The 57,671-nt window shown below is 60.2% G+C and carries 46 protein-coding genes (1 of these 46 running past the window's edge); 15 read left to right on the top strand and 31 right to left on the bottom strand.

From position 1 onward, the window contains the following. Together FMN63_RS18705 and FMN63_RS18700 are read right to left on the bottom strand one after the other, a co-directional pair. Positions 1–251 carry the 5' portion of an RNA-binding S4 domain-containing protein gene (locus tag FMN63_RS18705; RefSeq protein WP_148585699.1) on the bottom strand. The gene continues 115 nt to the left of window position 1, outside the view, so only the first 251 of its 366 coding nucleotides appear in the window; the start codon lies at positions 249–251; its stop codon lies off the left edge, out of view. A 35-nt stretch (positions 252–286) separates the two neighbouring features. Beyond that, positions 287–3,442, bottom strand: a complete 3,156-nt coding sequence (locus FMN63_RS18700; protein ID WP_148585698.1) for a helicase-related protein — start codon at positions 3,440–3,442, stop codon at positions 287–289. A gap of 800 nt (positions 3,443–4,242) precedes the next feature. Between FMN63_RS18700 and pyc the strand changes: the two genes are divergently transcribed. Further along, positions 4,243–7,683, top strand: a complete 3,441-nt coding sequence (gene pyc / locus FMN63_RS18695) for a pyruvate carboxylase (RefSeq protein WP_148585697.1) — start codon at positions 4,243–4,245, stop codon at positions 7,681–7,683. Positions 7,684–8,146: 463 nt separating this feature from the next. Here the strand turns inward: pyc and FMN63_RS18690 are convergent, their stop codons facing one another. The 3 genes from FMN63_RS18690 to FMN63_RS18680 form a co-directional block, all read right to left on the bottom strand. Continuing rightward, positions 8,147–8,662: a DUF1697 domain-containing protein gene (locus FMN63_RS18690; protein WP_148585696.1), complete on the bottom strand. Its 516-nt coding sequence runs from the start codon at positions 8,660–8,662 to the stop codon at positions 8,147–8,149. A 95-nt stretch (positions 8,663–8,757) separates the two neighbouring features. Continuing rightward, complete coding sequence (locus FMN63_RS18685; RefSeq protein WP_148585732.1) at positions 8,758–9,513, bottom strand: glutamine amidotransferase; 756 nt, start codon at positions 9,511–9,513, stop codon at positions 8,758–8,760. Positions 9,514–9,607: 94 nt separating this feature from the next. Next, the gene (locus FMN63_RS18680) at positions 9,608–10,084 is read right to left on the bottom strand and encodes a tellurite resistance TerB family protein (protein ID WP_148585695.1); all 477 of its coding nucleotides are present in this window, start codon (positions 10,082–10,084) and stop codon (positions 9,608–9,610) included. A 308-nt stretch (positions 10,085–10,392) separates the two neighbouring features. Between FMN63_RS18680 and FMN63_RS18675 the strand changes: the two genes are divergently transcribed. From FMN63_RS18675 to FMN63_RS18655, 5 genes are all read left to right on the top strand, one after another. Further along, positions 10,393–11,655 carry an imelysin family protein gene (locus FMN63_RS18675; protein ID WP_148585694.1) on the top strand — a complete coding sequence of 421 codons (1,263 nt, stop codon included), beginning with the start codon at positions 10,393–10,395 and terminating at the stop codon, positions 11,653–11,655. A gap of 81 nt (positions 11,656–11,736) precedes the next feature. Next, positions 11,737–13,266, top strand: a complete 1,530-nt coding sequence (locus tag FMN63_RS18670) for a di-heme oxidoreductase family protein (protein ID WP_148585693.1) — start codon at positions 11,737–11,739, stop codon at positions 13,264–13,266. Beyond that, positions 13,266–14,345 carry an imelysin family protein gene (locus tag FMN63_RS18665; protein WP_148585692.1) on the top strand — a complete coding sequence of 360 codons (1,080 nt, stop codon included), beginning with the start codon at positions 13,266–13,268 and terminating at the stop codon, positions 14,343–14,345. The genes FMN63_RS18670 and FMN63_RS18665 overlap by 1 nt, the downstream gene beginning before the upstream one ends. Beyond that, complete coding sequence (locus tag FMN63_RS18660) at positions 14,326–15,477, top strand: DUF1513 domain-containing protein (protein ID WP_209001231.1); 1,152 nt, start codon at positions 14,326–14,328, stop codon at positions 15,475–15,477. Before FMN63_RS18665 ends, FMN63_RS18660 begins: the two co-directional genes overlap by 20 nt. A 285-nt stretch (positions 15,478–15,762) precedes the next feature. Continuing rightward, entirely contained in the window at positions 15,763–18,675 is a 2,913-nt protein-coding gene (locus FMN63_RS18655) for an AsmA family protein (protein WP_148585691.1), read from the top strand. Positions 18,676–18,786: 111 nt separating this feature from the next. On the opposite strand, the gene FMN63_RS18650 is transcribed toward FMN63_RS18655, so the two are convergent. From FMN63_RS18650 to FMN63_RS18640, 3 genes are all read right to left on the bottom strand, one after another. After that, positions 18,787–19,839: an adenylate/guanylate cyclase domain-containing protein gene (locus FMN63_RS18650; RefSeq protein WP_148585690.1), complete on the bottom strand. Its 1,053-nt coding sequence runs from the start codon at positions 19,837–19,839 to the stop codon at positions 18,787–18,789. Next, on the bottom strand, positions 19,836–20,204 hold the full coding sequence (locus FMN63_RS18645) for a group I truncated hemoglobin (protein WP_148585689.1): 369 nt from the start codon (positions 20,202–20,204) through the stop codon (positions 19,836–19,838). Before FMN63_RS18645 ends, FMN63_RS18650 begins: the two co-directional genes overlap by 4 nt. Positions 20,205–20,473: 269 nt before the next feature. Then, complete coding sequence (locus FMN63_RS18640) at positions 20,474–20,734, bottom strand: VOC family protein (protein ID WP_148585688.1); 261 nt, start codon at positions 20,732–20,734, stop codon at positions 20,474–20,476. A 158-nt stretch (positions 20,735–20,892) separates the two neighbouring features. Between FMN63_RS18640 and FMN63_RS18635 the strand changes: the two genes are divergently transcribed. Beyond that, positions 20,893–21,426: a winged helix-turn-helix transcriptional regulator gene (locus FMN63_RS18635; RefSeq protein WP_209001230.1), complete on the top strand. Its 534-nt coding sequence runs from the start codon at positions 20,893–20,895 to the stop codon at positions 21,424–21,426. 220 nt (positions 21,427–21,646) lie between these two features. Next, positions 21,647–21,997 (top strand): hypothetical protein, encoded by a 351-nt coding sequence (locus FMN63_RS18630; RefSeq protein WP_148585686.1) that lies wholly within the window; start codon positions 21,647–21,649, stop codon positions 21,995–21,997. Positions 21,998–22,015: 18 nt separating this feature from the next. Here FMN63_RS18630 and phnN read toward each other — a convergent pair whose 3' ends face one another. From phnN to phnG, 9 genes are all read right to left on the bottom strand, one after another. Further along, the gene (phnN, locus tag FMN63_RS18625; RefSeq protein ID WP_148585685.1) at positions 22,016–22,573 is read right to left on the bottom strand and encodes a phosphonate metabolism protein/1,5-bisphosphokinase (PRPP-forming) PhnN; all 558 of its coding nucleotides are present in this window, start codon (positions 22,571–22,573) and stop codon (positions 22,016–22,018) included. Between the two features lie 13 nt (positions 22,574–22,586). Next, positions 22,587–23,732 (bottom strand): alpha-D-ribose 1-methylphosphonate 5-triphosphate diphosphatase, encoded by a 1,146-nt coding sequence (locus FMN63_RS18620; RefSeq protein WP_148585684.1) that lies wholly within the window; start codon positions 23,730–23,732, stop codon positions 22,587–22,589. Continuing rightward, on the bottom strand, positions 23,729–24,478 hold the full coding sequence (locus FMN63_RS18615; protein ID WP_148585683.1) for a DUF1045 domain-containing protein: 750 nt from the start codon (positions 24,476–24,478) through the stop codon (positions 23,729–23,731). The genes FMN63_RS18620 and FMN63_RS18615 overlap by 4 nt, the downstream gene beginning before the upstream one ends. Before the next feature lie 147 nt (positions 24,479–24,625). After that, positions 24,626–25,330, bottom strand: coding sequence for a phosphonate C-P lyase system protein PhnL (gene phnL / locus FMN63_RS18610; RefSeq protein WP_148585682.1), 705 nt, complete (start codon positions 25,328–25,330; stop codon positions 24,626–24,628). A gap of 8 nt (positions 25,331–25,338) precedes the next feature. Then, positions 25,339–26,127, bottom strand: a complete 789-nt coding sequence (gene phnK / locus FMN63_RS18605) for a phosphonate C-P lyase system protein PhnK (RefSeq protein WP_148585681.1) — start codon at positions 26,125–26,127, stop codon at positions 25,339–25,341. Continuing rightward, positions 26,124–27,053: an alpha-D-ribose 1-methylphosphonate 5-phosphate C-P-lyase PhnJ gene (locus FMN63_RS18600; protein ID WP_055660043.1), complete on the bottom strand. Its 930-nt coding sequence runs from the start codon at positions 27,051–27,053 to the stop codon at positions 26,124–26,126. Before FMN63_RS18600 ends, phnK begins: the two co-directional genes overlap by 4 nt. Then, positions 27,050–28,174, bottom strand: coding sequence for a carbon-phosphorus lyase complex subunit (locus FMN63_RS18595; protein WP_148585680.1), 1,125 nt, complete (start codon positions 28,172–28,174; stop codon positions 27,050–27,052). The genes FMN63_RS18600 and FMN63_RS18595 overlap by 4 nt, the downstream gene beginning before the upstream one ends. Positions 28,175–28,178: 4 nt before the next feature. Next, positions 28,179–28,802: a phosphonate C-P lyase system protein PhnH gene (gene phnH, locus FMN63_RS18590; RefSeq protein ID WP_148585679.1), complete on the bottom strand. Its 624-nt coding sequence runs from the start codon at positions 28,800–28,802 to the stop codon at positions 28,179–28,181. Further along, positions 28,802–29,290 carry a phosphonate C-P lyase system protein PhnG gene (gene phnG, locus FMN63_RS18585; protein ID WP_148585678.1) on the bottom strand — a complete coding sequence of 163 codons (489 nt, stop codon included), beginning with the start codon at positions 29,288–29,290 and terminating at the stop codon, positions 28,802–28,804. The genes phnH and phnG overlap by 1 nt, the downstream gene beginning before the upstream one ends. 130 nt (positions 29,291–29,420) lie before the next feature. On the opposite strand from phnG, the gene phnF reads away from it, so the two are divergent. Continuing rightward, positions 29,421–30,161: a phosphonate metabolism transcriptional regulator PhnF gene (gene phnF, locus FMN63_RS18580; protein ID WP_148585677.1), complete on the top strand. Its 741-nt coding sequence runs from the start codon at positions 29,421–29,423 to the stop codon at positions 30,159–30,161. 123 nt (positions 30,162–30,284) lie between these two features. On the opposite strand, the gene FMN63_RS18575 is transcribed toward phnF, so the two are convergent. Beyond that, complete coding sequence (locus FMN63_RS18575) at positions 30,285–30,818, bottom strand: hypothetical protein (protein ID WP_148585676.1); 534 nt, start codon at positions 30,816–30,818, stop codon at positions 30,285–30,287. A 549-nt stretch (positions 30,819–31,367) separates the two neighbouring features. Then, positions 31,368–32,279: a transglutaminase-like domain-containing protein gene (locus tag FMN63_RS18570; protein ID WP_209001229.1), complete on the bottom strand. Its 912-nt coding sequence runs from the start codon at positions 32,277–32,279 to the stop codon at positions 31,368–31,370. Between the two features lie 98 nt (positions 32,280–32,377). Between FMN63_RS18570 and FMN63_RS18565 the strand changes: the two genes are divergently transcribed. Next, a complete protein-coding gene (locus FMN63_RS18565) occupies positions 32,378–33,274 on the top strand; it encodes a transglutaminase family protein (protein WP_148585675.1) in 897 nt (298 codons plus the stop codon). An 801-nt stretch (positions 33,275–34,075) separates the two neighbouring features. On the opposite strand, the gene FMN63_RS18560 is transcribed toward FMN63_RS18565, so the two are convergent. The 4 genes from FMN63_RS18560 to FMN63_RS18545 form a co-directional block, all read right to left on the bottom strand. Next, on the bottom strand, positions 34,076–34,495 hold the full coding sequence (locus tag FMN63_RS18560; protein ID WP_148585674.1) for a universal stress protein: 420 nt from the start codon (positions 34,493–34,495) through the stop codon (positions 34,076–34,078). Positions 34,496–34,504: 9 nt separating this feature from the next. Continuing rightward, positions 34,505–35,803: a TRAP transporter large permease gene (locus tag FMN63_RS18555; protein WP_148585673.1), complete on the bottom strand. Its 1,299-nt coding sequence runs from the start codon at positions 35,801–35,803 to the stop codon at positions 34,505–34,507. Then, on the bottom strand, positions 35,800–36,327 hold the full coding sequence (locus tag FMN63_RS18550; protein ID WP_148585672.1) for a TRAP transporter small permease: 528 nt from the start codon (positions 36,325–36,327) through the stop codon (positions 35,800–35,802). The genes FMN63_RS18555 and FMN63_RS18550 overlap by 4 nt, the downstream gene beginning before the upstream one ends. Positions 36,328–36,400: 73 nt before the next feature. Then, positions 36,401–37,369: a TRAP transporter substrate-binding protein gene (locus FMN63_RS18545; RefSeq protein ID WP_148585671.1), complete on the bottom strand. Its 969-nt coding sequence runs from the start codon at positions 37,367–37,369 to the stop codon at positions 36,401–36,403. Between the two features lie 260 nt (positions 37,370–37,629). On the opposite strand from FMN63_RS18545, the gene FMN63_RS18540 reads away from it, so the two are divergent. Further along, on the top strand, positions 37,630–38,328 hold the full coding sequence (locus tag FMN63_RS18540; protein ID WP_148585670.1) for an aspartate/glutamate racemase family protein: 699 nt from the start codon (positions 37,630–37,632) through the stop codon (positions 38,326–38,328). A 28-nt stretch (positions 38,329–38,356) separates the two neighbouring features. Here the strand turns inward: FMN63_RS18540 and FMN63_RS18535 are convergent, their stop codons facing one another. Next, a complete protein-coding gene (locus tag FMN63_RS18535; protein WP_148585669.1) occupies positions 38,357–38,845 on the bottom strand; it encodes an Lrp/AsnC family transcriptional regulator in 489 nt (162 codons plus the stop codon). A gap of 80 nt (positions 38,846–38,925) precedes the next feature. On the opposite strand from FMN63_RS18535, the gene FMN63_RS18530 reads away from it, so the two are divergent. Then, positions 38,926–39,837 (top strand): LysR substrate-binding domain-containing protein, encoded by a 912-nt coding sequence (locus FMN63_RS18530; RefSeq protein ID WP_205514145.1) that lies wholly within the window; start codon positions 38,926–38,928, stop codon positions 39,835–39,837. Positions 39,838–39,852: 15 nt separating this feature from the next. Here FMN63_RS18530 and FMN63_RS18525 read toward each other — a convergent pair whose 3' ends face one another. Together FMN63_RS18525 and FMN63_RS18520 are read right to left on the bottom strand one after the other, a co-directional pair. Continuing rightward, positions 39,853–41,157, bottom strand: coding sequence for an NAD(P)/FAD-dependent oxidoreductase (locus FMN63_RS18525; protein WP_205514138.1), 1,305 nt, complete (start codon positions 41,155–41,157; stop codon positions 39,853–39,855). Between the two features lie 17 nt (positions 41,158–41,174). Then, the gene (locus tag FMN63_RS18520) at positions 41,175–42,929 is read right to left on the bottom strand and encodes a thiamine pyrophosphate-binding protein (protein WP_148585668.1); all 1,755 of its coding nucleotides are present in this window, start codon (positions 42,927–42,929) and stop codon (positions 41,175–41,177) included. Positions 42,930–43,394: 465 nt separating this feature from the next. Between FMN63_RS18520 and FMN63_RS18515 the strand changes: the two genes are divergently transcribed. Together FMN63_RS18515 and FMN63_RS18510 are read left to right on the top strand one after the other, a co-directional pair. Next, entirely contained in the window at positions 43,395–43,913 is a 519-nt protein-coding gene (locus FMN63_RS18515; RefSeq protein WP_286192694.1) for a TetR/AcrR family transcriptional regulator, read from the top strand. Continuing rightward, positions 43,910–45,043 (top strand): MFS transporter, encoded by a 1,134-nt coding sequence (locus tag FMN63_RS18510; RefSeq protein ID WP_148585666.1) that lies wholly within the window; start codon positions 43,910–43,912, stop codon positions 45,041–45,043. The genes FMN63_RS18515 and FMN63_RS18510 overlap by 4 nt, the downstream gene beginning before the upstream one ends. Positions 45,044–45,439: 396 nt before the next feature. Here FMN63_RS18510 and FMN63_RS18505 read toward each other — a convergent pair whose 3' ends face one another. The 5 genes from FMN63_RS18505 to FMN63_RS18485 all read right to left on the bottom strand — a co-directional run bounded on the left by FMN63_RS18505 (position 45,440) and on the right by FMN63_RS18485 (position 56,047). Then, positions 45,440–45,739: a hypothetical protein gene (locus FMN63_RS18505; RefSeq protein ID WP_148585665.1), complete on the bottom strand. Its 300-nt coding sequence runs from the start codon at positions 45,737–45,739 to the stop codon at positions 45,440–45,442. 215 nt (positions 45,740–45,954) lie between these two features. Then, positions 45,955–50,730 (bottom strand): VCBS domain-containing protein, encoded by a 4,776-nt coding sequence (locus FMN63_RS18500; protein WP_286192702.1) that lies wholly within the window; start codon positions 50,728–50,730, stop codon positions 45,955–45,957. A 378-nt stretch (positions 50,731–51,108) separates the two neighbouring features. Continuing rightward, positions 51,109–52,482: an HlyD family type I secretion periplasmic adaptor subunit gene (locus FMN63_RS18495; RefSeq protein ID WP_148585663.1), complete on the bottom strand. Its 1,374-nt coding sequence runs from the start codon at positions 52,480–52,482 to the stop codon at positions 51,109–51,111. After that, positions 52,479–54,449 carry an ATP-binding cassette domain-containing protein gene (locus FMN63_RS18490; protein ID WP_148585662.1) on the bottom strand — a complete coding sequence of 657 codons (1,971 nt, stop codon included), beginning with the start codon at positions 54,447–54,449 and terminating at the stop codon, positions 52,479–52,481. Before FMN63_RS18490 ends, FMN63_RS18495 begins: the two co-directional genes overlap by 4 nt. Then, the gene (locus FMN63_RS18485) at positions 54,446–56,047 is read right to left on the bottom strand and encodes an ABC transporter transmembrane domain-containing protein (protein WP_148585661.1); all 1,602 of its coding nucleotides are present in this window, start codon (positions 56,045–56,047) and stop codon (positions 54,446–54,448) included. The genes FMN63_RS18490 and FMN63_RS18485 overlap by 4 nt, the downstream gene beginning before the upstream one ends. Positions 56,048–56,581: 534 nt before the next feature. On the opposite strand from FMN63_RS18485, the gene FMN63_RS18480 reads away from it, so the two are divergent. Beyond that, positions 56,582–57,343, top strand: coding sequence for a class I SAM-dependent methyltransferase (locus tag FMN63_RS18480; RefSeq protein ID WP_148585660.1), 762 nt, complete (start codon positions 56,582–56,584; stop codon positions 57,341–57,343). Positions 57,344–57,671: the final 328 nt, after the last annotated feature.

The raw sequence follows: 57,671 nt of genomic DNA, 5'->3' as shown, positions 1-57,671 counted from the left end.
GGTGGCGACAGGTCCTCGTACAGCTTGCGGGCTTCTTCATAGGGGCCACGTCTGGTGCCAAGGGCAAGGATCTTCAGAATGAGGATGCGGCGCTCGAGGCCGATTGTCAGAACATCGCCGATCCGCACTGTCTTGCTGGCGGAATCGATCTTGTCCTTGTTCAGCCGCACACGGCCGGACGTCGCCAGCTTCTGGGCAAGGGAACGGGATTTTGTGACCCTGGCGTACCAGAGCCACTTGTCGATGCGCAGGCTGCCACCGGCAGCAGTGTCGTCAGGCGCAGGAATTACTTCTTGTCCTTGTTGTCCATGTTCGCCTTCAGGGCCATCAGGGCCGCGAAGGGCGAATTCGGATCAATCGGCTTGTCCCTTGGGGCCTTGTCGCGGCGGTTGCCGCCGTCAAAGCCCTTCTGGCCGCCATGACCACCGCGACCCCGGCCTTCGCCTTTCGGTCCGCCCTTGCCGTGGCGCTTCTCGCCCTGACCACCTTTCGGGCCATGACCCTGACCTTGACCCTGGCCCCGGCGATTGTCACCGCCGCGGCGCTGGTCCTGACGGCCGCGCGGACGGCGGTCGTGCCGGCCCGGACGCCAGATCTCGATGGTCACGGTTTCCAGCTCTGCTTCGCCTTCGGCCGCTTCGCCGTCTGTCTTCGCTTCCGGTGCTGCTTCCGCAGTGGCGGTGTCCGCAGATGCTTCAGCGGGTGCATCTTCGGCCGTTGCTTCCGCCGCGCTGTCAGCCGCTTCTGCGGCCTCTGTCGCAGGCGCTTCATCAGCGGCAGGTTCTTCTGCGGGGGCTTCAGCGCTTTCCGTCGTGGCAGGTTCAGCCACTGCATCCGCAGCAGGCGTCTCGTCTGCGGCAGCCTCCGCGGGGGCAGCAGCTTCAGCAGGAGCCTCTTCTGCGGTTGCAGCTGTCTCTGCTGCCGGCGTTTCCGTGGCAGCTTCCGCCGCCGGTTTGGCTGCGACGGGCCGCTGCACTTCCTTGGTTTCGGACCGGTAGCCGAGTGACTTCAGCACGGCGGCAAAGTCTTCGCCGGCGCATCCAAGCAGGGAGGTCATGGCAACGGTGACGGTGAAGCCGCCTCCGGTTGCAACCGCGCCTTCCGGCGGGCTGACTTCCGCATCAAGCGGCTTCCAGGCGATCAGCGGACGGATCAGATCGGCCAGGCGTTCCAGAATGTCGACGCGAACGGCACGCGGGCCGCACACACGGAAACCGACAACCTTGTAAAGGGCCTTGTCGATGGTCTCGTCTACCGGGATGGAGGTGCGGCCGGAGGCGGAGAGCTGCGGCAGCTCGGCCATGCCGTTCATGTCCAGCGAGCCGTGTTTCAGCGCCCAGAGCTGCGCCAGAAGCTGGCTCGGGGCCGGCTTCAGCAGGGCTGGCACGAACACGGTGTAGGCGCCGAAGCGGATGCCGTGCTTGCGCAGGCTGGCGCGCATGTCCTGGTCGAGCTGGCGGATTTCGTCGGAGGCTTCCTGGCGTTCCAGAATGCCGAGACCTTCAACGATGCGGAACGCGATGCCGCGGGCAAGGCCTTCCAGCCCTTCGCCGGCTTTCAGGTCCACAAGCGGTTTCAGCAGTGTATCGATCTGCGCCTTGACCCACAGGTCCAGCCGCGTCTGCACGTTGTCGCGCGCCGGGCCGGTCAGGTGTTCGTCCGCCAGCAGCAGAACAATCGGCGCCAGCACCTCTTCCCCGGCAACAAGCTTTGCCACGGGTTCACCGCGCCAGCGGATCACGGCTTCGGACGTCAGCACGAAATCGGAGTTGTCGGACTTGCCGAGCTTGTCCGCGCGGGACTCGATTTCGGTGGTCAGGGCTTTTTGCGCGGCGGCACGCACGGTCTTGCCGTCCGGGCCTTCTGCTGCCGCGTCAGGGGCAAACCGGAAGCCAAGCAGATTTCCGATGTGCTGACCTTCCACGAGCACATCTCCGCTCGATGTAATTTCCGCTTCCAGCATTGCGTTCTCTCTCAAACGTCGCATCAATACACTTGTACGCCGATCCACGAACCGCTGCGTGAGCCGCTCGTGAAGGGCGTCAGATAGTTTGTCTTCTATGTCGCGCGTCTCGCCCTGCCAGTGAGCCGGATCGGCCAGCCAGTCGGGACGGTTGGCGACATAGGTCCATGTCCGGATATGTGCAATCCGGTTTGCGAGAGTGTCGATATCACCATCTGTGCGGTCTGCGAAGGCCAATTGACGCGAGAACCAGTCATTGGCAATCGCATTGTCCTGCATCAGGTGCGTGTAAATGGTGTTCAGCAACTCTGCGTGGTTCGCCGGGGCGATCTTACGATAGTCGGGGACCTGACACACGTCCCATAGCAATTCGATCGCTTTTTCGCCCTTTGCCATGCCGGATATTGCGGGATCGCGCAATAAATGTTCAAGAGCGGTGATATCGTCGCCGATGGGGGCCCTGGCGAGACCCTCTTCCCGAGGCACGAGGTCGAGGCTTGCACGCAAGGTGCTTGCCGACGAAAAATCCAGCGCACTGTTGCGCCATTGCAGCACTTTCAGGCTCTCGAAGTGGTGACTTTCGATCTGTTCGACCAGATCGTCGTCCAGCGGATCGACCCGTCCGGTCACGCCGAAGGTGCCGTCCTTGGTGTGACGGCCGGCCCGTCCGGCGATCTGGCCCATCTCCGAAGCGGTGAGCTGGCGGTACTGGTAGCCGTCGTATTTGCGGTTGCCGGCAAAGGCGATGTGATGGACGTCGAGGTTCAATCCCATGCCAATGGCGTCGGTCGCCACCAGATGATCGACATCGCCGTTCTGGAACAGTTCCACCTGCGCATTGCGGGTGCGTGGGCTCAGCGAGCCGAGCACCACGGCAGCACCGCCGCGCTGGCGACGGATGAGCTCCGCGATGGAATAGACCTCATCCGATGAAAAGGCGACGATGGCGGAGCGCGCCGGCAGGCGCGAGACTTTCTTGGAGCCCGCATATTCCAGCACCGACATGCGCGGCCGTGTGACCACGTTGAGGCCGGGTAGCAGCTTTTCCAGCAGCGGGCGGGCGGTCGCTGCGCCCAAGAGAAGTGTTTCCGACTGGCCGCGCACATTCAGGATGCGGTCGGTAAAGACGTGGCCGCGATCAAGGTTCCCGGCAAGTTGCACCTCGTCGATGGCGACGAAATCCGTCTTCAGGTCCAGCGGCATGGCTTCAACCGTCGACACCCAGAAGCGCGGGTTCTTCGGGACGATCTTCTCCTCGCCGGTGATCAGCGCAACGGCGTCCGGTCCGGCCCGGTCCGCCACACGGTTATAGACTTCGCGCGCGAGCAGGCGCAGCGGCAGCCCTATCAGCCCGGAAGGCTGGGCCAGCATGCGCTCGATAGCGAGGTGGGTCTTGCCGGTATTGGTCGGTCCGAGCACGGCCGTCACTGTGCGGGACCGGGCAGACGGCGGCAGCGGCAGGGTCTGGGGACGGGGCATGGGGAGGCTTGTGATCGGCTTTCTTCGGATCGGCGCAAACTAGCGGCGCCTATATCTGGTACCGCGTGTCTAGCACAGCCGGGGCGGGCATGTCCTTATTCTTTTGGCCAGCGGCCGGGTTTTTGACGGTTGGAAAAATGTTGTGGAGAACGACTCTGGAACAAACCGAAACCGAATCGGCGACTCCGGACGATTCAGGATTTGTTCCCTACGACATGTGGTTTCATACGTCGGTCGAGACACCAAATCCTGAATCTGGTCAAAAGGTTGAGTCGATTTGGCCGTGTGGTGCTGATTTGGGCCGAATCGTTGTCAATGATTAATTTTCAGGAAATGCGCGCTCGCACTTGCAGGCTCATGGCGTTTACCCGGGCACACAGGGTGAACGAATCCCGTCCGAATCGCTGATTCAATCAGGTTGCGGATTTGTTCTCACAAGATCTAGTGGGTTTGCTGAAGGTTTGCGTCTAACCGGACGTCGCGTCTGTCGGTGCTTTTGTGGCGTCTGACAGGAATGTGTCCCGAAATGGTTCGCGGTCGCCGTAAGGGGTTTTTTGCTGGCAACGGCCGCTGTTTCGACAGTTCGATTGCTGCGCCGCACATTTTTTAAAAAGGTTGGAAGACTCTGGATTTAAATCGAATTAATGTTCCTTTTCCATCGGTTACGGGTGCGGGCGCAAAAGTTTTGTCCAGGTTGAAAACGGGACATGGCGTCCGGCTCTTTTCAAGAGCTTCCGACCAAAGTAGAAATCTTGCCGAAACAGGCTTTTGTTTTGCGCAAAAAATGGGGGAGAAGGCGTTTGGCGATAACAAAAATTCTCGTTGCGAACCGGTCTGAAATCGCGATCCGGGTGTTCCGTGCGGCCAACGAACTGGGCATGAAGACCGTTGCGATCTATGCCGAGCAGGACAAACTGGCATTGCACCGGTTCAAGTCCGACGAGGCCTATCAGGTCGGCAAGGGGCTCGGCCCCATCGAAGCCTACCTCTCCATCGACGAGATTATCCGGGTTGCCAAACTCTCCGGCGCAGATGCCATTCACCCGGGTTACGGCCTTTTGTCCGAAAGCCCCGAATTCGTGGATGCGTGCGAGGAAGCGGGCATCACCTTCATCGGACCGAAGTCGGAAACCATGCGCCGTCTGGGCAACAAGGTTGCCGCCCGCAATCTGGCCATCGAGGCCGGTGTGCCGGTGATGCCGGCAACGGATCCGCTGCCGGACGATGTTGAAGAGATCAAGCGCAAGGCCGCCGAAATCGGCTATCCGGTCATGCTCAAGGCCTCCTGGGGCGGCGGCGGCCGCGGCATGCGGGTCATTCCGGACGAGGCGACCCTGGCCAAGGAAGTTCTGGCGGCCAAGCGCGAAGCCATGGCGGCTTTCGGCAAGGACGAGATCTATCTGGAGAAGCTGGTTCAGCGGGCACGCCACGTCGAGGTGCAGATCCTGGGCGACGGCAAGAACGTGGTTCATCTGTTCGAGCGCGATTGTTCCATTCAGCGCCGCCACCAGAAAGTGGTCGAGCGCGCTCCCGCTCCGTATCTGTCGGCAGAAAAGCGGGCGGAGCTTTGTGAATACGGACTGAAAATCGGCCGGGCGGTGAACTATCGCGGTGCCGGAACGGTTGAATTTCTGATGGATGCCGACACCGGTGAGGTCTACTTCATCGAGGTAAACCCGCGGGTGCAGGTGGAACACACGGTGACGGAAGAGGTCACCGGTATCGATATCGTCCAGGCGCAGATCAAGATCTGCGAAGGCGAGAAGATCGGCACGCCGGAAAGCGGCGTTCCCTCCCAGGACCAGATCCAACTTCACGGCCATGCCCTGCAGTGCCGTATCACGACCGAAGACCCGGAGCAGAACTTCATTCCGGATTACGGCCGCATCACCGCCTATCGCGGGGCGACCGGCTTCGGCATCCGCCTGGACGGCGGTACGGCGTATTCCGGTGCGGTCATCACCCGCTTCTACGATCCGCTTCTGGAAAAGGTCACGGCCTGGGCCCCGACAGCGGAAGATGCCCGCAAGCGCATGGACCGCGCCTTGCGCGAATTCCGTATCCGCGGTGTGGCCACCAACCTGGTGTTCCTGGAGAACATCATCACCCACGCCGACTTTCAGGCGAATAACTACACGACCCGTTTCATCGACGAGACACCTGCCCTGTTCGAGCAGACCAAGCGGCAGGACCGGGCGACCAAGCTCCTGACCTATGTCGCCGATGTGTCTGTAAACGGGCACCCGGAAACAAAGAACCGCGCGCGTCCCCCGAAGGATGTGGCAGCGCCGGTCATCCCGATTTTCGGCGATGACAAGCCCTCCGGCACACGCCAGTTGCTGGACGACCTGGGGCCGAAGGGCTTTGCCGGCTGGATGAAGGACCAGAAACGGACGCTGGTGACCGACACGACCATGCGCGACGCGCACCAGTCGCTGCTGGCAACCCGCATGCGTACCCACGACATCGTCAGCATCGCGGACGCCTATGCAGCCGGCCTGCCCAGCCTGTTCTCGCTGGAATGCTGGGGTGGGGCGACCTTCGACGTCGCCATGCGCTTTCTGACCGAAAGCCCGTGGGAGCGTCTGCACAAGATCCGCGAAAAGGCGCCGAACATCCTGCTGCAGATGCTGCTGCGGGGCTCCAACGGTGTCGGCTACACCAACTATCCGGACAATGTGGTCAAGTATTTCGTCGCGGAAGCTGCGAAAAACGGCATTGACCTCTTCCGCGTGTTTGACTGCCTCAACTGGGTGGAGAACATGCGCGTTTCCATGGACGCGGTTCAGGAAGCGGGCAAGCTGTGTGAAGGGGTGCTGTGTTACACCGGCGACATGCTGGACAGTGCGCGGCCGAAATACGACCTCAAGTATTATGTCGGCCTTGCCAAGGAACTGGAAGCTGCCGGTGCGCATATCCTCGGCCTCAAGGACATGGCCGGCCTCCTGAAGCCGGAAGCCGCCAGGGTTCTGATCCGGACGTTGAAACAGGAAGTCGACCTGCCGATCCATTTCCACACGCACGATACATCGGGCATTGCCGCGGCCACTGTTCTGGCGGCGGTCGAAGCGGGTGCCGATGCGGTGGATGCGGCCATGGACGCGCTGTCCGGCCTGACGTCTCAGCCGTGCCTCGGCTCGATCGTGGAAGCCTTGCGCGGGTCTGAGCGCGATACAGGTTTTGACGCCAAGACGATCCGCCAGATCTCGTTCTACTGGGAAGCCGTGCGCACCCAGTACCGGGCCTTCGAAAGCGACCTGCGCTTCGGTGCGTCGGAGGTCTATCTGCACGAAATGCCGGGCGGCCAGTTTACCAACCTCAAGGAACAGGCCCGTTCGCTTGGTCTGGAAACCCGCTGGCACGAGGTGGCGCAGGCCTATGCCGACGTCAACATGATGTTCGGCGATATCGTCAAGGTGACGCCGTCCTCCAAGGTTGTTGGCGACATGGCGCTGATGATGGTCAGCCAGGGGCTGAGCGTGGAAGAGGTGAAGGACCCGGCCAAGGACGTGGCGTTCCCCGATAGCGTCGTCAACATGCTTCATGGCGACCTCGGCCAGTCTCCCGGCGGATGGCCGGAAGCGCTTCAGAAAAAGGTGCTGAAGGGCGAGGCCCCGATTACCGTTCGTCCCGGCTCGCTGCTGAAAGATGCCGATCTGGATGCGGAGCGCAAAGCTGTTTCCGAGAAGACCGGCCAGGACGTCAGCAATACCGAGCTTGCCTCCTATCTGATGTATCCGAAGGTGTTCACGGACTTCGAAAAGGCCCAGCAGCAATACGGTCCGACGTCCGTCTTGCCGACCCCGGTCTACTTCTATGGTCTGGAGCCGGGCGATGAGATCTCCGTCGATCTGGAAGCGGGAAAGACGCTGGTGATCCGCTGTCAGGCAATCGGCGAAACCGACGTAAAGGGCGAGAAGAAGGTCTTCTTCGAGCTCAACGGCCAGCCGCGCATCATCAAGGTGCCGGACCGCGCCCACGGCGCCACCGGCGCTGCCACGATGCGCAAGGCCGAGGACGGCAACACCGCCCATGTCGGCGCGCCGATGCCGGGCGTGATCTCCACCGTTGCGATCACCGCCGGACAGGACGTGACCGCAGGCGATGTGCTGGTCTCCATCGAGGCCATGAAAATGGAAACCGCGCTCCACGCCGAACGCGACGGCAAGATCAAGGAAGTCCTGGTTTCGACGGGGTCCCAGATCGACGCCAAGGATCTTCTGGTGGTCTTCGAAAGCTAGGACGCAGGCGATAGCATTGGCTAAAAGCCGCCCGGAGCCATTCCGGGCGGTTTTTTTGTTTCCTTGTCGCCGGTCATTCCGGACACGTGAGGCTGCAGCCGAACGCAGGTCCGGAACCCGAACATGATCAGTGTTGCAAACGCGGCCCTATTCTAAATCGGGTGTTCGCTGCGCTCACGCTGATATCTGGATTCCGGATCGGCGTGCAGAGATGCTGCACTTGTCCGGAATGACGGTGGAGGTGGCGGGAGACGGCATTTGGGCAATCTCTTGCCGCGCTCTTTGAAAGGCCGCAGATACCACTTGTCATCCCGGGCGAAGCGTAGCGCAGACCCGGGACCCATGACGCCCGGGCAAGGATAATTTGGATGCGGCCCCGTCGTTTCCCAAGGCGTCGCTAGCATTTCCCGCGTATATGCGTGCGGGGTAACAAATGGCGATCCCCGGCGTTCCATATCATGCCTCACACCCGTTCCCGTGCCAGATCCAGCAGTTTGCGGACGGTGTTGAGGTTTCGGGCCGTGCCCTGCTTCAGCGCGGGGAGTTTCAGTTTGGAGCGGCCCGAGCCGTTGGGATAGTGGACGACGATTTCACGGCCTAGAACGACGGCTTCCTCGCCATCAGGTGCCACCATGGCGTCCAGCGCATCGGACGGCGCGTCTTTGGCAAGAAAGGTCACCAGAACGCGGTTTGGTTCTGCGTCCGGAAACGGCATTTGCGCGTGAAGGCTTTCCAGCTCGGAGAGGCTTCTGAGAACGACGCCGGGCGTCTTGCCGAAGTAGCTGGTAAGGGCTTCTGTCAGCCGGTCCAGAACATCCACCGCCGTCATGTCGGTTTCGAAAACGAGATTACCGCTCTGGATATAGGTGGCAGCGTTCTGAAGGCCGATGTTTTCGGCCATTGACCGCAAATCCGCCATCGGCAGCTTGCCGGTTCCGCCGACATTCACGGCCTGCAGCAGGGCGACAAAAACAGTCATCGGTTGTTCCGGACAGGTTCAGGTGAAATTCGGATATGCGAAGCGGAGGGCTGCTGTCAGCAGCGGGAGGTCGTCGGCCGTAAAAGCGAGGCGCGCTATTCCGCAGCCTTCATCACATCATGGCGCACCGGAGCGGCGGCCGTGCCGATCCAGAGGTTCAGAAAGCGGTCGAGCCATTTTCTGACGGCGGGATCGTAGACGAAGCGGCCGGCGAAATGATCTCGGCGTTTCTGTGCGCCGGGCAATTCCATGCGCGGTGCGCCCTTGGTCGTCCAGCGGACCATCATCTGGTGGGTCAGTTCCGGGTGAAACTGAATACCGTAGGCGCAAGAGCCGACGCGGATCGCCTGGTTGGGGTAAGTCGGTCCGGACGCCAGCAGATCGGCACCACGGGGCAGGTCAAAACCTTCCCGATGCCACTGATAGACCTTTTTCGGCCAGTCCATCAGGGATTTGCCGGCTTCGGTCGGCTGCAGGGGGTAGTAACCGATCTCCACCAGACTTTCCTGGTGGCCGGAAACCGTGCCGCCCATATGCTTGACCATCATCTGGGCGCCAAGGCAAATGCCGAGAAAGGGTTTGCCTTCGGCAAGCGGTATGCCGATCCAGTCGATTTCCTTCTGGAGGAAGGCATCCGGGTCGTTGGCACTCATCGGGCCGCCGAAGATAACGGCGCCGGCATGATTTTCCATCGTGTCGGGCAACAGGTCGCCGAACCGTGGCTTGCGAATGTCGAGCGCGAAGCCGCGCTTTACAAGCTCAAGACCCACCCGCCCGGGCGAGGAATGCTCCTGATGCAGGACAATCAGAACTTTCGGTCGGTTCTTCAAGGGATCGGACTGAAAAAGCATGGACTTAATATGAGGCAGGTCGGTGTGAAAATCGAGTCCCGTTGCCTCATCATCCTGCATAAATGCGCATCCCTGCTGATTATAGCATGGGCGGTCAGTCGCCTTCGTGGGTTTCCGGAGCCGTCTGGGCAACCTTGTGACGCAAGTTCATCCGGTCGCGCGTGGAGACGCCCAGAAGTTCGGCGACCCGCCAGATGGTGTTGTCCTCAAACTCGTGGACGTGGCCGTCGGCATAAACGATTTCCCACATCATCTCGACAATGCCGAGGCGCTCTTCCTCATCGGTGGTGCGTTTCAGTACCGAGGTAAAGCCGTAAAGATCGACCGCTTCCTCGTCGCGCTGCTTGGCAGCGGCAATCAGTTCGGTGGTCTCTTTGTCTGAAAGATCATAATGGCTGCGAAGGATTTCGCGCAGCTTCGCGCTTTCGCTTTCCTCGATCACGCCGTCAATATCGATCAGGTGAAAAAGCAGGGCCGCGGCGGCCAGACGCTTGTCGTCTTCGGCGAAGGTCTTTTCTCCGCTGTCGCCTAAGGTGAGTTCCCGGACAAAGCTTTTCAGCGCATTGAGCATGTCTGTCATTCCTGTTGCATGGCCCCCCAAACAGGCCCATTTTATTGCTATACCATTCCCTCTTTTCCATCAAAGGGTTGTTGTCGGCATTCGGCCTCCGGACATGGGAAGAAAATCCGGCATTTCCAAGTCAACTTTTTGGAATTGTTCTAAACTATTGATTTTTTTGGAATTATAACTTGACTTTCTGCCTCATGAAATGTTTTCCATCTCCATGTTGGACGTGGTTACACGTCGCAAAATCATTCGGGTTTCGCCCAGGGCAGGTCCATGCGCACCGGGGGCGGCACAGTTTACGGGATGGATCTATGAATACTTTCAAGCTTGGCCTTCTGGCGGCTTCCGCTCTTTTCGTCACACCGGCACTGGCCGCGACGCCTTCCGATATCCTGTCGACCTACGGCGACATCGCACAGGTAGAATATGCGGACTCGCTGGCAACGGCGAAGACGCTCAAGACCGCCATCGACAAGCTGGTGGCCGAGCCGACCGAAGCAAACCTGGAAGCGGCGCGCGCCGCCTGGAAGGAAGCGCGCGTTCCCTATCAGCAGACCGAAGCCTACCGGTTCGGCAATGCCATTGTCGACGACTGGGAAGGCAAGGTGAACGCCTGGCCGCTCGATGAAGGCCTCATCGACTATGTCGATACGTCTTATGGCGATGAATCGGAAGAAAACGACCTCTACGTCGCCAACGTGATTGCCAATCCGTCGCTCAAGGTGGGCGGTGAAACCATCGATGCCACCGAAATCACGCCAGACCTTCTTGCTGATACGCTGCAGGAAGCCGGTGAAGTGGAAACGAATGTGGCCACCGGTTATCACGCCATCGAATTTCTGCTGTGGGGTCAGGACCTCAACGGCACCGATGCCGGTGCGGGCAACCGGCCGGCGACCGACTTCGATCCGGCCAATTGCACCGGCGGCAACTGCGAACGCCGCATCCAGTATCTGCAGGCCGCAACCGATCTGCTGATTTCCGATCTTGGTGAAATGGCCGCTGCCTGGGCTCCGGACGGAGCTGCTCGCGAGGAACTGGCCAGCAAGGGCGAGGCCGGTGGGCTGGCCACCATCCTGACCGGTATGGGCTCTCTTTCCTACGGTGAGCTGGCTGGCGAGCGCATCAAGCTTGGGCTCATGCTGCATGATCCGGAAGAAGAGCATGACTGCTTCTCCGACAACACCCACATGTCGCACTACAACGATGTTGTCGGTATCCGGAACGTCTATTTCGGGTCTTACGAGAGCCCGGTCGGCAACGATGTGTCCGGTGCGTCCCTGGCCGATCTGGTGGCGGAAAAGGATCCGGCGCTGGCCAAGGAAATGAAGACGAAACTCGACGCCACGCTGGCGGCTTTCGAAGCCATGAAGGCACGGGCCGAAGGCGGTGAAGCCTATGACCAGATGATTGGCGAAGACAACGAAGAGGGCAACGCCGTCGTGCAGGCAGCCGTGGATGCCCTGGTCGACCAGACTGCTTCCATTGAACGTGTCGTGAAGGTGCTTGACCTCGACGGTATCGCGTTCGAAGGCTCCGACAGCCTGGACAATCCAGGTTCCGTTTTCGAATAATCAAACAATCGTCGGGCGGCTTTGGCCGCCTGACAGCTTTTCTGCGAATTGGGGCTCGCGGATAAAAGTCAGGATGCGAATATGAGACTGTTCCCCAGACCGGGCGCCAAGACAGGCGTCTTTTTGTGTTTCTGCCTCGTTGCAGGCACCGCCCTTTCAGACGATACGCTGTCTTACCGCGATGATTTATCGTCAAAAGACCGGCTCAAGGCCGCAAGCGTTCTGCACCCTCCGGCCGACTTCGAAGCCGCGGAAAGCTTCGAGCTCATGCAAGGTGGGGCCGGAACGTCCCGAAAGCGGATCAACCGGGACGCCTATTCCCAGTCCAATGCGAATCTGACGTTCGAAGAACAGGCGACCTTCAAGGTGGGCAATGGCCTGTTCAGGAAACTCTGGGCCTCTTCCCCCTCGTCGACGCAGGCCTCTGATGGCCTTGGGCCGCTTTATAACGCGCGCTCGTGTCAGGGCTGTCATCTGAAGGACGGTCGGGGACGGCCGCCGTTGCAGGGCGAAGACGCCGTTTCGCTGTTCCTGCGCCTGTCGATTCCGCCTCAAACCGACGAAGAGCGCCAGGCGCTGGCCGACAGGGACATCATGCTTGTTCCGGAACCGACCTATGGCGGCCAGTTCCAGACCTTTGCCGTGACGGGCCTTGCGGGTGAAGGGCGGTTCGATATCGACTTGGAAGAGATCGAGGTTCCAATGGCCGGTGGCGAAACGGCCGTGCTGCAAAAGCCTCTCTACAAGATCCGGGATCTTGGCTACGGCGACATGCATCCCGACACACTGATCTCGCCCCGGGTGGCGCCGCCCATGATCGGCCTCGGTCTCGTGCAGGCCATCCATCCCGGCGACATCGAAGCGCTTGCAGATCCGGATGATGCGGACGGCGACGGTATTTCCGGCAGGGTCAGCCGGGTACGCGACCCTGAAACCGGCGCGCTGACACTTGGTCGTTTCGGCTGGAAGGCGTCCAAGCCTTCAATCCGTGCCCAGAGTGCGGCCGCATTTTCCGGAGACATCGGCATTTCCACGCCGGAGATGCCGGACAACTACGGCGACTGCACAGACGCACAGACCGCCTGCCGGGTCTTGCCGCATGGCGAACAGGCCAACCTCGGCGTTTCGGAAGCTCCTGATCCGGTGATGGATCTCGTCACCTTCTATTCTGAAAACCTGGCAGTGCCGATGCGCCGGGACGTGGATGATCCCGATGTGCTGAAGGGCAAGGAGATTTTCTACGCGGCCGGTTGTCCGGCCTGTCACCGGCCGAAGTTCGTCACCAGCCGGAAGGCGGAAAATCCCGCGCATCGGTTCCAGTTGATCTGGCCTTATTCTGATTTCCTGTTACATGACATGGGAGACGGCCTTGCCGACAACCGACCGGTGGGTGACGCCGGTGGCCAGGAGTGGCGTACGCCGCCGCTGTGGGGCATTGGCTTGACCGAGACGGTCAACAGTCATACGCGGTTCCTGCACGACGGTCGCGCACGGAACCTGCTGGAGGCAGTGCTTTGGCACGATGGCGAAGCCAGACAAGCGCGCGACGCGGTTGTTGCGCTTTCGCCTTCTGACCGGCAATCGCTGATACATTTTCTGGAGTCCCTTTGATGCGCCGTTTGCTATTCGCTGTTCTTGCCTTTGGTGCTGTCACCGTCCAGCCTGCGTTTGCCACGGACTATGAGCCGAAACTCGACAATCTGATCGAGACCTACATTCAGCCGCAGACCAGCGCCTTTGCAGAAACCACGGCAAAGCTTCCGGATGCGGTGCGCGCGGTCTGCTCCACTGCGGACGCGGCATCGGTCGAAACGTTCAAGACAGCGTATTCGGAGACGGTACGCGACTTCGCGCATGTGCACTTCTTGCGGTTCGGTCCGCTGCTCGACAACGATCGTCTGAGCCGGCTGGCCTTTCTACCGGATCCGCGCGGCATCACGCAGCGCCAGATCCGCAAGCTTCTGGCCTCCGAGGACAAGGACGCGCTGTCGGCGGGCACCCTCAAGGACAAGAGCGTGGCAGTTCAGGGGCTGACGGCGCTGGAACTGCTGGCTTTCGACAAGAACAGCGCGGTTCGGCTGGGACAGGAGGGCAAGGACAAGGCCTTCACTTGCGGTTATGCGCTGGCGATTTCGGAAAACCTTGCCGAGATGGCTGCTGAAATCGCGGAAGGCTGGCAGGACCCGGACGGATACAGCGCGGTGCTTCTGACCGCCGAAGGCGGAAACGAACGGTTTCACACATCAAAGGAAGCGCTGGAAAGCGTGTTCAATGTGCTGGTTACGGGGTTGATCATTGCCCGCGACCAGGACGTTCTTCCGGCACTTGGAACGGGCAAGGACAAGGCCAAGGCGACCCGGTTTCCGTTTTCGCGCTCCGGCAACAGCGTGGTTTACCTCGTCGGCGAACTGCGCGGCGTTCAGGAGGCTCTCGGTGCTCTGGATCTCATGGATCTGACCCCGAACGACTTCGTCTGGATCTACAATGCGGTCGATTTCGAGTTCGGCAACGCTGTCGGTCTTCTGGAAGCGCTGCAGCCCCCCTTGCGCCAGTCCTTCGAGGACGGCGACGCCTACGACAAGGTCACCGTTGTGGCGATCACGTTGAAATCGCTTCGCGACACGATTGCTCTTGAACTGGCCGGTGCTCTGGAACTGGCGGGAGGCTTCAATGCGCTCGATGGTGACTAAACCTCTTTCCCGGCGCGGGTTTCTGGCCGCGCTCGGCGGTCTTGCCACTTTGCCGGCCTTCTCCGGGTCGACGCTGGCGGAAAGCCTGTTGAGCCGGCAGGCGTTGGAAGACGTGCCGCTGTTCGTGAGCGCCTACAAGCTTGAAAACGGCGACTATGGTGTCGGTGTCGTGGATGATCTGGGGCAGGTTCTGGCCAGGATCTCGCTGCCGGGGCGCGGCCATGGCGTTGCGATTTCACCCGACAGAACGCGGTTTGTGGCCTTTGCCCGCCGACCTGGCACATTCGCGGTCGTGGTACGGCCGTTTCAGGATGTCGAGCCGGAGGTTCTGACAGCGGAGCCGGGCCGCCATTATTACGGTCATGGCTGTTTTTCGGCCGATGGCAAATTGCTGTATGCGGTCGAAAACGATTACGCCGCAGCGCGCGGTGTGCTGGGCGTCTACGACATGAGCGGCCGTCAGGTGCAGCGGATCGGCGAGATCGAGACCCACGGCATCGGGCCGCATGATCTTCTGCTGGCCCCGGACGGACGGACGCTGGTTGTCGCCAATGGCGGCATCATGACCCATCCGGACAAGGGCCGCGAAAAGCTCAATCTCGACACGATGGCGCCAACGGTGGCGTTTCTGGACAGCGAAACCGGCGATGTTCATTCAAGCCACGCTCTGGACGCCTCCCTGCACCAGTTGTCGCTTCGGCACATGGCACTGGATGGGCAAGGGCGCGCATGGGTTGGCGGTCAGTTTCAAGGCCCGGAGACGGACCTGCCGCCGCTGGTTGGCGTGTTTTCTCGTGACGAGGCGCCTCTTCTGACGGAAATTCCGACCGGTATTGCCTCCGGCCTGCAGAATTACATTGGCTCAGTTACCGCCAACGCAAGCGGAGACGTGATTGCCACGTCCGCTCCAAGGGGTGGTCAGACGTTGTTCTGGAAAGCCGATACGGGTGCGTTCCTGGGGGCAGAAGCGATTGCGGACGGATGCGGCGTAGCGCCGATCGATCAGGGCAGCTTCCTGATATCCGACGGCAACGGAGCGCTGTCTCTTGTGGGCGATCCCACACAACCGGCCGAAATTCTGGCTCGTCCGCCGGGGATTTCCTGGGACAATCACATGTTTGCCCTGTCCTGAAGCCGAGCGAGCCGGTCAATCGGCCCTTGGTTGACTGCTTGTTTGTTTTTACTGCCAGGAATGCTGGATGACCCTAATTCGGCAGGCTTCCTGCTTTTGTCAAAATCTGCAGGCACATTGCCTTCGTCCGCATGCCGGTTCGGGGCCGGGGTGCGGCGCGGTGGATCGATTTGCCGGTAATTGAGCGTTCTCACTTCTTTCCTGCGAAAGCTATTGCTTCTGCTTGGGGACGTTCCGGCTCGATTGGTCTACATTGAGGACCGATTCGCGACGGGGAGAGACTAAATGCGTCGGCTTTTGATCGGACTGGGCAGTTTGCTGTTCATGCTGGCAACCATCGTTCTGGTGGTGCCACTGTTCCTGCCCAAGGACGAAATCAAGCGTCAGGTGGTGGAACAGGTGGACAAGCGCTTTGGCTGGCGCGTGCGCCTGGACGGGCCTGTGTCCTTGTCGCTTTTTCCGGGGTTTTCCCTGGTTGCCGAAGATATCGGACTGTCCGGTGAAGCCGGGGCAGACGGGATCGAATTCGCCAAGGCCGAGCGCGTTGAATTCGGTCTGGCCTGGGGCGGTCTCATTTCCGGCAATATCCAGGTGACCGGAATTGCCCTGGACAAGCCGGACATCTATCTGGAAATCGGCCCGAACGGCACCACAAGCTGGGAACCGCGCCGCGACATCAGCGACATTGGCGACTTGATCGAGGCGGAAACCGGAGATGCTGAAACCGCTGCGGTGGCGGAAAGCGCGCCAGCGCCTGCTTCTGAGGCGGGCGTTGAAGACACGGCCGCAAGTTCAGACGGTTACCTGAAGAGCATCGGTGTCGACAGCCTGCAGATCACCGGCGGCACTGTGACCTACAAGGCGCCCGACGCAGCGGAGCCGGTTCGTATCTCCAACCTTGATCTCAGTTTGCAGGCGCCCAGCCTGTCAGGCGAAGTCGATCTCACATCCACGTTCACCTTCCGCGAAATGCCGGTCACCGTCGACGGGTCTCTCACGAATCCGCTCGGTCTCATGGGCGGCGAGCAGGTTCCGGTAGATCTGAAGATTTCCAGTGGTGAGAACAGTCTTTCCGTCACCGGCCAGTCCGGTCTGGATCCGGTGCGTGCCGACTTGGTTCTTTCTGCCGCCGGGCCTTCCCTAAAGGCGCTTGCCGCGTTGGCCGGTCAGGATCTGGCAGCCGATCCGGGGGCATTTGCCGTGTCGGCCAAGGTTGCTGGCACCGAAGCCATGCTGTCGCTGGCCGATCTCGACATCACGCTTGGCCAGCTTTCTCTTGGCGGTGCGGCGGATGCGGATTTGTCCGGGAGCGTTCCTGAAGTCTCCGGCCGGCTGGTGCTGAAAGATGGCTCGATTGCCGATCTCCTGCAGCTTGCGGGCCAGGATCTACCGGCCAGTGGCAAGCTCAGCGTGGATCTGGCGTTCGAAACCGCCGGTTCGACGGGCGAGGAGTTGCTTGCCGGGCTTGATATCAACGGCGGCGTGCGCATCGCCGAGGGCGAAGTCGGCGGCCTGGGTCTCGCGTCGGCTGTTGGCGGCGATCCGGAAGCCGACCGTGTGACGAACCTTGCCCTGGATATCGATCTCCAGGGTCTGGAAAAACCTGTTTCGCTCAGCGGCGCCCTGTCCTGGCGGGGCGAAGCCTTCAGCGTGACCGGCGAAGGCGACACCGCCCGCCTGTTGGCGGGGGAAGCCGCACCGGTTTCGGTGACCGTGAAAGGCAACCGTGTCAGCGCGGGCTTCAATGGCAGAGCTTCGCGAGACGGTGCGCTTGATGGTGCGGTCAGTGTCGATACGGCGGACCTGCGGGGCCTCATGGCATGGCTGGGCAAGCCGCTCGGCAACGGCGGCGGTCTCAAGCGGTTCAAGGCGTCGGGCATTTTCGGTGTTGCCGGCGAGACGATCTCTTTCGAGGAAACCCGCTTCACGCTGGACGATACGTCAGGTGAAGCCAACGGGCGCATCGTTCTCGGCAACAAGCCAAATGTCACGGCGCAACTGGACCTGCGTGAACTCGTGCTCGATCCCTATCTCGGAGGCGCATCGAAATCCGGCAGCGGCGGCGGAAATGGTTCCGGGAAGGCGTCCGGAAATTCCTCGAGCGGTGGTGGTGGCGGCAAGCGCGGCGGAGCAGGCGGCTGGAGCACGGAGCCGATCGATTTCTCCGGCCTCAACGCTATCGATGCCGATTTCAAGCTGACGACAAAGGAAATCCGCTGGGACAAGATCAAGATTGACCAGAGTGCCCTGTCGACCACCATCAAGAACGGTGTGCTGACAGCAAACCTGGAAAAACTGGCCCTTTATGGAGGCTCCGGCACAGGTACGGTTACGCTCAATGGGGCCTCCGCCACGCCGGCGGTTGCCGCGAAGTTCGCGCTCGCCAACCTCAATGCCTATCCGTTGCTGCGCGATGCTGCCGACTTCAACTGGATCGAGGGCAAGACCACCATCAACCTGAATGTCACGTCCAAGGGTGGCAGCGAACAGGCGCTGGTTCAGGCCTTGAACGGAACGGCCGACTACAAGTTCATGGACGGTGCGATCAAGGGCATCAACGTGCCGAAGATGGTGCGTGGTCTGTCGGTGGAAACCCTGCTCGGCTGGCAGGCCAACCCGTCGGCCAAGACCGACTTCAGCTCGCTCGGCTCGACCTTCGAGATCCAGAACGGCATCGCCAAGACGAATGATCTGTCGCTGGTCGGTCCCCTGGTGCGCATGACCGGCAAGGGCACAACGGACATGCCGGCGCAGCGCCTTTCCTGGCGCGTGGAGCCGAAGATCGTGCCGACGCTTGAAGGTCAGGCCCCGCAGCCGCGCCGGAAGGGCGAGGACAAGAAACTGGCCGGTCTCGGTGTGCCGATCGTGATCGAAGGTGCCTGGAACGATCCGCGTATCTATCCGGACATCAAGGGCATTCTGGAAAATCCAGAGGCGGCCTACAAGCAACTGCAGCAGACCGGCGGCGAGCTGATCTCCATTCTGCAGGGCAAGAAGGAACCGTCTCAGGAACTGGTCGACCAGGCCAACAAGGTCATCAACAAGGCGACCGGCGGCAAGACCCAGATCGACGTTCAGAAGGTTCTCGAAGGCGATGTCGACGATGAGGAAGTTCTGAAGGCGGTCGAAGAAGGCTTCGGCCTGCCTTCCGGCCTTCTGGGCAACGTTTTCGGCAACAAGAAGAAAAAGAAAAACTGACGGCATGACACGGCGAAGGTGCCACATCTCGGTGCGGCACCGCGTCATTTTCCGTCGGTTTCAAGAGGTATGTTTCGCGGTTAAATGTGTCACAGCACCGGGCTTGTGCGTTCAGAACTGTCTCGCCCGGTGCGCCAGTTCGACACCAGGGTTGACCCGCATCAGCCGCATCTCTCCGAAGCTGCGGATATCGCGTTTGCCAAGGTCTTCCAGATGAAATTCATCCACCAGAAACTCCTTCATGGCATCGGGCGCCACGACGCACATCGGATTTGCAAATTCCTGCAAGCGCGCGGCCAGGTTCACCGCTGAACCGAAGACGTCATAGACATATTTCTGGATCCCGACGACCGAACCGACGGCTGCTCCCGTGCCCAGTCCGACGCGCGCCTTCCACTTGTGCTGATGGCTCTGGTTTCTGCGTTCCAGGTAGCGAATGAAGCGGACGGCGCAATTGGCCACCGCCCGCATGTGGTCCGGTGAAGGTTCGGGCATGCCCGCAACGGCAAGATAGGCATCGCCGATGGTCTTGATGCGCTCGCAACCGAATTGCTCCGCAATACGGTCGAAAGCAGTGAAGATGTCGTTCAACTCCCCGAGCGTTACCGTAGGGTCGTGTTCTGACGAGAATTTCGTGAAGCCCACGAAGTCGAGCATGACCACGGAAACGCTTTCATAAAGCTGTGGCGTGACGACGCCGAAGGTCTTGAACTCCTCATAGACCGAGCGCGGCATCAGGTTGAGGAGAAGGCGTTCAACACGTTCCTTTTCCCGCTCCAGTTCCCGCGTATTCCGCTCGACCATGGAAGAATAACTGTCGATCATCGATTCCAGTTCGCGGATCCGCGTGATGTTCTGGCACTCGACGACGAGGAAATCCTGCTCCTCGGCCGGGGCGACCGTCAAGGCGATGACCAGCGTCCGGCGCTTCATCTTGACGGAGACTTCGCCGGTAAAGCGGCCCTGGTCTTCTATTTCCGCGCGGAGCTGTTCGATATCGATATCTGGCAGCAGATCGGTGAGCGCCGCAGCGGCATCTGGTTTTCCAAACCAATCGGAAAACGGGCCGTTCTGGAAAAGTACCTGCAGGTCCTTGCTGCCGACTACGGCAATACCAACACCGATCGCGCGCAGAAGCTGCTGGTTGATGGCGGTGATGCTCATGGAGCACCGGTCGAAAGGATGGCGGAGCGGCGGGCTTCGATTTCCCGCATCACGGCTTTGATGTCACCCGGGTCGAATTTGTGTTCCACCAACGTCTCGTGCAGAAGCCGCGCGATTTCGTCAAAATCCTCGTTGTTCAGGTCAAGGGTGGCATGGGTTCGTCTCAGCCGCTCTTCCGAATAGGAAACCGGCCCGCCCAAAAGGTAGGAGATAAATTTTGTCTGATGATCGATCAGACGCGTCATGTCGACGTCGTCGAAAAAGTCGCCGATGTCCTCGGAATCGAGAACCTTATCGTAAAAAGTCATTACGATGCGGCTCACCGAGCCGAAGCCGCCGTATTTTTCAAACAATGACGCAGGCATGCCGCAGAACTCTATTTTCAAAATGAGATCAAGAATAAGAGAGTAGTCGACTATTCTGCCAATGCAAAGATTTTGTGCTTTCTATTCCTCTGGGTCACATAATCAGATTTTCTCTGCCGGTCTCGCGCGCCTTCCGGTGTCAGTTAATCCCCGAGTTGGGGCGGGCCGGGGTGTTCGTATGTTTCAATTTAGTCGCGCGCAAGGATTGGCGTTGGCGCGGCAACAGAGTGTCGCCGCACCTTCCGGGATATCCTCTCTTTTGAAACCCGCTATTTGGACAGGTCCTGGGCCAGCATGAGGGCGTTGCCGTCCGGATCGTAGAAGGTTGCCGTGCTGACCATGCCTTCGATGGTTTCTGTCGGTCCGTCAAATTTGACGCCCGCCTTTTCCAGCGCACCGCGGGCAACTGCGATATCGGCCACACCGAACACGGGAACCGTGTTTCCCGGAGAGGGTTCGGACTGTTCACCCAGCCCCAGGGTCACGCCTTCGGTCAAGGTTTTCAACTCGCTCCAGCCAGCGTCGTCCATATGTTAGAGCAGCTCGAACCCGAGCTTTTCCGCATACCAGTTGGCACTTGCATGCCTGTCGCGAACCGAGAGGGCGAGGGTGATCGTGTTATCCAGTGAAACGACAGGCATGAGACTTCCTTATGTAGCAAAAATATAGTAACTATAAAAAAATGGATATGCAGCTTCTTGTCAACCTCACATCCAAGGCCTGGTCCCTGAAAATTCTGGCTCAGCTGCATGCAGGCCTTCCCGGCCGTCAGGCTCCGTTGATTGCGGCAACGGGGGCAAGCCGCAGTTCGTTTGCGGCAAGCCTGGAACACCTGATCCAGCTCGGGTTGCTGGAGCGAAACCCCGGCCACGGCCATCCCTTGCGACCGGAGTTTCGGTTGACGGACACAGGCAAGGCCGCCGCCGCCATGGCGAGCCGGATCGAGGAGATCGTTCCCAACGAAGACGCTTTTGCCGTCTTGAGGCGCAGCTGGACAGTGCCGATCCTGGCTGTGACCGGGACCCCGAGCCGGTTTACGGCAATCAAGTCCGGTCTCGGACCGATCACGGATCGGGCGTTATCGAAGTCCCTTGGTGTTCTGGAAGATCAGGAGTGGTTGAGGCGGGACATTGACCTGTCACAGCGCACGCCCTTCCCGATTTATCGCGCCGTGAATGCGGGCCTGCAAATCAATCAGGCGATCTCCGCAGGCGTTCGCTGAGCAGAAACTGAAGCAAAGTTCCGCCCTGCGGTTGGATCGTCTGGTCTGGAGGCTGTTTTTTCCCCTGCGTCGTCCACCGCGCAACTGCCTGTTTGAAATAGTGAATTTAAAAATCAAGGAATCTGGGCGTGTGGCAAGGCCTTATGACTCTTCTGGTTCATTGCAGTTTCAGGGTTTGGCGCTACGCTTGAAAAGTCGTGGTGAATCTTGCGAGGCAAGTATGTCCCGGTCAGACGAAGAGAAATGCGGTCGCCTGATGCGCACCGCCTGCGCGAATGTCATCGGATTCTGGCAGCTTTTGCAGGAGCCGGACGTTCTCAAGATCGATCATGTCAAACGCCTGCAGTATCGGGCCTACATGATCGGTTCCGCCCTCCATCTGGCAGATCTGGTCGTCAGGCATGAACATGCCCTGATCCATCTCCGGAAGTTGGCCTGGGAGCCTGAACTGGGCGAAGAAGCAAGAAAGTTCCGTACCATGGTTCACGCATTCCGCGGTGACCATCTGGAGGCTGTTGATGCCAAGGCCCTGGTTTTCAGCCAGGCCGTCCAGAGCGCTTTCGCGGACTAGGCGCAGGTACGGAAAAGGTCAAAGACCGAGCGCGGCGACCATCCTGTCGACCGCGCCTTCCACCGTGCCTGTGTTCTCGATGCGGATCAGGTTGGCGACGTTTTCCGGCTCCAGGTCGGCGCGGCGCAAGCGTTCCTCTATTTCCTGCCTGCTTTCACGGCCGCGTGCGGCAAGGCGTTCGGCCAGAATTTCGACCGGTGCAGTGATCAGCAGAACGCTGGCGTTGCGGTACTTGTCTTCTGCCTGCTTCAACACCTTGCGTGAGCCATTGGCAATCACGGTTTCGCCGGCTTCGATTGCCCGGTCGTAGCTTTGTGGGATGACGTAGCCGAGCCCATGGGCCTCCCAGCACAGGGCAACGTTGCCGGAATCTCTCAGCTGGTCGAACTCGGCGCGCGAAATCGTGTCGTGATCCTCGGCCTCTGCATCGGCTTTGCGGGTGATGGCGCGCCGGGCGAAGCTGACGTCCGTCCGGCCCGCAAGGCGGGCCTTGAGCGCAGCCATCAATGTGTCCTTGCCGGCCCCGCTTGGGCCGACCACAAGTACCATGCGGCCCGGGCCGAGTTTTTCTGTCATGGCGGAAGCAGCCTCAGGCAACCCGTTTGCCCTCGCGCCAGACACCACGCACGATCGGAATGTCACCAACCATCTTCACCTGAATGAGATCCGCCCTGAGGCCGGGTTCCAGAATGCCGCGGTCTTTCAGGCCGATGGCACTTGCAGGCGTTGCCGTGACCATTGCGACGGACTGCGGCAGGGAAATCGCCTCGACTTCCGCAGCAAGCTGGAACGCGGCCTGCAGCAGCGAAATCGGCACGTAGTCGGAGGAAAGCACATCCAGAACACCAGCCTCGGCAAGTTCCTTCGCCGAGATGTTGCCCGAATGGGAGCCGCCCCGAACAACGTTCGGCGCCCCCATCAAAACGGCCATGCCTGCCTCGTGTGATGCCCTGGCCGCTTCCAGAGTGGTCGGGAACTCGGCGATTTTCGTCTGCAGCGACAGCGCTTCGTCCACGTGCGCCACGGTGGCATCGTCGTGGCTGGCGATGGCGATGCCGCGTGCCTGAGCGATGTCCGACAGACGCTTGCGGTTTTCAGGGGCCAGACTGCTGGCGCGTGCCTGGCGCTTGCGGATGAACTCGTCCATCTGGGCGTCGGTGAACCCCTTCTTGCCCTGATAGTAGATCTTGTAGGCATCCATCGACACGAACTGGCGCTGGCCGGGGGTGTGGTCCATCAGCGAGATCAGGCGGATGCTGTCGTCATCCTCAAACACCTTGAAGGCGTCGAGCACGTCTGGTGCGGACACTTCGCAGCGCAGGTGGATGAAATGATCGGCGCGCAGGCGGTTTTCCCGCTGGCCGGTTTCAATGGCATCGGCAAGTGCGCGCATGTCCGCATAGCCGAGATCCGCATCTTCATCCATGCCGACGCGCAGTGCATCGAACACCGTGGTGATGCCGGAACAGGCGATCTGTGCATCGTGGGCCTGTACCGAGGACACCGGGTTCCAGCGGACTTTCGGACGCGGAGCATAGTGGGTTTCCAGATGGTCGGTATGCAGTTCGACCAGGCCGGGCAGCAGGAAATCTCCTTCGCAGTCATGGCCGTCGACGTCGGTCGGCGACCCGATGCCGGAAATCAGACCGGTATCATCGACTGTCAGGGAACCGTCGAACACTTCGTCTGCGAGAACCAGACTGGCGTTCCTGAAGACTTTGGGGTGCTTGCTCATGCAGTTTCCTCTTGGGCGCGGTGCCCGCTCTGGCTGAGTGCATCGGCAGGGGCGGTGTTGCCGGTCAGCTCAAAAACCGTGTGAACCTTGAACGGCGCGCCGCGCTCGGCTTCGGTGTAAAGCGCAAAGTGGCGGCACAGCCGCTTTCTGCCGGTAACGTCCGAAAAGTGATGCCGGGCTGCATTTGTCAGCCGGTCCATGTCGGCGTCGTCTTCCAGCTTGTTGGACAGCGTCAGATGAAAACGGAACTCGTCGAAGATATAGGGGTAGCCCCATCTGACGAGGTAAGTGTCGTGCTTTTCCGACAGTCCGCTCTTGCGGCGGCGCTCCAGATCCGCCTCCGAAAGTGGCGCGCGGAAGGGCTCGAACTGGCGCACGCATAGGCTGGCGAAGGCGCCCAGGGCAGGCTCTTCCGCTTCGGGGGTGAGTGCCAGAAAGCGGCCAAGCCTGTTCACGCCGAGCGCTTCTATCTCGTAAGGCGCGATTTCCGCCGCAAAGGCTGCGCAGGCTTCCGTCAGCCCCGCCTCGGTCTGATCGGCTGCGAGGGAAAACGGGGCTTTCAAGGTCCCGTGAAATCCATAGCGCCGGGGATCGGTCGTGAGCTCCTGAAAATGTGCCGGTGTCATGCCGGGCAGTTCCGGCTGCGGCAGGGCTGCACCGGTAAAGGGATCACGCCCGAGCCAGGCGTTTCCAAGCTGCATCAGACGGTCGTCGGCGTCGGCGGCGAAATAGAGGGCATAGCGCATGACGGAAATCGCAATTTTTGAAATGTGGTTCGGCCGGGAGGTGGCAGGGCCACGTCCTTCAACTTTCTGAAGGAGTGACCTAAAGACGGGCGGTGACTTTTCTGTGACAGTTTCCGCCCGTCTGCAAGCCTTTCCTCATCTTGCGCCTCAGGCGGCCGCTTCCGCGCTGAACCCGGTTACATCGATGATGCGGTCGGCGATCTGTTCCCGCACATCCTGATCGTGCAGGATGCCGACCATGGCAACGCCGTGTGTCTTCTTCTCTTCCACCAGACGGACGACAACGGCCCGGTTGGCAGCATCGAGCGAGGCGGTCGGCTCGTCCAGCAGCAGGATCGGATAATGGGCAATGAACCCCCTGGCGATGTTGACGCGCTGCTGTTCGCCACCGGAGAAGGTGGCTGGCGGCAGGGTCCACAGGCGCTCGGGCACATTCAGCCGCGACAGCAGGGAGCGCGCCTTGTCGACGCCTTCTTCCTCGCTGGTGCCCTGGGCGATCAGCGGTTCTGCGACCACGTCTTCCGCCGACACGCGCGGGATGGTGCGCAGAAACTGGCTGACGTAGCCGATCGTGTCTTCGCGCAGGCTCAGAACCTTGCGCGGTTCGGCTCCGGCGATGTTGACGATCTCGTCGCCGGCCGTCACCAGGATCTGGCCTTCGTCACAGCGATAGTTGCCGTAGATCATCTTGAGGATCGAGCTCTTGCCGGCACCCGAAGGGCCGCCAAGGACGACGCATTCCCCGGCATTGACGGAAAATTCGACTTTCTCGACCACGGGAATGACGGTTCCACCCTGCAGGTGCATGGTGAAGGACTTGCCGACATTGTTGAGATAGAGGCGTACGGGCATTTCGGTCCTCATACCTGGAGAATGGAAGAAACGAGCAGCTGGGTATAGGGCTCGCGCGGATCGTCGAGCACCTGGTCCGTCAGGCCGCTTTCGATGACATTGCCGTGGCGCATCACCATGATCCGGTGCGACAGCAACCGGGCCACGGCAAGATCGTGGGTGACGATAACCACCGAAAGCCCGAGATCGGCCACCAGACGGCGCAGCAGGTCCAGAAGGCGGGCCTGCACGGAGACGTCCAGGCCGCCGGTCGGCTCGTCCATGAAGACCAGCCGCGGCCGGGTGACGAGGTTGCGGGCGATCTGCAGGCGCTGGCGCATGCCGCCGGAGAAGGAGCGGGGATCGTCGTCGATACGGTCACTTTCGATTTCCACCCGTCCCAGCCAGTCGTCGGCCGTGGAGCGGATGTTGCCGTAGTGACGCTCACCAACCGCCATCAGCCGCTCGCCGACGTTGGCGCCTGCGGAAACATTCATGCGCAGGCCTTCGGCCGCGTTCTGGTGCACGAAGCCCCAATCGGTGCGCATCAGGAGGCGGCGTTCGGCCTCGGTCAGCTGGTAGAGATTGCGCATGGTGCCGTCACGCATGCGGTATTCGATGGCGCCGGCCGTCGGGGCAAGCCGTGTCGACAGGCAGTTGAGCAGCGTTGTCTTGCCGGAACCGCTTTCGCCGACGATGGCCAGCACTTCGCCGGGCCACAGATCAAAGGAGACATCGGCGCAGCCGATGCGGTCGCCATAATAGCGGGTGACGTTGTGAACCTGCAGCAGCGGGTCCGTGGACGGAAAGGCGTTCATCGGGCGGTCTCCTCTGCCTGGGTGGCGCCGAACTGGTGTGCCGCAGGATCAGCCGCCATCGGGCCCAGATGGCCGTCCGCGCGCCGTTCTTCGCAATAGTCGCTGTCAGAGCAGACGAACATGCGTCCGCCCTTGTCATCCAGGATGACCTCGTCCAGGTAGACATTCTCCGCGCCGCACAGGCCGCAGGGCTTGTCGAATTTCTGCACTTCGAACGGGTAATCCTCGAAGTCGAGGCTCTTCACCTTGGTGTAGGGCGGAATGGCGTAGATGCGTTTCTCGCGACCGGCGCCGTAAAGCTGCAGGGCTGCCATCTGGTCGATCTTCGGATTGTCGAATTTCGGCGTTGGCGAAGGGTCCATCACATAACGGTCGTTGACCTTCACCGGGTAGGCGTAGGTGGTGGCGATGTGGCCGTTCTTGGCGATGTCCTCGTAGAGCTTCACGTGCATGAGGCCATAGTCCTCGAGCGCATGCATCTTCCGGGTCTCGGTTTCGCGTGGTTCCAGGAAGCGCAGGGGTTCGGGGATCGGGACCTGGAAGACAATGATCTGGTCTTCGCGCAAGGCCTTTTCCGGAATGCGGTGGCGGGTCTGGATGACGCTGGCCTCCGACGTCTCGTAGGTGGTGCGTACACCTGCGGTCTTTTCAAAGAAACCGCGCAGGGAGACGGCGTTGGTCGTGTCGTCGGACCCCTGGTCGATCATCTTCAGGCAATCGTCCTTGCCCAGGATTGCCGCCGTCACCTGCACCCCGCCGGTGCCCCAGCCATAAGGCATGGGCATTTCGCGAGAGGCGAAGGGCACCTGATAACCCGGAATGGCGATGCCCTTCAGGATTGCCCGGCGGATCATGCGCTTGGTCTGCTCGTCCAGATAGGCGAAGTTGTATTCGCCCTGTTCAAAAATCTGAGCCGTGTCGTTCATTCTGCGGCCTCCTGGGCAGCGCTGCCCTCTTCTTCTTCCTGGCGGCGTTTTTCGAACCACTCGCCACGCATGCGGCGCACGAGGTCCAGTTCGGCCTGGAAATCGACGTAGTGCGGCAGCTTCAGATGTTCGACGAAGCCGGTCGCCTGGATGTTGTCCGAATGGGACAGGACAAATTCCACGTCCTGGGCCGGGGCGGATGGTTCCTCGCCCAGCTCCTGCCAGCGCATGGAACGGTCGACCATGGCCATGGACATGGCCTTTCTCTCCACCTGACCGAAGACGAGACCGTAGCCGCGAGTGAAGGTTGGCGCCGTCTTGGCGGAGCCCTTGAACTGGTTGACCATCTGGCACTCTGTCACCTTGATGGTGCCAAGCGTGACGGCAAAGCCGAGCTCCTCGGCAAAGAACTCCACTTCAACTTCGCCGTAGCGGATCTCGCCGGCAAAGGGGTGTGTGCGGCCGTAGCCGCGCTGAGTGGAATAGGCCAGGGCCAGCAGGAAGCCTTCGTCGCCACGGGCAAGGTTCTGCAGGCGCAGGTCCCGGTCGGCGGGGAAGGACAGAGGTTCGCGGGTCAGGTCACCGACCGGGGCGTCCTCGTCGGTCACCGGGTCCGGCTCCATCAGGCCTTCGTCGCCAAGCAGATCGGTGACGCGCGGCATGCTGTCGTCTTCAACGCGGGCGGTTTCGGCCGGCTTTTCAAGGCCGTCCTCTTCGGCGGCCAGCGCGAAGTCCAGCAGGCGGTGGCTGTAATCAAAGGTCGGGCCCAGCACCTGGCCGCCGGGCAGGTCCTTGTAGGTGGCCGAGACGCGCCGTTCCACAAGCGTTTTCGCGGTGTCGATCGGCTGGCTGTAGCCGAAGCGCGGCAGGGTCGTGCGGTAGGCACGCATCAGGAAAGCGGCTTCGATCAGGTCACCTCGTGCCTGCTTGATGGCAAGCGCGGCCAATGTCTCGTCGTAGAGCGAGCCTTCGCCCATGACGCGGGCAACGGCATGGGAGAGCTGCTGAGCAATCTGCTCCAGTGTCAGCGAGGGAACGGATGTGTCGCCCCGGCGGCGCTTGGCCATGAGCTTGTGGGCGTTGCGAATGGCTTTTTCGCCACCCTTTACAGCTACATACATGGGGTCAGACCTCCGCTTTCAGGATGCGGGTGGAGCGGGGCAGGGCACACAGCGCGTCCTGGCCGGCAAAGACCAGATCGATGCCCCGGGGAAACTGGCGGTTGTTGGCGATCACCTGATCCCAGAACACCGGCGGAACCGGGCCGGAGGCAAAGGAGACGGTGTCCTTGATGCCCGGGCCGCTGAATGTGACTGCCGGATGGGACCCGAAGTCCTGTCCGCTCAGGATCACCGTGGTCGACCGGTCCGGATATTCTGCGGAGCCCTGGTTGAAACTTGCCAGCGGGATCATGCTCTCCGGGGTGCTGATCAGCGCGAAGGCCGCTTCCACCGGTTCGGTGATGATCGGGCAGCCGGTGTGGAAGCGCAGGAAGGTCTTCACTGCGTCCGAGGCCATCAGCGGTTTGTCGAGCCAGATCGGCGTGTCGTAGTCGAACAGGGTCAGGGCGATGGCGGCGGTCACCTGCGTCAGCGGTACGGGCGGCTTCAGGTTGCCGGCGTTAATCGCCTGCCGTGTGCCCGGGCGGGCCATGGCGTTCATGATGGCGCGGAAGCAGCCCTGCGCATCGTGAACCGGATCCTGAAAACCCGCGGCCAGCGGGGCGGCGGTTGCGTTGCTTGCGCTCATCAGTTGTCTCCCCGCACCATGGTGAAGAAGTTGACCTTGGTGGCCTCGGTTTCCTCGCGGACGGTTTCCTTCGCGCCTTGCTGGGCTTCGGCCAGCGGTGCGATGATGTCCGTCTCGATGCGGTCCTGCATCGCCGGGCGCTGCCACAAGGCGTCGATCACGGCGGACTGCAGCACCTTCTGCTTGTTGCGGCCAAGGCTGTAGGCGTTCCCGGTTTCACCGGTTTCTAGCCGGACCACACAGCGGGTGACGGTAACCTCACCCAGGTTGAACGGGCTGCCGGTTCCGCCCATGCGGCCACGCACCATCACCAGGCCCGTTTCGGGCTGGCGCACCAGTTCGTAGCTCTGGGGAGGAAGCGCATTGAATTTTTCCGCGACAGCTTCGGCGGAAGCGGCGGCCAACGTCGCGATGACTTTCTGGCGGGCGCCAACAGCGGCGTCTGCTTCGATGTTCGAGGAGAGGGGAGTGGAGGTGATATCTGTCATGAAGCGCCTTTTGGGTTGGGCGGTTCTTCGGAAAGTGTTCGAAAACACCCTTGTCCTAGATTCGATTTGTCTATTTGTCTAGACAAATAATCCGGTTGACTCTTTGGTACCGAAATTTGATGACGAGCGCATGACGACGAACAGCACTCTCGACCGCAGCGCCGGAATTGCGGTGTGGCGCCAGATCATGGAAACGCTGAAGGCGGAAATCGTGAGCGGTGCCTTTGAAAAAGGTAGCCGCCTGCCGCCGGAATCCGAACTGGCGGCCCGGTTCGGCGTCAACCGCCACACGGTGCGCCGGGCCATCGCCGCGCTGACGTCGGACGGCATTCTGCGGGCCGACCAGGGCCGGGGCACATTTGTCGCCTCAGCCCCGCTCAGCTACCCCATCGGACCGCGCACACGCTTTTCGGAAATCGTTTCGGGCCAGCTCCGGGCCCCGTCCGGTCGGTTGATCGGCTCGGCTGTCGAGGAAGCCGATGCGCTTCTGTCGCATCAGCTTGGTGTGCCGCTCGGCACGGTGCTTATTCGTGTGGAAACCCTGCGCGTTGCCGACGGCGTGCCGATGATCGTGGCGACAAGCTGGTTCGAACAGGCCCGCGTGCCCAACTTCGTTGCCGACTATGCCGAGACAGGGTCGATCACCACAGCCCTGAACCGGGCTGGAATCTCCGATTACCGCCGCAAGGAAACGCGGATTACCGCCGAACTGGTGGAAACCCGGGATGCCCAACAGCTCGGTCTGGCGCTGGGCCAGCCGGTGATGGTGGTGGAAAGCGTCAATCTGGATATGGCCGGCAAGCCCCTGCAATGCACCCGGGCTCGCGTCGCCGCGGACCGCATGCAGCTTGTTGTCAGCGGTGACACCTGAGGGCAGCTGGTGCCTGCGCCTGAAGCGCCAAGCCAGTGCCATTCTTCGACCGGCAAACCCCGGAACCAATGCCCCGGGGCCGCAGGGATCAAACCTTTTTGCGTGTCGCCGAAAAGGCTTTTATCAGGACTCCGGCAGATTGGCCGGGTCGAAGTCGCACATCTCGGCTGCCTTGGCCAGGCTCTCGCTGAAGCCAACCGGTGAGAAGCGGCCATAAAGCCACGTTTCGCCCAGGCTCTCCCGCTCCACGGAAATGTCGACCTGCGACTTGGCGCTGGCCACCGCTGCTGCCATTTCCTTCACGAACCCGGATGTCATCGAGATCTTGTTTGGGGCCTGCATGCCGACGGGGAACATCTCTTCCCCCAGCCAGATGTCTTCCCCGTCAATGGTGATTTCTACCAGATCTGTCTCGGCCCAGGGATCTTCCTCGTTTTCGGAATAAGGCGCATATTCGTAAGTGAAGTCGGCGTTGTAGCCTTTGACGTCGAAGCTGAACTGCAGCGAGCCGGAGGTGTCGCGCGCGGGCGCATTGTTGTAGACAAGGCAGGTCCCGCCGATCCTGGCTGCTTCCCAGTCACCACTGGCAAAAGGGGCGGCGGCAACGCCGGTTGCCGGCAGCAGGGCCAGCACCGAGACAAAAGCTCTCAATTTCATTCCAAAGTCCCTCAAGAACATATTGATGTGCGGACACATGCGTCCGGCTGCCCCGCAGACTGTGCAAGGGCTTGAAACTCAATCGTTTCCGGCAAAGTCATACAAGCTCTTCGTTGACTGAATGCGAATATTCTCAAGAAAAAGGCCGGTAAAGGTCGTGATCAGCTTCCAGTAGAGCTTGTCGTCGCGTGATAAGTCACTCTGCGCGCGGTCAAGATCTTGGGTTCCTCTCCACGGGACTGGTTTGACTTGTGGTGCTGTTTTTGAAGCGGAAGCTTTCGTTTTTGGTATCGAGGGTACGGCAATTGTGGTGAGCCGGTCGAGAACGGCGGCGCGAAGCTACCGAAGGTCAAACCCGGTCACCTGAGCATGAGACCAACAGGAGCGTTCACGAACGGTCGCCCAGATCTGTTTGTTCTCGAGAGCCGTCTTAACGCCGCTCCATCCACGGAACACGTCAGTCGTGCGCGTCGAACGAAAGTCCAAACCGCACAGCAACGCCCAAACCTTCTTGTTTCATCAAGTCAGGTATCTGAATTGCCGAAGGAGTCAGATTCCTGTCCGCAATCGGATTGCGTCCTGCTGACTTCCCAATCCACGTTGTTGGGGGTGGGGTCTGGTTTCAAGAGATTGTCGCAAGGCTTCATCGTCTTCCGTGTCGGCCAACTCCAGGCTCCAGACACGGAAACTGGTGAGCTCGTAGGCGCCGAAAGACGTCACCATGGCGACGTCGGCCGCATCGTGCCCCCTGACCATCAGAACACGTCCGACCCTTGGTACGTTGTAACGAGCGTCGAATGTGTACCATCTGCCGTCCAGATAAACTTCAAACCAGGCGCAGAAATCGTCGAAACCCGTGTCGGCGACACCGATGTCTCCCAGATAACCGCTGGTATAACGGGCCGGTATGCCCATCGCCCGGCACAGGCTTATCGCCAGTTGGGCAAAATCCCGGCAAACACCGGTCTTTTCCTTCAGGACGTTTGCCGCAGTTTTGTCCGGCCGGCCGAAGTTGTAGCCGAACGTGACCTGACTGTGAACGAAGTCGCAAATCGCCTGAACTCTTGACCATCCCTCTTTCGTCTGCCCGAATGTTTTCCAGGCAAATTCCCCCATCAGGTCTGAGTCGCAGTAGCGGCTCGCGAAAAGATAGGTCAACGTTTCGTTGGGCAGATCCTGCAGAGGGATTTGCGATGCTGCGGGATGGACTTCGTCTGGCTGGCCGTCCACTTCCACGATGCAGTCGGACCAGAACGTGGACACGCCTGTAGGAGCGATTACCCGGGTGATGCGATTGCCATAACCGTCCGTGTATTCCCGGATATTGGGGATGCTTATATTTCGGACATGATCGGAGCCGATCACTCTGCCGGCAAAATCGCTATGAACACTCAAGGCCAGAAGCATCGGGACAGGCTCGGGGCATGTGACGGTAATCTCAAATCCTATTCGGATGAGCATGTCGATCTTCCTTGTGCATGAGCTAAATAGGGTCCAGGCTGCAGCGCTTTCCGAGCCAAGGACAACCAACAACGGCATGCGGGGGCGACAAGGTTCCGATGACAACCGCTATTCGTATCTTCCACACTACACGATATCGCTACAGCCGGCCGGTAAAGTTTGGAGCTCACCGGCTTTTGCTGCGCCCCAGAGACGGTCACGATTTGCGGCTGCTCTCGTCTGCAATTGCCATTTCTCCCGAACCGCGGCTGAGTTGGCACTTCGACACGTTCGGCAATTCGGTTGCAAACGCGGAGTTTTCCGAGGCCTCGAATGTGCTCGAGTTTCGAAGCGAGCTGCTGATCAGGCGGTTTTCCCACGATGATTTCATCGCTTCTCCGGAGCGGGGCAGAAGCGCTTATCCCTTCACTTATCCGGAGGAAGATCTTATCGACCTTGCGCCATTCATATCGCTTGAAAACCCGGAAGAAGGCGAGGCAATTGATGCCTGGCTGGCGGCAGTGATCGGTCCTGGCCCAGATGAGGTTCTCGCTTTCCTGCGGCTGTTGTCCGAGACGGTCAACGACAAGCTGACCTATATCCGGCGGGAGCGAAGCGGCACGCAGAGTGCCGCGACAACTCTGAAAAAAGGAACCGGCAGTTGCCGGGATTTTGCTTTCCTGTTCATGGAAGCCGCGCGCCGCTCCGGGTTCGCAACCCGTTTTGTCACGGGATATCTGAACGATGTCGCCGATGACGGACACATGCACTCCGGTGGCGGAGCGACCCATGCGTGGGCGGAAGTCTATTTGCCAGGCGAAGGCTGGGTGGAGTTCGATCCGACAAATCGCATCATCGGAAGTCCCAATCTCATTCGGGTTGCCGTGACCCGGACGCCCCGCCAGGCGATCCCCATCAGCGGAACATACGATCCGCGCTCCGGAGCGGAGTTTTTGGGAATGGATGTTGAGGTGAAGACCAGTATCGAGCCCTACGACCCGGGGAGTTCCGCTTAGGGCCAAGCTTGCGCAGGACAATTGGGGTGGCACTTATCAGCCCTGGCCGTTGTCTTGCCGGGCTTTGGCTCATCTCCCCTTTATAGGTAATGGCCTGAACAAGCTGAACTTTGCCTTCGCGTTGCCTTCACCCCGCCAGCTCGCCTCCAACGGCAATCGTCGTTGATCAAAAATAGCCCTCAACCGACACGTAGATGATCATCGCAAAACTCAGAAATGCGAAATAGGTCGTGAAGGATTCGGGGTCCAGGAATTTTTGGAAAGTGGATCTGATCATCGCCATTCCGCCCTCGATTTTGGGGCGAAGTGTGTAGGCTCCTGCCGGCAGCGCCCTGTAAAATTGCTGCAGATACGGTATTATATAGGAATAATATTCAATTTTGCAAAATTTATTTTGGATGTTATCTGTATAACTTTTTAACTGTCAGGTTATTTTTTCGATATTTTTGAAATTTTACTGATTTTATCTAAAGTATATTATTCAGAATTTGATTCTATTGATGAAAATTCAGATGTCCTCTCGAGGATCAAGAAATCTTCCAGAGAAAGTGCCTTCGTTGAGGGTAAGCATGACGCGTTTTCTTTTCGGCGTCTGTCTGCTGCCCTGCACAGGACGGCACTGACCTGCGGCAGCCGCTCCAGAAGCCATGCCATTGAGGCCTCCGACCGGACCGCGCCAACGACCTTGTGGCCTGTATGGATTGCGGCCCCGGCGACGGCGAAGCCGAAAATTGCGCCGGTGATGAAAAAGGAACCCGGGCGCACCGATAAACTTGGTGCGGCAGTTAAACGGCCAGAGCTTTAGATGCGGTGTAACAAGACGCTGCATGCTGCATGGCGAGCGATCTGAGCGGCGTTCGTGCCCAGCGTTGAAAGATGGCTGTCGCTCCGAACCGCATTGAGCACAATAAGGCTCGCACTGATCTTGTCTGCCAGCAACAGTACCTGTTCCCCAATTCCTCCGCGCAACACATGCGGCGTGGCATTGCTCACTTCTGAACGTTTCATCAGATTGAGCAACTCCGACTTTGCCTGGTCAGCGGCGGCTTTCTGGCTGTCCTCGGGAATGTATGGCTCGATGTAGTTGTAGAATCCGAAGGGAAGGACAAAGGCGACGTGAATGTCATTGCCGCCATAAGCTTCCCAAGCGTATCGGAGCAGCTTTTCAGCGCCGTCGGAGTGCTCGATGTCAACCAATACGAGAATGGTCTGCTTCGCCATTGAGCGCTCCTATTTGCTCAAGATGTGCGGTAGCCAGGTCGCAAGGCCAGGGAAGGCGACGAGAATGGCGACAAAGACGCACATGACCAGGAACATCGGGAAGGAAGCTTTCGAGATGAAGGCCATGTCACGTCCGGTCATTCCCTGCAGGACGAACAGGTTGAAACCGATCGGCGGCGTGATCTGCGCCATTTCCACGACGATCATGAGATAAACGCCGAACCAGAGCATGTCGAAACCGGCTGCCCGCACCATCGGTTCGATGACGGCCATCGTGAGCACGATGGAAGACAGACCGTCCAGAAAACACCCGAGAACGATGTAGAAGATCGTGAGGATCGCAATCAGGGCGATCGGCGACAAGTGCAGGCTTCCGATACCTTCCGCCAGCGCGCGCGGAATTCCGGTGAACCCCATCGCAAGCGACAGGAAGCCGGCGCCCATGAGGATGAGCATGATCATCGATGTGGTCCGGATCGAGCCGAGAACGCTCTCTGAAAACGTCTCCCAGGACAGGCTTCTCTGAAGCGCCGACAATATCAGGGATCCGAGCACACCGAGGGCCGCCGCTTCCGTTGCAGTCGCAATGCCTGAGTAAATCGAACCAATGACCGCTGCGATCAGCACAAGGACCGGCAGAAGGTCCAACAACCGCCGGGCCAGGTGAAAGGTGTCCAGATCCTGGACGGGATTGAAGCTTCCCCGGTTTATCTTCGCCCAAACTGCGATGTAGGCCATGAACAGAAGTGCCAGGCACAGTCCCGGGATCATGGCAGCCATGAACAGCTTCGTAATGCTCTCGTTCACGGTCACGCCGAAAATGATCATGGAGATCGACGGCGGGATCAAGAGCCCCAGCGTTCCCGCGCCGGAAAGCGTTCCGATGATCATGTGCTCCGGGTAGTTCCGTTGCCGGAGTTCGGGAATGGACATCTTGCCCACGGTCGCCACCGTCGCGGCGGAGGATCCGGAGATGGCGGCAAAGACCGCGGACGCGCCGACATTCACGTGCAGCAATCCGCCTGGAAGGTTCCGCAGGAACGGCGCCAGCCCACGAAACAACGTTTCGCTGAGTTTGGTTCTGAACAGGATTTCGCCCATCCAGATGAAGAGCGGCAATGCGGTTAGCGTCCAGGAGGACTGCCCGCTCCAGATCGTGATCGCCATGGAGTCGCCGATTGGAGCCGACGTGAACAGCCACATGCCCATGATGGCCGTTATCAGCAGAGCTGCGCCAACCCAGACGCCAAAGCCCAGAAGGGCGAAAAGCGTTGCAAGGAAAATGACGATGGAAAGGGACTCGGTCATATTTCGTTCGGTCCCTCTTTGCCCTGTTCTTCAGGATTGATCGCGTCGTAGTCAAACAGAGCCAGCAGCAGGGTGTGAACCACCGCGACCGCCAGAAGGACTGCCCCGATCGCAACCGGTGTCTGCGGGATCCATAGGAGGACGGCATCCGCCCCTTCACTGCGCTCGCCGAATTCGTAGCTCTCAAGCGCCAGATTGCTCATGTAGTAGGCGACGAACACCGTCGCTGCGCTCATGACGGCAAGGCAGAGGATCTCGATGACGCGGCGGCGGCCTCCCGTGGTCGCCTGGATGAGCAGTTGCACCCGTATGTGACCGTTTCCACGAAAGGTGTAGGCCAGCGCCAGGAAGGTCGAAGTGGCCATGACATAGCCGGCAAAGTCCGTAGCGCCGCCTGCAAAAAAGCCGAACAGCCGCGCCACGATGCTGTAGAGCACCAACACGCACAGGAATACGAGTGCACCCCCGGAAAGTACCCCGGAAAAGCGATAGATGTGGTCCAGAAAAGAGGAAATGGAACGCATTCAGCCCCCGTGAAAGACGCAGTCTGCAACTGAAAACGGGCAGCCCTTCAGGACCGCCCGTCAGATGCCCGGATCAGTTCATTTTTTCATAAGCCTCGAGAACTTCAGCGCCTTCCGGACCTGCGCGTTCAATCCAGGCGTCCTTCAACTGACCGCCGACCGACTTGAAGGAGGCGAGCACATCTTCGTTCAAGGTGCCGACGGTCATGCCCTTTTCCTTGAATTGCTCGACATACCAGGAATCGAGTTCTTCGGCCTTGGCCCAGCATTTGGTTTCGGCATTTGCCGCAGCTTCCGTCAGAACATTCCGCGTGGCGTTGTCAAGTCTGGACCAGGTTTTCTTGTTGACGATGACCATGTTGCGCGGCAGCCAGGCTTTGACATCGTAGTAGTAGTTCACATGTTCCCACAATTTACGGTCATATCCGGTGGAGCCGGAGGAAATCATGGCCTGGGCGACGCCGGTCGCAAAGGCCTGTGCCAATTCCGCGGCCTCGATCTTAGTCGGAGCCATGCCAAGGCTTTCCGCCATTTTTGACGTGGTCGCGTTGTAGGCCCTGAACTTAAGGCCGGACAGGGCATCCAGGCTGGACGCTTCCTTCGCGGAGTAAAAGCCCTGCGGCGGCCAGGGGCAGGAATAAAGCAGATGCAATCCGGACTCGTCGAGCTTCTTGCTGAGCGCAGGCTTTGAAGCCTCATAGAGTTTTTTCGCCCCGTCGAAACCGGTTGCCAGGAAGGGGATTGAATCGATTTCGTAAATCGGATCGTCGTTGCCGAGCGCAGAAATCAGACGCTCTCCAATCGGCGTAATGCCTTTGCGCACCGCTCCGAATATTTCGGCCCCGCCGATGAGGGAGCCACCTGGATGAGTCACGATCTCAAGATCGGACTTCTCAGTGACCTCGGCAGCAAACTCAGCCGCAATCTCGGAATGATAGTTGGTCGCTGCATAGGCAAGCGCCATGTCCCATTTTTCGGCGTGTGCCGTTGCTGCGCTAAATGCAAGGATCGAAGCGGCAAGAATGCTCGATTTCATGTTCATCAGCTTGTTCCCGTGGTTGGCATGTCGTTATTTTTATCACGAAACTTTAGCGGCAGTCTGTGGATCGATACACAGCTAGATCGGCGGTTTCGAAGAGGTATCCGGCATTGTGACGGTCCGGTCTTGCAGATTGCAGTCCAAACGGGGCAAATGGCGCGTTTTGCGTGTATAGCCCGGCGCATAGCTACGGTAATTTGGGCGGCAACATTGCCCCTGGTGACTTTGGAGCCAATCCCGCTGGAGGGCTGGAGTTAACGACCTTGAACAAGAATTTCCTCGGTATCCTGTCCCTCGACACTGCATTCGTCAGGATACGGGGAGATGTGGGCAATCCGGAAAGCTATCCGTTCGAGGCACGCGTGAAGATCGTTCCTGGCGCGGACAGCCCGTTGATCGTTCAGGACGGGGTCCCCGCGCCCGAGCTCATTGACCACTTCATCCTTGCGGCCCGGCAGCTTGAGGAAGAAGGCGCAAGTGCCATTGTTTCGACATGCGGCTTTCTCGTCACCGCGCAGGCTACCATTGCGAAGTCGGTCGGCGTCCCCGTGATGCTGTCCGCGCTTTCCATGTATTCCACCATTGGCGCTGAATGTGCCGGGCGGATCGGCATTCTGACGGCTTCCCGAGCCGCCCTGGGTCCCAGGGCGCTAAGGGCCGCCGGCATTCGGGAAGAGGATGTCGCCATAGCGGGTTTGGAAAGCAGTACGGAATTCGAACGAACCTTCCTTGTGACGAGAAACAGCCAGGCTCTGACCCTCAACCGGGAAGAAATCGAAAAAGCCGTTGTCGAGGCTGCACAGAACCTGAAGGCAAACAACCCGGATTTGTCTGCGCTCCTTTTCGAATGCGGAAACCTGCCGCCTTATGCCGGTGCGGTGCGGGCCGCCACCGGTCTTCCGGTGTTTCATATGCTCGACGCAGCGGCGCTCCTGATGGGGGCCTCCGTCTCTTCGGGCTAGGGTGTGGACCCATAAATGAAGACGTTGCCTAACAGGCAATCGGAAAACGCGTCACATTCGTATCGGACATCAGCGCCTTGCGCTTGAATTTGCTCGCCAGAACAATTGTCACATCGACCGATTGAATTCCGTTTATCCGCGACACTTCATCAACCACCGCATCGAGATCTTCCGCGCTCGGCGTCACAACGGTGCAGACCAGGTCGTAGGTTCCGGTGATCGACATGCACTCCTGGATCTCCGGCAACGTTTCCAGTGCCGAAACGATGTGGGCACACCGCGCTCTTTCGCATCTCAGGGAAAAATGGGCGCGTGTCTCCTCCACCTCCAGCTCAGGTTTCACGATGGCACAATATCCGATGATGACGCCTTCTTTTTCCAGCCGGCTGATGCGTTCATTCACCGTCGACCTTGCCACGCCAAGTTTGCGCGCCAGCTGGGACGTGGATATCCGGGCATCTTCCACGAGCATGGCCAAAAGATTGCGATCAATCGCGTCCCGTTTTCTCAGATACATTTTTGAACCCTCTGTTTTTCTTTGTTTTTGAGGGTGCCAGCAGTTCCATCATGTGAAAACCGTTGATTTGGCGGCTTATCATGATCAATATTCATGGTATGCGGCGTTTCGTACCTTCCATTGCGGCCCTTCATGCGTTCGAGGCCGCAGCGACCTACCTGAACTTTACCCGTGCCGGTGAGGACCTTGGTCTGACGCAAAGCGGCGTCAGCCGTCAGGTCAGCAAGCTTGAGCATCAGCTGGGCGTGCATCTGTTCGAGCGGTTCGGGCCCCGTCTCGTGCTGACCGAAACCGGCCGATCCTTCCTGCAGACCATCTCCAAGGTGCTCGATGATCTTGAGGAGGCCTCAATTGACATCGTGCGCGGCAGCCGTTCGGTCGATGCCATGCAGATTGGCGTCCAGGACAGTTTCGCCAGCCAGTGGCTGGTTCCGCGTATGCACCGGTTTCTCTCAGGCTATGAAAATCCCCGTTTCAACATGGTGCCGATCCACGGGGATGAGGATATTGATGACCTGAAGATCGACGTGGCGGTTCTGCGCGGGCGCGGTGCATGGGCAAATGCGCAAGTCCATCACCTCATCAGCGAAGAGGTCACGGTGGTTGCTGCTCCTTCCCTCATTTCCCCGAAAGAGGTGCTGAAGCTTGAGGAGCACGCGAAGTACACCAAGATCCAGAATGCGCATCGGCCCGACAGCTGGTTGCGCTGGCTCGCGGCCAAGGGCCTCGCGCATGAGGGGTCCATCTCCGGACCGCGGTTCTCGCAGACATCCATGGTCATAAAGGCTGCGATTTCGGGGATCGGGCTCGCGGTCGTCCCGACCATGATGGTCGAGGAGCAACTTGCGAGCGGTGCGTTGCACACCCCCTTCGGCGCTGCGGTGGCCAGTGGCCTGAGCTATTTCGTGGTCTATCCGGAACGAAACGGGCATTCAAAACCCGTGCTTGATTTCCGCGACTGGCTGTTGTCGGAAACCCGTAAACTGCGATGACTTGGGGTCCAAACCCTAGCCGAAGTGCCGTATGAAGCGGTCGGGACGGAACGGGAGCGCGTCGATGGCGGGGGTTTTCCCCTCGATCAGATCCGCCAGCACGTCTGCGGTGCCGGTTCCCGTCGCAAGACCGATATGCTGGTGCCCGAATGCCACCGAAATGTGCCTGTAGGTCGGCGCGGGCCCAATGGCGGGACGACTGTCGGGAAATGTCGGGCGCCGTCCGAGCCAGGGTTCGGGGTCCATCCGTTCGCCCAAGGTGAAGGCTTCACGCGCTGCCTTTTCCGCCAGATCGATCTGGGCGGTTGAGCCGGGTGCGTCGCAGGCCGCGAGTTCAACTCCGGTTGAAAGCCGCAGCCCCTTTGTCATCGGGGAAAGCACATAACCGCCCTGGGTGTCATAGATCGGCCGTCTCAGAATTTTTGCATTCGCTCCATCCTGCGCACCTTCAAAATGCATGTGGTACCCGCGTTCAAATCCCATGGTCACGGACATTTTCAATTTCGCCAGGAAGTCCTTGGACCACGGGCCCAGACATACCGCGATCTTGTCGGCTTTCAGCAAGCTGCCGTCGGCCAGCACAATCTCTACGCCATCCAGATCTTCCGACACTGTGCGTACGTCGCTCCGCAGGACCTTTCCGCCCTGCGCGGTGAACTTTGCCGCATAGGCCTTCACCAGAGCCGCGGGGTCATTGACCGAATAGCTGTCACGAACCCAAAGCGCGCGCGGGAAAATCGGGGCAAGGTCCGGTTCCAGATCATGCAACGCGGTGCCGTCGAGCTCCTGAGTGTCGACATCGAAGTTTCCAAGTGTTGTCCGCAGAAGCCCCGCGCGTTCGTATCTGCCGATGTCACGATAGAGAAACATCCAACCTGCGTCCGACAGACGAGCGCTCTCGTTGCAGGCGTCGATGAGCTCAAGGTGCTTTCTGATCGACAAGCGGATGAGCGCGTCGAGCGCAACTGTCGTCTCTTGGAAGGTTTTCTTCCGGGCACTCAACAGAAAACGGCTCGCCCAGGCCAGATTGGAGAGCAGATATTTCAGGTCGTACCGGAAGGCCGCACGGGTATTTGTCAGCAATCCCGGCAAATCCACGAGTAGCCCGGGGTTGTTGATTGGAAACAGCGAGGAGCGGGCAAAGACGCCCGCATTCCCGTAGGACGTGCCGCCGCCCGGATCGTCGCGGTCGAGCAGGATCACCTCGGCGCCGCGTTTCTGCATTTCAAGCGCAACGCAAACGCCCACCATTCCGCCGCCAAGGACGACAAATTTCAGGCCTTTTGCCGACCGGGGAACCTGCATGTTGGAGTTGCTCATGTCCGGCGTGTTCCCAATCACATGTAGGCAACTTCTTTCGAGGCGAGATCGAGGGGATCCTCCCCGCGTTTGTTCAGCCAGGAATAGACCGGTGGCACGCGGTCGGCGATCGATTCGATGTGAACATCGATCAGGCACGGGCCGTTTTCATGGGCGAATGCTTTGGCAAGTGCAGCGTCGAGGTCTTCCGGGGACTTGGCGGTCCAGGCTGTCAGACCGAAGGCCTCCGCAATGGCCTGTCCCTTTGGCGGCATGAAGTCGACACTGAAACACTGGTTGTGCCCCTTGAGCCGGTGGAGACCCTTGATCCAGCCGTAGTGTCCGTTGTTGAACAGGATCAGAATGGCCGGAATGTTCAGCCTTACAAGGGTCTCCATTTCGCCAACCGCCATCCCGAAGGAGCCGTCCCCGAAAAGACCGATCGGCCTTCGTGACGGATCGGCGCGCCATGCCCCGACTGTTGCGGGCAAGGCCGACCCCAGCCCGCCGAATGCCCGCGGGATCGCGAAACGGGTGCGAGGGTCGTTGATCTTCAGAAAGCGGGTCATATAGGGCGTCGGGGTTCCCGCATCCGAATAGATCAGCGCGGGCTTGCCTGATTTTTCCAAAGCTTGGTTGAAGCATCTCACGGCCCGCTCGGGACGAAGGGGCTTGCTGTCGTTGCTCAAAAGCGATTCCGCACCTTGCCAGAAGGAGGCGCGCAGTGAATTCAGATGATTGACCCATGGATGGTACTTCGAACCGTCAAAACCCTCCGGCACGATTTTCAGAAACTCCCGCAGAACGAGCTTTGCATCGCCTGTGACGGACACCACGTTCTCGTAATTGTTGGCCATGACTTCAGGGTTTATATCGATCTGGGCAACGCGCTTGTTCAAGGTGACCTTCGGAAATGTCCAGCCGATGGTCACGACCGATCCCATTTTCGAACCGACGAACAGGACAAAATCGCTTTCTTCCATGGCGCGGTTTGCGTGCGGGTGAAACCCGTTGTCTCCTATCACGCCGATCGAAAGCCGGTGGTCATCGGGCATCGTCCCCTGACCGGTCATGGTTGTGCAGACCGGGACGTTCAGACGCACCGCGAGAGCGAGTATTTCATCGCCGGCACAGGCGCGGATCACCCCGCCGCCCGATACGATCAGCGGTTTTTCAGCCTGTTTCACCGTCTCCAGCAATTTCTCGACAAGTCCGGGGGCTGGACGGGTCGGAAAGGCGGGAAAGGTTTTGCAGTCTTCCTCTATGTGCAGGGAGACCCGGTCCGAATCAACCTTGGCCGTCAGCATGTCTTCCGGAATCTGAAGATGGACGGCTCCCGGTTTTCCCGAGCAGGCCGTCCGGAAAGCCCGCCGGACGATCTCCGGCAACTTTTCCGGCGATTTGATTTGAACCGACATCTTCGTGACGGGTTCGAAGAGCTTGGCACAGTCGAGTTCGGTCAGGACCCCGCGCCCCTCACCGGGAAGGGGGATGTCAATCGTCAGCAGGATGACGGGCACGGAAGATGCGTTCGATTCAGCGATCGGCGGAAGGGAATACATCGCGCCCGCACCAGACGGGCATTCGATGATGCCGGGTTTGTCGGTAAACCGGCCGTAGGCATCCGCCATGAAACCCGCCGAGCGCTCGTCGCGGGCCATGATGTGGGTAATGCGGCCTTCGTGCGCCTGCAGGGCCTCGTAAAGTGGCACATTGGTATCGCCCGGCACACCGAAAATCGTGTCAACGCCGTATCCGATGAGCATTTCGACAAGAATGTCCGCGCCGTTCATATTTCATGTCCTTTGTTCCGACTGAACAAACGCTATCCGGGCAACCGGGCGGCCGCTACGTGCAGATTGTCGGTACAATCGATCAATCCCGGTGATTTGTTCAGCTGGAAACGGACAAACCCAAACAAGCTCCAGGCACGACCTGCCCGCCAAAGCCTCCCATCCCGTGAACTGCTTCGCTCTTTTATACCCACCATCCGGGATTTCCTCGCTGAGGAGACGAGGGCCGTAAACATGTCCGCAATGTACCGAACCTCACCAATCGGCTTGTACGGCGACTGTCCGGCTCAATGTTTTGCAGAGCAAAACCGGAAGGTGGCCTCACGGCACGGTGTGGTCATAAGGCACCGTCTCGATCGATGGTGGCTTTGCGAGGCAAGGCGGACCTCTGTTCCTGCTGGCTTGCAATGTAAAACGATCGTTGTACATTCGTGTCCGAGGACGCCAAAGGAGGTTCCCGTGGACATGACCAGCAAACTCACCGCCGCCGCCGAGAGGCTTTTCGATCGACACGGCTACGTGGCCACCGGCGTGGACCGCCTGACGGAGGCTGCGGGGATGTCGAGCCGAACGCTCTACAAGCACGCCGGCAGCAAGGCCGAGCTCATGGCGCGCGTCCTGACCGAGCGGGACCGGCGCTTCATGGCCCGGATCGAGGTGCGGACCGTCGACGCCCTGTTTGCCGCGCTCGAGGACTGGGTCCGGGTTGAGGGATGTCGGGGCTGCCTTTTCCTTCGCTCGCGCGCTGAAACTGGGGGAGACACGCCGGAGATTGCCGAGGCGGTTGCGCTGCACAAGGAGGCGTTCCACCGCCGGGTCGGCGAGGTCGTTGCCATGGACCTGGGACGCGAAGACCCCGCGCTCGCAGAGCAGGTGCTGGTCCTCTTCGAGGGGGCGACCCACGCGGCTGTGTATCGCGGAGCGCAGACCGTCTCAGCCGCACGAGCGGCGGCGGCCATCCTGATGGAGAGGGCGCGCTCATGAGTCCGACCCTTCGCATCGGCGTGACGGGCTTCGCCCTCATCGCGGTCTGTTACGGCTTTGCCCGCTTCGCCTTCGGCCTTTTCCTGCCTCAGATCGACGGCGAACTGGGCCTCGGCCCGTCCCTCGGCGGCGTCATCTCGGGTGGCTCCTTCGCCGGCTACTGTATAGCGATCGTCGCCTCGGCTATCCTGACCGAACGGTTTGGCGCGCGTGCCGTCGCGGTAGGTGCCGCCCTTGTCGCGGCGATAGGTATGGCCGGCATCGCGATCGCGCCGTCACCGCTGATCCTGGCCATCGCAGTCGTGGTCGCCGGATCAAGCACGGGCCTCGCCTCTCCGCCCATGGCCGCCGCAGTCGCCGCCGCGGTCAGCAAAGGCTGGCAGGACCTTACGAACACGGTGATCAATTCGGGCGTGAGTGCGGGCGTGGTGCTGTCGGGGCCCATCGCGCTCGCCATCACGGGACAATGGAGGTTGGCCTTCGGAGCTTTCGCAGCCGTGGCGCTGGTGTTGGCCATCGCAGCTGCGATCTCGTTTCCTGCGGCCTCGGGCAACGGTCGCGCAGGTGGCCTGCCCCCGATGACGGGGCCGGTCCTGCGACTGATTTCGGCATCCTTCCTGATGGGAGTTGCGAGCACCGCGCTCTGGTCTTTTGGGGGGCAGCTCGTCTCAAGTCAGTTGGGCTGGGGGCCAACCGGAACTGGCCTTCTCTGGATGTGCATCGGCACCGGGGGGGTGGCCGGAGCCTTGGCCGGAGCGCTCGTCAGCCGATTTGGTCACGACCGCGTTCACTGGGCTTTCCTGGGTCTGATCGCAATCAGTATCTTACTGGTCGGCTTCGGCCTCGGTCCTGTCCCCACGCTGGTTGGAGGGGTTATCTTCGGCGCAGGCTACGTGATGCTAACAGGGGTCTATCTCATCTGGGGCACTCACGCCTTGCCGGATCGGCCTGCGACCGGACTCATGGTCGGTTTCCTGACTATCGCCGTAGGCCAGACTGTCGGTGCCCCTCTCTTCGGATTTCTCATGGCGGGTCCGGGCGTAGGATCTGCCGTGATATGCTTCGCCGTCGTCGCGCTGATCGCCGGCGCTTTCCGGGCAAAGTGCGCGGTCGAAAGCGCAGTTGCGTAGCTTTGGAGACGAACGGAGCTTCCGCGAACGGTCTTGGAAGGGCTCGAAGCAGACTTGTCGCGGTACAGCATGCCGCTTCTGACCTTGGCTGCTGACTGGTCGACACAAGCGGCCTAGTGCCGACATCCAACGCCTATTTATTCAAGGATCCATTCACGCCGACAAGTCGGACGATCGCCGAACTTTGGGATGGTCACCAAAGCAGTCAGACATGTGAACGGAAGGCGTCGCCACGGGATTTCTAAGGACCCTTGCGCTGTACGCAACACCAACGACCGCCACGAGATTGAAGTGTAAGATGTGGATGTGCTGGTTATCGGCTTCTACCTCGGTGGCGATCGGGACGGAAACGGTGAAAGGCAGATCTCCGCTGCCATACCTTTGATCGTCAGGCGACTAGAGGCATGTATCGTAGCGGTTTTCGCCTTGCTCCAGCCAGTCGTTTTCTCCGTCCCCGTAAACCAGGACTACGGAGCCGTCCTCGCCGAGCAGCGCGACCACAAAACCGTTTGGTGGTTTGGAATTGCCGAAATAGCTATACGCCGTCATTGCACGGATCTTCGTGCCGTCGATCATGACGAGGGCATCCCATTCGCCATCCGCGCGGTCAAGGATCTGATACCCGATCCGACGAGGCGCCTCGCCGCCGCTGCAAAAGATGTTGCCTTCAGGCGTTTCTACCGACGCCATCAGCATGAAAGAAGTTTTTTCGGAACAGCCAGGTCTTGGCGATGCGATTCCGTCGCAGGGGTGCTCAGCGATCAATTTGCGAGTTCCGTTAGACGTGTTTGTTGTCTCGCTCCCGCTATCGCCCCTGTCCGCCCACACAGGTGCACCCGACAGGAAAAGAACCGTCACAAGACAGATCAGGTTTTTGCTCATTGCGTACGGTCCTTTTTCACTTGATAGCTTCAACCGTATTGGGACGTGTCATCATTTGGATCCGGCAAGACGGGTTCGGGGATATCCTGCGGTACATCGTGGCCCGGCCCCGGCTCCGGGGTGGCCCCAGAGCTGTCCTCGACCTTTGCGGACAGGTCGCCAATGTCGAGCGTCGACGGATCAGGTAGATCTGCGACCGGGGTTGCCAAATCCGGATCCGCACCGGCGGCATCGAGGTAAGGACTCAGATGAGCAGCGGGTGCCATGGCTGATGGCGCCGCGTCGTGCCCTTGTCCGATGGCGTCGAAATAGGCCGAAAGTCGCTCGATTCCACCGGCGACAGGTCCCTCTGGTGCCGGTGTTGGAGCTGTGTTGGCATCGCTGTCATCTGACCCAGCGCCGGTGTCGGCGAAGTCCATTGCAGTGCTGTCCGTCTCCTGCACGTGCTCCAACGCGGTACTCGCGTCGGTCAGGTCAAGCGTGACCTCATCCGTGTCAACATCGTCCGGTGCATCGTGTTGGACGGGGGCCACCGGTGTGAACGTGATGCCCTGCAGAACCGTTTGGTCGACATGATGCCCGCTGTTGCCATGCACGCTCTGGACATTGATCTGCACCTGAACATCCGCGTCGCCGGCGGCAACGCCTTGCTGGACGATGTGGAACGTATCGACATGCTGTCCGGACGCTCCCGAACTGCCGCCGTGCTTGATGACACCGGAATTCTGCTGGTAGTTGTATTCGAAGTGCCCGGTCTGGGGATCGATGATCAGCGTGCCATACTGGCCTTGCAGCGAGCTGACCGAACCGCCGTGACCGTTGTCGATGCCCCAACCGCCGGGGGCGCCGCCACCGAATGTGCCGGTCAGATGTTGCGATCCGACCCCCTGCACGGTCGCCACACTTGGCTTCACCACAGGTGCATCTGAGGTACCATGGATGGCAACAGTCAATGTATGCTGCGTTCCATCCCTGGATGTCACCACCAGAGTGTCGGTCAGAGGCGTGCTCGACGGATCAAGCGCCTGGATCACATGCTGGCTGTTGTCGGCCGTATAGGTCCAATGGCCGTGCTCGTCGATCGAAAAGCTGCCATAGCCTCCGGTCCCCTGCTGGCTCGTGACAGGCGTAAAACTGTCCTGCCCGGTGTCGACATCTGTGACAGTCAGGGTTCCGCCCGCGGTCAGGTTGCCACCAGTCAGATTGCGGTCCTCAACCACGGAAGCGCTGTCGGTCCCCGTGAACCGTGCCCCGTCATTGCTGCCCGTGACGGTGATGACGAGGTTTTCGGTGTCGGTCGCCCCGGCGCTGTCGGTCACCGTCACCGGGATGGTCACCTGCTGGGTCAGGCCGGCGGCGAGATGCTGATAGGCTGCGTGGGAAGGATCGAAGTTCCAGGAACCGTCCTGGTTCATCGTGAAGCCGTCGACGGCCTGACCGACCGCGAAGGTCTTTGTGTCGCCGTGATCGACGTCGGTTGCCACCATCTGGCCGGTAACGGTCTTTCCGTCCTCAGTGGCCGAGGCCGTCGCCGCGCGCAGCACCGGCGCATCGTTGGTGCCGTGGACGGTGATATCGATCCGGTGCGCGGTGCCATCGGCCGCATGCACCTCGTAGATCGCATGGCGTTCTTCACCCGCGGCAAGCGCCTGGATGGCGGGGTTGGTGTTGTCGACCTCGTAGCCCCACCACCCGCTGGGGAGGATGTGCAAACTGCCGCCGAAGGGGTCGGAGACCGCGTGTTCGCCCAAACTGTTGGACTGGAAGTGATCGAAGGCGGTGCCATCCGGATCGTGGACGGTCAGAATTCCGCTTACGCCGAGCGGATGCACGGACGATCGTCCGACATTCCGGTCCTCGGTGATGTCGCCTGAATCCGTTCCGGTGATCACCGCCGCGTCTTGCACCGGTGCCACGTCGATATGGAGCGTCGCGACCGATGGGGCGGCCGGGCGACCTTCGCCGGGTGAGCGATCGACTGCGACCAGAGTCACCTTCAATGTGACCGGGCCGGTGAAGTCTTTCGGAGGGGTCAACTCCAGTCCCGGGAGATCCGTAACATCGACCAACCAGCTGCCGGTACCTCCCGGATTCATGTGGCCATGGTTGAAGGTGGTACCGTGCGGGAACCCCATGATGACCACAGACTTGGACAGTGTCTCGGTCGGGTCGGTATCGACGAGCTGGGGAACAATCCCCAGCCCGATGGTCTGGTCCTCATGCGCGGCGAGCGTCGCCGTGGAAACGCTGCCCGCTGTGGCGGTGGCGCTGTCGGTCCCCTGCGTCGCCGTCACGGTGAGCGCGGGCGCGTCGATCACGCCCTTGATCTCGACTGACAACGTATGCCGCGTCCCGTCGACACTCGTCACTGTGAGCGAATCTGTCAGGCTCTGCCCACGGCCAAGCGCCTGGATCGCCTGTTGGCTGTTGTCTGCGGTGTAGGTCCAGTGGCCCTGCGCATCGAGGGAGAACGTGCCGTAGCCGCCCGAGCCCGTGGCTCCTGTCTGCGGCGTGAATGCCGCTTCACCCGCGTCGGGGTCTGTGATGGTGAGCGTGCCACCGGCCTGCAGATCTCCCGTTGCCGAAACACCTCGGTCTTCGATAACATTTCCCGTATCAGTGCCGGTGATCACCGCCGCGTCCGGCGTCGCGCCAAGCGTGAGCGAGGCTGTCTGGGCGGTGCTTCCGCCATGGCCATCGGTCACCTGGTAGCTCAGCGTGACCGGGCCGTTGTAGTCCGGGTCCGGGGTGAAGGTGAAGCCATGCGCGGCATCGCCGCTGATCGTTCCGTGGCTTGCGGTCAGACCGGTGACGGAGAGCATATCGCCGGTGTCGATGTCGGTGGCATGGGCCAAGAGCTGCGCCGCCGAGATCTGGACGGAATGATCTTCTGTTCCTCTGCCCAGGTCGACCGGGCCGGACACAACGGGACCGTCCTTGCTGCCCGTTACTGTGATGACGAGGTTTTGCGTTGAAGTCGCCCCGGCGTGGTCGGTCACCGTCACCGGGATGGTCACCTGCTGGGTCTGGCCGGCCGCCAGGTGCTGATAGGCCGCGTGGGACGGATCGAAGGACCAGGAGCCGTCCTGGTTCATCGTGAAGCCGTCGACCGGATGGCCGGCCGTGTAGGTCTGGCTATCGCCATGATCGACATCCGTTGCCACCATCTGGCCGGTAACGGTCTTTCCGTCCTCCGTGGCAGAGGCCGTCGCTGCGCTCAGGACCGGGGCATCGTTGGTGCCGTGGACGGTGATATTGATCCGGTGCGCGGTACCATCGGCCGCATGCACCTCGTAGATCGCATGGCGTTCTTCACCCACGGCAAGCGCCTGGATGGCGGGGTTGGTGTTGTCGACCTCGTAGCCCCAGATACCGCCGCGGCTGATGTGCAGGCTTCCGCCGAAGGGATCGGAGACTGCATGTTCGCCGAACTGGTTGGTTTGGAAGTGATCGAAGGCCGAGCCGTCCGGATCGTGGACGGACAGGATCCCGCCGACGGAAAGGGGATGGGCGGACGATGGCCCGACATTTCTGTCCTCGATGACCGAGCCCGTGTCGGTGCCGGTGATGATGGCGGCATCCGGTGTTGCCGCCAGTGTCAGGGAAGCCGTCTGGGCGACTGTGCCACCGTGACTGTCCGTGACCTGATAAATCAAGGTCACCGGGCCATTGTAGTTCGGGTCCGGCGTGAAGGTGAAGCCGTGCGCTGCATCGCCGGAGATGGTCCCGTGGCTCGCGCTCAATCCTGTGACGGACAGCGTATCGCCCGTGTCGATGTCCGTGGCGTGCGCCAAAAGCTGCGCTTCGCCGATCTGGACCGCCTTGTCCTCGGTCCCGCTGCCCAGATCGACCGGTCCGGAGACAACCGGGCCATCATTGCTGCCTTTGACTGTGATGACGAGGTTCTGGGTGTCGGTTGCTCCCGCGCTATCGGTGATCGTCACCGGAATGGTCAGTTGCTGTGTCTGGCCGACAGCCAGGTGCTGATAGGCCGCATGGCTGGGGTCGAACGACCACGAGCCGTCCGCATTCATCATGAAGCCGTCGACCAGATGGCCTGCGGAAAATACTTTCGTATCGCCTGCATCCATGTCCGTAGCCGACATCTGGCCGCTGACGGTTTTTCCATCCTCCGTCGCGGTGGCTGTTGCAGCCCTGAGAACCGGAGCGTCATTTGTGCCGGTAATGACAACACGCAGTTCATGTGTGGTCCCGTCCGCGCTGTGGACGGTCAATCTGTCGATCAGGCTGTCGCTCGGCTTCAGCGCCTGTATGACCGCCTGACTGTTGTCAGCAGTGTAGGTCCAGAGACCGTTTTCATTTACCGAAAAGCTGCCATAACCGGCTGAGCCCGAAACGCCGGTCACAGCCTGGAATTTTTCTTCGCCTGCGTCGGGATCCGTGACGGTCAGAAGTCCGCCCGTCGCCAGTCTACCTGCGACCACGTTGTGGTCTTCGCTCACTGAGCCGGTGTCCAGACCGGCAATGTTCGCTGCGGTTTGCGTCGCGCCGGGAATTGTTGCGCCTCCAGATCCGGGCGCGTTTGTTCCTCCTGCCGGTGGAGTGAAACCGGACGGTGTGGGTGGTGTGTGGCCGCCGCCCGGATGCGGTGTGTTCGTTCCCCCTGGTGGCTGAGTACCGACGGTCGGCGGCGACTGTGGGAAGCCGCCACCTGGCGGTGGTCTGCTGCCCGTGAGCGGTTCGGGAGCGATCCCTCCACCAGACGAAGACGCTGCATGCGCTCTTGTTGGGTGAGGCGCGCCTGACACAGCGCTGGTTTGGGAGGCCGGTGATGGCGGATCCATGTCAGGGGCAGGGCGCGCGACTATGCCTGGTGCGGATACGGGAATGGCATTGGAATCCGGTAAGACACCCTGCGTTGGAGCCGGGGTAACGGGATCCAGTGGCGCGGTGGGGGCTTGGGAAAGGTTGGTTGCGTGCTCGGAGCCGGAGTGTTGCCCCTGTATCGTGCCGGCTGCAGCCGGATCTTCGGCATTGCCAGCCTGGCCATTGCTGCCGGATGGCGAAGCGGTAGAAGTTCCGTCCTTGCCTTCCTTCTGGAGAGTCCAGCCAAACCCTTCTTCGGGTTGTATCTTCCTGGGGTCCTTGATCTCCTCCGGCGTGACCTTTGAGACCTTGGGCGAAGCAGTTTTGTCCGGTTGATCAGCCATAGCGGTCTCTCCCTACCGTTCGCTCAAGGCCAGATTCAGATTCGTGTAGATCGGTTTCCAGATGTATTCGAAGACGGTTTTCTTGCCGGTGAGGACATCGGCTTCTCCGGTCATGCCGGGCAGCAAGGCAAATTGTTCCGGATTGTCGCGGAAATAGGTGACCGGCACATCGACCAGGACTTCGTAATAGGCGGTGCCGCGCTCATCCACGATTGTTGTCGGAGACACCTCCAGAACATTGCCCTCGAGTGCGCCGTAGCGGCTGAAATCGAAGGCGTCGATCTTGAGCCTTGCCGGCTGTCCGACAGAGACAAAACCAACGTCGCGGGGCTGCAACTGGGCGGCGAAGCGAAGGCCGACGTCACGCGGAACGATTTCGGCAACAAGGCCACCAGCTTCAATCACCCGCCCCACAACTGTATCGGGTACCGACTGAACATAGCCCGCCACCGGGCTCTTGAGTTCCGTGGCGAGCACCCTTTGGCGCAGACGCACAATTTGCTCGTCTACAACACGGTGTTCACCGTTGATTTCCGCGATCCGGTCGCGTGCGTCGGCGGCCTCGTTCAGGTCAACCCGTTCCATCGCTTCACGCAGTTCGGAGATCTCCGCTTCGATGACTGCCTTCCGACCGGAGAGGTTCGCCAGCTCGTATTCGTAGCGTGCTTCTTCCTGAACCGCCTCAACCAGCCTTGAGCGCGGAGCAAGCCCCCGGTCAACCATTCCTTGAAGCGTCGTGGACAGTTCTTTCGCAACCGCCAGCTGTCGTTCAACAGCTGGCCTCTCGTGCAGGATCGCCATGAGATCGGCGTTTTTTTCCGAAACCTGTCGCTGGATAACCTGCCGTTCGTTTTCCAAAAAGGCCTTTCTGGCGTCCAGAGCGGCTTCTTCCCGGGCAATCAACTCCCTTACGGCGGCAATATCATGGTGAGGCACAGCCTCTGCTGCTGTATCGACCTCGAGCAGGTTCACCGGAGCAAGAGCCGCACCGGAGGCTGAATGGAAATCCGGTTCGCGCTGTTCGACCAGCGCGAGAAGACGTTCCTTTTCCAGCTCAAGGGCAAGGGCCTTTGCCTGCGCTTCGCGCAGTTCGGAGCGCACTTCCTCGTGGTCGAAGATGGCGATTGTGTCGCCCCTTGCAACCACATCTCCCTTGCGCACCAGAACGGATGCCAGGGCTCCGCCATGTTCGGACTGGAGCCGTTGTACCTCGGAGACCGGTTCGACCACACCACGCGCCTTTGCAACCTCGTCGATTGGTGTCATGACCGACCAGGCAATGAAAGCCACGAGGGAGACACCGATGGCAGCGGCGGCGACATTGGTCAGTCTGACCGCCTTGCCGTCGTTCAGCTCAAACCGATCATCCGCATTGGAGGGTTTCATAAGCTCGTCTCCTCGGACGGTGAAGGGGATTGGCCGGGGGGCGTGACAGGACCGAAATAGGCCGTGCTGCCTTCGTCCAGGATGAGGGCATTGTCGGCAAGCTCGGCAAATGACGTGTCATGCGTCGCGAACAGGATCGTCGCCTTGCCTTTCAGAGCCGTCAGCACCTGAAGCAGGTCGGAACGGTCCCTGGTAGCGGCAGGGCCGCTGCTGTCATCCAGCAGGATCAGGTGACTTTTGGCCACGACTTCATGGGTTTCCTGGGAACGCCACATCTCGCTGTCGGAGGCTTCAAGACGAAGCAGGCAGGTGGATCGCGCCAGGTCATCCGCATCATATTGGGTCACCGATCGTCCGTTGATCGAAAGACGACCCGACTGCGGCGAAACAAGACCGGCGACCATCTTCAGGAACGTCGATTTTCCGGATCCGTTCGGGCCCATGACAATGGTGAAGCTGCCGGGAGCGCAATCGAAGGAAATGCCGGTCAGGGCCGGGTCCGCATTCTGGTCGTACTTGAAGAACAGACCCTTGCCACTGATTTCCGGCGCGCCGTTCTCCAGTCTTTCGAGCGCCGCTGGCTGCGCCTGCGGCACTCCCAGCGAAATCGACTGCTCCAGGCCCGAAACGGCCTTGCGAATGGCCTTGAGCCTCGGCATGGCCAGGAAAAAGGCCTGGGAAGGACCGGTCACGCGCCAGGTCAGCAGCATCGTGCCGACCAGCGCCCCGGCGGTGATCGTCCCGGACATGGCAAGGGCGATGCCGATACAAAGAGTTGTCAGCGCTGCGCCGGTGCCAAGCACATAGGCAAGCGATTGGAGAGCCGCGGATCGCTGTGCCTGCCTGTGTTTTGCAAAGGCTGCCCGCCGGGCGATGGATGCAAACCTGGCGAACCAGGCAGAGCCATGATCGATGCTCTGGATGTCCGCCGCCTTGTCGCTCAGTTCCGTAAGAGCTTCCACGCGTTTTGCATTCGCGTTTTCAAGCTGTGGGTCGAGGCCCTGTCTCGCTTCGCTCAAAAGCCAGCTCAGTGCAAAGAAAAGCATAAGATAAACCGCAGGCACCACGGCCATCCAGCCTCCGACAAACGCGATTGCAAAGATCGACAACGGCACGAACGGCGTGTCAAAGATTGCCGCCGTGTTCTGGGCGGCGAACACTTCTGCGCTCAGTGAAGTTGTCTGCAATCGGGTTTGGAGCCGGTCAAAGCCGAGCCGCTGGCGGACCATTTGCGGCAGGCGCAGGATACGAGACAGCGATATGAGCCGGGTTGTTGCAACGAGCCTCGCATATTCTGCTGCAAGGATTCGGGAACGCGTGCTTCGCAGAACCAGGATTGACAGAAGAACGACGCTTGCTCCGGTAAGAAGCGGCACCAGGCTTTGCGATGCCTGTGCGCCCAGGACCCGGTCGAAGATCGCCATGGAAAAGAACGGAATGAAAAGCGCCAGGAGGTTCAGGACGAGGGACAGAAACAGCGCCGTAACGGCAACCTTGTGTATCCGGGTCCGGATGGTCGTTGCGTGAACGGCCGCGACGGAATGCTCCGGGTCGTGGACGAAGAGCATCTTACCGGCATGGTTGATCCGGCGCACAACCTGCTCGTGGGTAAGGTTTGCGGATGAGGACGCGGTCAGACGGGTGTCCTTGCGCACGAGGGCATGGACGCCCGTCTTGTCCTGAACCAGCAGGGCGCCATCAAGGCCGCTGCGCCAGGCAGCCGGGACTCGTGCCTCGACACTTGCGCCCACGTCGATGAGGTCGAGCACCATCGCAGCCTCGTCAAGCGTGGCAACACCGGTTTCATGTGGTGTCGCTGCAAGCAGGACGTCATGGGACCGCCGCCAACCGAGGTCGGTCAATGCGCTGTGCAGGATGCTTTCCAGGTCGGTCTCCCGTCTCGCAGTGCCTGTCTCTTCTGTGGCAGGCGTCGACTTATCCCTGGCCAGTTTGGTCTGGACGTTCATGCGGCAGCTTCCGTCTTTTGCGGCGGCAGGCAGACCAGGTCCTCGGCCGTTTCAAAGTGTCGGACCAAGCCGCCGGCATCCTCGAACACGACGACGGTTGTCTCGCCCGCAAGGTCTTTCAGCAGCGCGGCAAGCAGCTCCGTGCCGCGTGCATCCAGATAGAGCGAGGGATTGCGAAGCAAAAGTAGCTTCGGCTGTCCGGACAAGGCCCGGACAATCATAAGGCGCCGAAGATGGCCGTCGGAAAGCGGAACACCGAGCCCCGGCGACAGAGGCGTTTCCAGCCCCTCCCGCAGACGGCCGATTGCAGCGTCGAGGCCAAGTCGTTCCGACAGCCAGAGTGCGCGCCCCGTTGCGTCGCTGTCAAAGGCCGTCATGTTCTCAAGTATCGTGCCGTTGAAGACAGTCAGCGCGGCATCGCAGACCGAGACGTGGCCCTGGTGCGACGGCATCGGTTCGCCATCGGTCGCGACCAGTTCCACGTTATCAAGATTTCCCGCGGTTTCTCGTCTGCCGCTCTCCACGACGCGTACAAGTTCCTGAAAGAGTAGTTTTCCCTGCTGCGCATCGGCCGGTCTGACGATCAGGCACCGGCCGGGACGCACATCGTGGAGCTGGCCGTCGACCCGAAAGCGCAGCCCGACAACCTCCGTGCCCTTGCCCTTGCGCGACGGGAGATCCAGGGCGGACGTCGACGGCAGCGAAAGCAGGTCCTCTATGGTTCTGAATGCGGACGCTGAGACCCTGTGCCGCGCCATCGCGCTGATGAGGCCAAGCAGGCCGGCGACGCCTCTTTGACCGAGAATGAGGCAGGCCGCGAGCCCGCCGGTTGTCATGTCGCCTGCGAGGACAACAAGCGACCCGAACCCGAGAACCAGGACCGTCGTTGCAAGCCCCCCGGTCTGGCTCAGGTTGAGCGCGGCAGCCAGGTTGCTTTCAACGACTTCCTGCGCTGCGGCTTTTTGTTTCTCGTAATGGCGCAATTCACCGGCGAAATCTCCCAGATCCCCCCGCTCGACAATCCGGTCGATCCGCTCCCGATCATTCATGATCAGGGATGTCTGGTCCGCGGATGCCTCGAACAGTCTCACGCCGGCGCGTGCTTGTCTGAAGCCGGCGTAGAGCGCGAGGGCACCAAAGACGAGAAGCACCGCCAGCGGTCCGAAAATCGTGGGGCCCCCCAGGAACCAGACCAATACAAGAAACGTGACGGCGAAGGGCGCGTCGAAAAGCGCGAGCGTCGACTGACCCACGAGAACATCGTTGGATCTGTTGATGGCCGTAAACAGTTCGCGAATGCGCCCCGGGCTGAAACCGGCGAGCTTTTTCGCGTCGATCGTCAGCAGCTTTTCAGCAGTCTTCAGGGAGAGCTCGTATTCCGCCTTGGCCGCAAGGCGCCCGAGAATGGCGGCGCGTGCGTATTTGACCAGTCCATCCATGAGAATGGCGATGGCCACGGCCGTAAAGATGACGATTGCAGTTCCAACGGCCTGATTGGCAAGGATCCGATCATAGACCTGAATGAGTGCCAGCGGAAGGGCAAGCGCCAGGACGTTGGAGATCAGTGAGAGGGCAATCAACCAGAGTCGCGTGGTCATGAAGAACTACTTCCGTGACAGGGGGCGCGGCAATTCTGAATTCGAGTTCTGCAGCAGCAAAAATACCCGCAAACTGCACAACTAGGTCTCTTTTATGAAATTTAACTTAATGTAACTCTAGAATCAAATACATGTATAAAAATACCAATATATAAAAATACTTAATTCATCATGTGTAATATGAAAAGTTAGGTATAATTGCTTTGAATGCGCCGCATCAAAAACTCTAATTTCTTTAAAGTCCTAAAAGCACTGTAGGTGCCCTGTGACGCCCTGCATCTACACAACTGCCCGCATTTTCAACGCACACACCAATGCCAAATGTCTGCTTCCGGCCCAAGGCCGACATTCACCCAGCTCCTCTTCGCAGCGAAGCAAGCCTTTAAAGCCGCCATTCGTAACATCCGCAAAGAACATTCTTCGCTCACATGCCAACCATGCGGACACTCAGTGCACAATTCCTGAAGGTCGGTTACAGAGCGATATTGCCAGTAGAACGTTTCGCCCTGCCTGCCAGGGCGCTAGAATGTAGTAATGGATGAATTGTACCACGCCCCCAATCTCGTGGCTGTCTACGACACGCTGAACGACGAGCGCGAAGATTTCGACTTCTACCTATCCCAGCTCTTAGCCCCACCGGCGAAAGTCGCCGACCTCGGTTGCGGGACCGGCACCTTCGCGATCGAACTTGCTCACCTTGGATACCAGGTAGTCGGTATCGAGCCTGCGAGGCCGATGCTCGCCAGAGCCCGTATCAAGGGCGGAGACGCCGTCTGCTGGGTCGAAGGGACGATAGCGGACGTCCCGGAAACTGAACGGTTCAACGCCATCATCATGACCGGCCATGCATTCCAGTGTCTCCTTCGGGACACGGACGTTGAGAACCTTTTTAGCGAAGTAGGCCGGCGGCTAGCCCCCGGCGGGGCCTTCCTGTTTGAGACCCGTAACCCTGCGGCGCGCGCCTGGGATCGTTGGGCCCCCGAGCAAGCAGGCGCGCCGAGGCCGTTGCCGGACGGCCGATTGGTGCGGGTTGTTCACGAGGTCGAGCGCGCCGAGGGCGAATTGGTCACCTTCCTCGAGAGTTACGAGTTAGGCAATCCCACCGAGCGTTTGCACTCGCGTAGCACGCTGCGGTTCATGGCCGCCGAGCGGGTTATAGAGTTGGCGAAGTCACGGGGCCTCGCCGTTGAATACGTTTGGGGGACGTGGACAGGCGATCCGTTCGACCCAACGCACAGCCCAGAAATCATTTTCCGGCTTATTTCGGCCTCGGAGGGAATCGACGGGGTTACTTAATGCTGGCCACATAGGTGCGCTGAACTGAATCGATTCGAATGTTGCAGAGAGCCCTTGCCAGCTTTCTAAGTTCTCTGCTGAGCGAGGTCAGCTCCATGCGGAACACTATGCAATAATCGCAATCTAGATCGACCAAGCCGACACTTAGTAACCTCAAAGAAAGCTGAAAATTGGTGCCAATATGCGTGTACTTTCGGCCCTATGTATGTGTCGGCTGCTGTTCGCAATCGAGAATTTGGCACGATTTCGGAAATCGCTCATATGTATCCGGCCTGTTAGTCGGCTCGCGGGCCGTGGCCTTGATGGGGTTACGCACGCGCCGTGGTCT

Source organism: Stappia sp. BW2, assembly GCF_008107695.1.
Taxonomy (GTDB): Bacteria; Pseudomonadota; Alphaproteobacteria; order Rhizobiales; family Stappiaceae; genus Roseibium.
Note: the sequence above shows the minus strand (reverse complement) of the source record. Positions and strands in the feature narration are given on the sequence as shown.

Excerpts from the sequence above, each read along its gene's own strand:
- FMN63_RS18680 (WP_148585695.1), bottom strand. The coding sequence starts at position 10,084 with ATGCTCAATGCGCTGAAAAGCTTTGTCCGGGAACTCACCTTAGGCGAC.
- FMN63_RS18545 (WP_148585671.1), bottom strand. The coding sequence starts at position 37,369 with ATGAACATGAAATCGAGCATTCTTGCCGCTTCGATCCTTGCATTTAGC.
- FMN63_RS18575 (WP_148585676.1), bottom strand. The coding sequence starts at position 30,818 with ATGAAATTGAGAGCTTTTGTCTCGGTGCTGGCCCTGCTGCCGGCAACC.
- FMN63_RS18555 (WP_148585673.1), bottom strand. The coding sequence starts at position 35,803 with ATGACCGAGTCCCTTTCCATCGTCATTTTCCTTGCAACGCTTTTCGCC.
- FMN63_RS18655 (WP_148585691.1), top strand. The coding sequence starts at position 15,763 with ATGCGTCGGCTTTTGATCGGACTGGGCAGTTTGCTGTTCATGCTGGCA.
- FMN63_RS18530 (WP_205514145.1), top strand. The coding sequence starts at position 38,926 with ATGATCAATATTCATGGTATGCGGCGTTTCGTACCTTCCATTGCGGCC.
- FMN63_RS18660 (WP_209001231.1), top strand. The coding sequence starts at position 14,326 with ATGCGCTCGATGGTGACTAAACCTCTTTCCCGGCGCGGGTTTCTGGCC.
- FMN63_RS18640 (WP_148585688.1), bottom strand. The coding sequence starts at position 20,734 with ATGGACGACGCTGGCTGGAGCGAGTTGAAAACCTTGACCGAAGGCGTG.
- FMN63_RS18685 (WP_148585732.1), bottom strand. The coding sequence starts at position 9,513 with ATGCTTTTTCAGTCCGATCCCTTGAAGAACCGACCGAAAGTTCTGATT.
- FMN63_RS18675 (WP_148585694.1), top strand. The coding sequence starts at position 10,393 with ATGAATACTTTCAAGCTTGGCCTTCTGGCGGCTTCCGCTCTTTTCGTC.
- FMN63_RS18570 (WP_209001229.1), bottom strand. The coding sequence starts at position 32,279 with ATGCTCATCCGAATAGGATTTGAGATTACCGTCACATGCCCCGAGCCT.
- FMN63_RS18630 (WP_148585686.1), top strand. The coding sequence starts at position 21,647 with ATGTCCCGGTCAGACGAAGAGAAATGCGGTCGCCTGATGCGCACCGCC.
- FMN63_RS18635 (WP_209001230.1), top strand. The coding sequence starts at position 20,893 with ATGCAGCTTCTTGTCAACCTCACATCCAAGGCCTGGTCCCTGAAAATT.
- phnK (WP_148585681.1), bottom strand. The coding sequence starts at position 26,127 with ATGAACGCCTTTCCGTCCACGGACCCGCTGCTGCAGGTTCACAACGTC.
- FMN63_RS18495 (WP_148585663.1), bottom strand. The coding sequence starts at position 52,482 with ATGAAACCCTCCAATGCGGATGATCGGTTTGAGCTGAACGACGGCAAG.
- FMN63_RS18510 (WP_148585666.1), top strand. The coding sequence starts at position 43,910 with ATGAGTCCGACCCTTCGCATCGGCGTGACGGGCTTCGCCCTCATCGCG.
- phnH (WP_148585679.1), bottom strand. The coding sequence starts at position 28,802 with ATGAGCGCAAGCAACGCAACCGCCGCCCCGCTGGCCGCGGGTTTTCAG.
- FMN63_RS18620 (WP_148585684.1), bottom strand. The coding sequence starts at position 23,732 with ATGAGCAAGCACCCCAAAGTCTTCAGGAACGCCAGTCTGGTTCTCGCA.
- phnF (WP_148585677.1), top strand. The coding sequence starts at position 29,421 with ATGACGACGAACAGCACTCTCGACCGCAGCGCCGGAATTGCGGTGTGG.
- FMN63_RS18550 (WP_148585672.1), bottom strand. The coding sequence starts at position 36,327 with ATGCGTTCCATTTCCTCTTTTCTGGACCACATCTATCGCTTTTCCGGG.
- FMN63_RS18645 (WP_148585689.1), bottom strand. The coding sequence starts at position 20,204 with ATGCCTGCGTCATTGTTTGAAAAATACGGCGGCTTCGGCTCGGTGAGC.
- FMN63_RS18595 (WP_148585680.1), bottom strand. The coding sequence starts at position 28,174 with ATGTATGTAGCTGTAAAGGGTGGCGAAAAAGCCATTCGCAACGCCCAC.
- FMN63_RS18520 (WP_148585668.1), bottom strand. The coding sequence starts at position 42,929 with ATGAACGGCGCGGACATTCTTGTCGAAATGCTCATCGGATACGGCGTT.
- FMN63_RS18600 (WP_055660043.1), bottom strand. The coding sequence starts at position 27,053 with ATGAACGACACGGCTCAGATTTTTGAACAGGGCGAATACAACTTCGCC.
- FMN63_RS18480 (WP_148585660.1), top strand. The coding sequence starts at position 56,582 with ATGGATGAATTGTACCACGCCCCCAATCTCGTGGCTGTCTACGACACG.
- phnN (WP_148585685.1), bottom strand. The coding sequence starts at position 22,573 with ATGACAGAAAAACTCGGCCCGGGCCGCATGGTACTTGTGGTCGGCCCA.
- FMN63_RS18515 (WP_286192694.1), top strand. The coding sequence starts at position 43,395 with ATGACCAGCAAACTCACCGCCGCCGCCGAGAGGCTTTTCGATCGACAC.
- FMN63_RS18690 (WP_148585696.1), bottom strand. The coding sequence starts at position 8,662 with ATGACTGTTTTTGTCGCCCTGCTGCAGGCCGTGAATGTCGGCGGAACC.
- FMN63_RS18500 (WP_286192702.1), bottom strand. The coding sequence starts at position 50,730 with ATGGATCCGCCATCACCGGCCTCCCAAACCAGCGCTGTGTCAGGCGCG.
- FMN63_RS18490 (WP_148585662.1), bottom strand. The coding sequence starts at position 54,449 with ATGAACGTCCAGACCAAACTGGCCAGGGATAAGTCGACGCCTGCCACA.
- FMN63_RS18525 (WP_205514138.1), bottom strand. The coding sequence starts at position 41,157 with ATGAGCAACTCCAACATGCAGGTTCCCCGGTCGGCAAAAGGCCTGAAA.
- FMN63_RS18650 (WP_148585690.1), bottom strand. The coding sequence starts at position 19,839 with ATGAGCATCACCGCCATCAACCAGCAGCTTCTGCGCGCGATCGGTGTT.
- FMN63_RS18505 (WP_148585665.1), bottom strand. The coding sequence starts at position 45,739 with ATGCTGATGGCGTCGGTAGAAACGCCTGAAGGCAACATCTTTTGCAGC.
- FMN63_RS18670 (WP_148585693.1), top strand. The coding sequence starts at position 11,737 with ATGAGACTGTTCCCCAGACCGGGCGCCAAGACAGGCGTCTTTTTGTGT.
- FMN63_RS18565 (WP_148585675.1), top strand. The coding sequence starts at position 32,378 with ATGACAACCGCTATTCGTATCTTCCACACTACACGATATCGCTACAGC.
- FMN63_RS18485 (WP_148585661.1), bottom strand. The coding sequence starts at position 56,047 with ATGACCACGCGACTCTGGTTGATTGCCCTCTCACTGATCTCCAACGTC.
- phnL (WP_148585682.1), bottom strand. The coding sequence starts at position 25,330 with ATGCCCGTACGCCTCTATCTCAACAATGTCGGCAAGTCCTTCACCATG.
- FMN63_RS18560 (WP_148585674.1), bottom strand. The coding sequence starts at position 34,495 with ATGGCGAAGCAGACCATTCTCGTATTGGTTGACATCGAGCACTCCGAC.
- FMN63_RS18665 (WP_148585692.1), top strand. The coding sequence starts at position 13,266 with ATGCGCCGTTTGCTATTCGCTGTTCTTGCCTTTGGTGCTGTCACCGTC.
- phnG (WP_148585678.1), bottom strand. The coding sequence starts at position 29,290 with ATGACAGATATCACCTCCACTCCCCTCTCCTCGAACATCGAAGCAGAC.
- FMN63_RS18700 (WP_148585698.1), bottom strand. The coding sequence starts at position 3,442 with ATGCCCCGTCCCCAGACCCTGCCGCTGCCGCCGTCTGCCCGGTCCCGC.
- FMN63_RS18535 (WP_148585669.1), bottom strand. The coding sequence starts at position 38,845 with ATGTATCTGAGAAAACGGGACGCGATTGATCGCAATCTTTTGGCCATG.
- FMN63_RS18615 (WP_148585683.1), bottom strand. The coding sequence starts at position 24,478 with ATGCGCTATGCCCTCTATTTCGCCGCCGACGCCGACGACCGTCTGATG.